The 55,581-nt window shown below is 38.9% G+C and carries 49 protein-coding genes and 1 tRNA gene; 25 read left to right on the plus strand and 25 right to left on the minus strand.

Going from position 1 to position 55,581, the window contains the following annotated elements:
- Nucleotides 1-2: 2 nt before the first annotated feature.
- Nucleotides 3-404 carry a MaoC family dehydratase gene (locus ACIQZ2_RS06965; RefSeq protein ID WP_395768132.1) on the plus strand — a complete coding sequence of 134 codons (402 nt, stop codon included), beginning with the start codon at nt 3-5 and terminating at the stop codon, nt 402-404.
- Nucleotides 405-467: 63 nt separating this feature from the next.
- Here ACIQZ2_RS06965 and ACIQZ2_RS06970 read toward each other — a convergent pair whose 3' ends face one another.
- Nucleotides 468-647 carry a histone H1 gene (locus ACIQZ2_RS06970; protein ID WP_395768133.1) on the minus strand — a complete coding sequence of 60 codons (180 nt, stop codon included), beginning with the start codon at nt 645-647 and terminating at the stop codon, nt 468-470.
- Between the two features lie 172 nt (nt 648-819).
- Complete coding sequence (locus tag ACIQZ2_RS06975; protein ID WP_395768134.1) at nt 820-2,058, minus strand: aminotransferase class I/II-fold pyridoxal phosphate-dependent enzyme; 1,239 nt, start codon at nt 2,056-2,058, stop codon at nt 820-822.
- Between the two features lie 161 nt (nt 2,059-2,219).
- On the opposite strand from ACIQZ2_RS06975, the gene ggt reads away from it, so the two are divergent.
- Nucleotides 2,220-3,908, plus strand: a complete 1,689-nt coding sequence (ggt, locus tag ACIQZ2_RS06980) for a gamma-glutamyltransferase (RefSeq protein WP_395768135.1) — start codon at nt 2,220-2,222, stop codon at nt 3,906-3,908.
- On the opposite strand, the gene ACIQZ2_RS06985 is transcribed toward ggt, so the two are convergent.
- Nucleotides 3,902-4,603: a VIT1/CCC1 transporter family protein gene (locus tag ACIQZ2_RS06985; RefSeq protein WP_395768136.1), complete on the minus strand. Its 702-nt coding sequence runs from the start codon at nt 4,601-4,603 to the stop codon at nt 3,902-3,904. The two genes, ggt and ACIQZ2_RS06985, sit on opposite strands and share 7 nt — an antisense overlap.
- A gap of 11 nt (nt 4,604-4,614) precedes the next feature.
- Nucleotides 4,615-6,198 carry a peptide MFS transporter gene (locus tag ACIQZ2_RS06990; RefSeq protein ID WP_395768137.1) on the minus strand — a complete coding sequence of 528 codons (1,584 nt, stop codon included), beginning with the start codon at nt 6,196-6,198 and terminating at the stop codon, nt 4,615-4,617.
- 169 nt (nt 6,199-6,367) lie between these two features.
- Here ACIQZ2_RS06990 and ACIQZ2_RS06995 point away from each other — a divergent pair, with 169 nt between their 5' ends.
- From ACIQZ2_RS06995 to lepB, 5 genes are all read left to right on the plus strand, one after another.
- The gene (locus tag ACIQZ2_RS06995; RefSeq protein ID WP_395768138.1) at nt 6,368-7,147 is read left to right on the plus strand and encodes a ParA family protein; all 780 of its coding nucleotides are present in this window, start codon (nt 6,368-6,370) and stop codon (nt 7,145-7,147) included.
- Nucleotides 7,148-7,158: 11 nt separating this feature from the next.
- Nucleotides 7,159-8,082, plus strand: a complete 924-nt coding sequence (locus tag ACIQZ2_RS07000) for a ParB/RepB/Spo0J family partition protein (RefSeq protein ID WP_395768139.1) — start codon at nt 7,159-7,161, stop codon at nt 8,080-8,082.
- A gap of 39 nt (nt 8,083-8,121) precedes the next feature.
- Nucleotides 8,122-8,700, plus strand: a complete 579-nt coding sequence (locus ACIQZ2_RS07005; protein ID WP_395768140.1) for a DUF5683 domain-containing protein — start codon at nt 8,122-8,124, stop codon at nt 8,698-8,700.
- Nucleotides 8,697-9,419 (plus strand): 4-hydroxy-tetrahydrodipicolinate reductase, encoded by a 723-nt coding sequence (dapB, locus tag ACIQZ2_RS07010; RefSeq protein WP_395768141.1) that lies wholly within the window; start codon nt 8,697-8,699, stop codon nt 9,417-9,419. Before ACIQZ2_RS07005 ends, dapB begins: the two co-directional genes overlap by 4 nt.
- Before the next feature lie 71 nt (nt 9,420-9,490).
- Nucleotides 9,491-10,639, plus strand: a complete 1,149-nt coding sequence (gene lepB / locus ACIQZ2_RS07015) for a signal peptidase I (RefSeq protein WP_395768142.1) — start codon at nt 9,491-9,493, stop codon at nt 10,637-10,639.
- Between the two features lie 33 nt (nt 10,640-10,672).
- Here lepB and ACIQZ2_RS07020 read toward each other — a convergent pair whose 3' ends face one another.
- Both ACIQZ2_RS07020 and ACIQZ2_RS07025 read right to left on the minus strand, forming a co-directional pair.
- Entirely contained in the window at nt 10,673-11,854 is a 1,182-nt protein-coding gene (locus ACIQZ2_RS07020; protein WP_395768143.1) for a class I SAM-dependent rRNA methyltransferase, read from the minus strand.
- 19 nt (nt 11,855-11,873) lie between these two features.
- Nucleotides 11,874-12,731, minus strand: coding sequence for a zinc dependent phospholipase C family protein (locus tag ACIQZ2_RS07025; protein ID WP_395768144.1), 858 nt, complete (start codon nt 12,729-12,731; stop codon nt 11,874-11,876).
- A gap of 89 nt (nt 12,732-12,820) precedes the next feature.
- On the opposite strand from ACIQZ2_RS07025, the gene rpsT reads away from it, so the two are divergent.
- Together rpsT and radC are read left to right on the plus strand one after the other, a co-directional pair.
- Nucleotides 12,821-13,078 (plus strand): 30S ribosomal protein S20, encoded by a 258-nt coding sequence (gene rpsT / locus ACIQZ2_RS07030; RefSeq protein WP_315575331.1) that lies wholly within the window; start codon nt 12,821-12,823, stop codon nt 13,076-13,078.
- A 73-nt stretch (nt 13,079-13,151) separates the two neighbouring features.
- A complete protein-coding gene (radC, locus tag ACIQZ2_RS07035) occupies nt 13,152-13,841 on the plus strand; it encodes a DNA repair protein RadC (RefSeq protein ID WP_395768145.1) in 690 nt (229 codons plus the stop codon).
- Between the two features lie 149 nt (nt 13,842-13,990).
- Here the strand turns inward: radC and hisB are convergent, their stop codons facing one another.
- Complete coding sequence (gene hisB, locus ACIQZ2_RS07040) at nt 13,991-15,103, minus strand: bifunctional histidinol-phosphatase/imidazoleglycerol-phosphate dehydratase HisB (protein WP_395768146.1); 1,113 nt, start codon at nt 15,101-15,103, stop codon at nt 13,991-13,993.
- Nucleotides 15,104-15,195: 92 nt separating this feature from the next.
- On the opposite strand from hisB, the gene ACIQZ2_RS07045 reads away from it, so the two are divergent.
- Nucleotides 15,196-16,419: a hypothetical protein gene (locus tag ACIQZ2_RS07045; protein WP_395768147.1), complete on the plus strand. Its 1,224-nt coding sequence runs from the start codon at nt 15,196-15,198 to the stop codon at nt 16,417-16,419.
- 170 nt (nt 16,420-16,589) lie between these two features.
- Entirely contained in the window at nt 16,590-18,395 is a 1,806-nt protein-coding gene (locus tag ACIQZ2_RS07050) for a DEAD/DEAH box helicase (protein WP_395768148.1), read from the plus strand.
- A gap of 44 nt (nt 18,396-18,439) precedes the next feature.
- Here the strand turns inward: ACIQZ2_RS07050 and ACIQZ2_RS07055 are convergent, their stop codons facing one another.
- The gene (locus ACIQZ2_RS07055; protein WP_395768149.1) at nt 18,440-18,859 is read right to left on the minus strand and encodes a hypothetical protein; all 420 of its coding nucleotides are present in this window, start codon (nt 18,857-18,859) and stop codon (nt 18,440-18,442) included.
- Nucleotides 18,859-19,245, minus strand: a complete 387-nt coding sequence (gene apaG / locus ACIQZ2_RS07060; protein WP_395768150.1) for a Co2+/Mg2+ efflux protein ApaG — start codon at nt 19,243-19,245, stop codon at nt 18,859-18,861. Before apaG ends, ACIQZ2_RS07055 begins: the two co-directional genes overlap by 1 nt.
- Before the next feature lie 12 nt (nt 19,246-19,257).
- Here apaG and ACIQZ2_RS07065 point away from each other — a divergent pair, with 12 nt between their 5' ends.
- Entirely contained in the window at nt 19,258-19,944 is a 687-nt protein-coding gene (locus ACIQZ2_RS07065; RefSeq protein ID WP_395768151.1) for a uracil-DNA glycosylase, read from the plus strand.
- Here the strand turns inward: ACIQZ2_RS07065 and ACIQZ2_RS07070 are convergent.
- Both ACIQZ2_RS07070 and ACIQZ2_RS07075 read right to left on the minus strand, forming a co-directional pair.
- The gene (locus ACIQZ2_RS07070; protein WP_395768152.1) at nt 19,941-20,237 is read right to left on the minus strand and encodes a DUF4286 family protein; all 297 of its coding nucleotides are present in this window, start codon (nt 20,235-20,237) and stop codon (nt 19,941-19,943) included. The two genes, ACIQZ2_RS07065 and ACIQZ2_RS07070, sit on opposite strands and share 4 nt — an antisense overlap.
- Nucleotides 20,234-23,191 carry an FAD-binding and (Fe-S)-binding domain-containing protein gene (locus ACIQZ2_RS07075; RefSeq protein WP_395768153.1) on the minus strand — a complete coding sequence of 986 codons (2,958 nt, stop codon included), beginning with the start codon at nt 23,189-23,191 and terminating at the stop codon, nt 20,234-20,236. The genes ACIQZ2_RS07070 and ACIQZ2_RS07075 overlap by 4 nt, the downstream gene beginning before the upstream one ends.
- Nucleotides 23,192-23,330: 139 nt before the next feature.
- Here ACIQZ2_RS07075 and ACIQZ2_RS07080 point away from each other — a divergent pair, with 139 nt between their 5' ends.
- Nucleotides 23,331-24,575, plus strand: coding sequence for an ABC transporter permease (locus ACIQZ2_RS07080; protein ID WP_395768154.1), 1,245 nt, complete (start codon nt 23,331-23,333; stop codon nt 24,573-24,575).
- 57 nt (nt 24,576-24,632) lie between these two features.
- Here ACIQZ2_RS07080 and mdh read toward each other — a convergent pair whose 3' ends face one another.
- Nucleotides 24,633-25,568 (minus strand): malate dehydrogenase, encoded by a 936-nt coding sequence (gene mdh / locus ACIQZ2_RS07085; RefSeq protein WP_395768155.1) that lies wholly within the window; start codon nt 25,566-25,568, stop codon nt 24,633-24,635.
- 154 nt (nt 25,569-25,722) lie between these two features.
- Between mdh and ACIQZ2_RS07090 the strand changes: the two genes are divergently transcribed.
- From ACIQZ2_RS07090 to ACIQZ2_RS07140, 11 genes are all read left to right on the plus strand, one after another.
- Nucleotides 25,723-26,148 (plus strand): YkvA family protein, encoded by a 426-nt coding sequence (locus tag ACIQZ2_RS07090; RefSeq protein ID WP_395768156.1) that lies wholly within the window; start codon nt 25,723-25,725, stop codon nt 26,146-26,148.
- A 61-nt stretch (nt 26,149-26,209) separates the two neighbouring features.
- Entirely contained in the window at nt 26,210-26,416 is a 207-nt protein-coding gene (locus tag ACIQZ2_RS07095; protein WP_315575355.1) for a twin-arginine translocase TatA/TatE family subunit, read from the plus strand.
- Nucleotides 26,417-26,494: 78 nt separating this feature from the next.
- The gene (gatA, locus tag ACIQZ2_RS07100) at nt 26,495-27,901 is read left to right on the plus strand and encodes an Asp-tRNA(Asn)/Glu-tRNA(Gln) amidotransferase subunit GatA (protein ID WP_395768157.1); all 1,407 of its coding nucleotides are present in this window, start codon (nt 26,495-26,497) and stop codon (nt 27,899-27,901) included.
- The gene (locus ACIQZ2_RS07105; protein WP_395768158.1) at nt 27,898-29,358 is read left to right on the plus strand and encodes a transglycosylase SLT domain-containing protein; all 1,461 of its coding nucleotides are present in this window, start codon (nt 27,898-27,900) and stop codon (nt 29,356-29,358) included. The genes gatA and ACIQZ2_RS07105 overlap by 4 nt, the downstream gene beginning before the upstream one ends.
- A 1-nt stretch (nt 29,359) precedes the next feature.
- Complete coding sequence (gene ruvA, locus ACIQZ2_RS07110) at nt 29,360-29,947, plus strand: Holliday junction branch migration protein RuvA (protein ID WP_395768159.1); 588 nt, start codon at nt 29,360-29,362, stop codon at nt 29,945-29,947.
- Nucleotides 29,948-29,971: 24 nt separating this feature from the next.
- Complete coding sequence (gene sprA / locus ACIQZ2_RS07115) at nt 29,972-37,099, plus strand: cell surface protein SprA (RefSeq protein ID WP_395768160.1); 7,128 nt, start codon at nt 29,972-29,974, stop codon at nt 37,097-37,099.
- A gap of 66 nt (nt 37,100-37,165) precedes the next feature.
- Nucleotides 37,166-37,546 carry a glycine cleavage system protein GcvH gene (gene gcvH / locus ACIQZ2_RS07120; protein ID WP_395768161.1) on the plus strand — a complete coding sequence of 127 codons (381 nt, stop codon included), beginning with the start codon at nt 37,166-37,168 and terminating at the stop codon, nt 37,544-37,546.
- Between the two features lie 46 nt (nt 37,547-37,592).
- Nucleotides 37,593-38,882 (plus strand): dihydroorotase family protein, encoded by a 1,290-nt coding sequence (locus tag ACIQZ2_RS07125; RefSeq protein WP_395768162.1) that lies wholly within the window; start codon nt 37,593-37,595, stop codon nt 38,880-38,882.
- Nucleotide 38,883: 1 nt separating this feature from the next.
- The gene (locus ACIQZ2_RS07130; protein ID WP_395768163.1) at nt 38,884-39,402 is read left to right on the plus strand and encodes a hypothetical protein; all 519 of its coding nucleotides are present in this window, start codon (nt 38,884-38,886) and stop codon (nt 39,400-39,402) included.
- 2 nt (nt 39,403-39,404) lie between these two features.
- Nucleotides 39,405-39,941, plus strand: a complete 537-nt coding sequence (locus ACIQZ2_RS07135) for a DUF4199 domain-containing protein (protein WP_395768164.1) — start codon at nt 39,405-39,407, stop codon at nt 39,939-39,941.
- A gap of 85 nt (nt 39,942-40,026) precedes the next feature.
- Nucleotides 40,027-40,638 (plus strand): ABC transporter permease subunit, encoded by a 612-nt coding sequence (locus ACIQZ2_RS07140; protein WP_395768165.1) that lies wholly within the window; start codon nt 40,027-40,029, stop codon nt 40,636-40,638.
- On the opposite strand, the gene ACIQZ2_RS07145 is transcribed toward ACIQZ2_RS07140, so the two are convergent.
- Genes ACIQZ2_RS07145 through ACIQZ2_RS07165 form a run of 5 tightly spaced genes read right to left on the minus strand, consistent with a single transcriptional unit; the run spans nt 40,635 to nt 45,720 of the window.
- The gene (locus ACIQZ2_RS07145) at nt 40,635-41,237 is read right to left on the minus strand and encodes an ATP-binding cassette domain-containing protein (protein WP_395768166.1); all 603 of its coding nucleotides are present in this window, start codon (nt 41,235-41,237) and stop codon (nt 40,635-40,637) included. The genes ACIQZ2_RS07140 and ACIQZ2_RS07145 overlap by 4 nt on opposite strands.
- Before the next feature lie 7 nt (nt 41,238-41,244).
- Complete coding sequence (gene lpxA, locus ACIQZ2_RS07150; RefSeq protein WP_395768167.1) at nt 41,245-42,015, minus strand: acyl-ACP--UDP-N-acetylglucosamine O-acyltransferase; 771 nt, start codon at nt 42,013-42,015, stop codon at nt 41,245-41,247.
- Nucleotides 42,016-42,024: 9 nt separating this feature from the next.
- Complete coding sequence (locus ACIQZ2_RS07155; RefSeq protein WP_395768168.1) at nt 42,025-43,419, minus strand: bifunctional UDP-3-O-[3-hydroxymyristoyl] N-acetylglucosamine deacetylase/3-hydroxyacyl-ACP dehydratase; 1,395 nt, start codon at nt 43,417-43,419, stop codon at nt 42,025-42,027.
- 13 nt (nt 43,420-43,432) lie between these two features.
- A complete protein-coding gene (gene lpxD, locus ACIQZ2_RS07160) occupies nt 43,433-44,446 on the minus strand; it encodes a UDP-3-O-(3-hydroxymyristoyl)glucosamine N-acyltransferase (protein WP_395768169.1) in 1,014 nt (337 codons plus the stop codon).
- 26 nt (nt 44,447-44,472) lie between these two features.
- On the minus strand, nt 44,473-45,720 hold the full coding sequence (locus ACIQZ2_RS07165; RefSeq protein WP_395768170.1) for an HD domain-containing protein: 1,248 nt from the start codon (nt 45,718-45,720) through the stop codon (nt 44,473-44,475).
- Between the two features lie 110 nt (nt 45,721-45,830).
- On the opposite strand from ACIQZ2_RS07165, the gene ACIQZ2_RS07170 reads away from it, so the two are divergent.
- Nucleotides 45,831-45,904 (plus strand) — tRNA-Ile (locus tag ACIQZ2_RS07170).
- A gap of 93 nt (nt 45,905-45,997) precedes the next feature.
- Here ACIQZ2_RS07170 and ACIQZ2_RS07175 read toward each other — a convergent pair.
- The 8 genes from ACIQZ2_RS07175 to ACIQZ2_RS07210 all read right to left on the minus strand — a co-directional run bounded on the left by ACIQZ2_RS07175 (nt 45,998) and on the right by ACIQZ2_RS07210 (nt 55,508).
- Nucleotides 45,998-46,312, minus strand: a complete 315-nt coding sequence (locus ACIQZ2_RS07175) for a helix-turn-helix domain-containing protein (RefSeq protein WP_395768171.1) — start codon at nt 46,310-46,312, stop codon at nt 45,998-46,000.
- 255 nt (nt 46,313-46,567) lie between these two features.
- A complete protein-coding gene (locus ACIQZ2_RS07180; protein ID WP_395768172.1) occupies nt 46,568-47,302 on the minus strand; it encodes a hypothetical protein in 735 nt (244 codons plus the stop codon).
- A gap of 26 nt (nt 47,303-47,328) precedes the next feature.
- Nucleotides 47,329-48,576, minus strand: a complete 1,248-nt coding sequence (locus ACIQZ2_RS07185; RefSeq protein ID WP_395768173.1) for an NRAMP family divalent metal transporter — start codon at nt 48,574-48,576, stop codon at nt 47,329-47,331.
- Between the two features lie 104 nt (nt 48,577-48,680).
- Complete coding sequence (locus tag ACIQZ2_RS07190) at nt 48,681-50,111, minus strand: hypothetical protein (RefSeq protein WP_395768174.1); 1,431 nt, start codon at nt 50,109-50,111, stop codon at nt 48,681-48,683.
- Nucleotides 50,111-51,241 (minus strand): hypothetical protein, encoded by a 1,131-nt coding sequence (locus ACIQZ2_RS07195; protein WP_395768175.1) that lies wholly within the window; start codon nt 51,239-51,241, stop codon nt 50,111-50,113. Before ACIQZ2_RS07195 ends, ACIQZ2_RS07190 begins: the two co-directional genes overlap by 1 nt.
- 9 nt (nt 51,242-51,250) lie before the next feature.
- Complete coding sequence (locus ACIQZ2_RS07200; RefSeq protein ID WP_395768176.1) at nt 51,251-53,464, minus strand: fibrinogen-like YCDxxxxGGGW domain-containing protein; 2,214 nt, start codon at nt 53,462-53,464, stop codon at nt 51,251-51,253.
- Nucleotides 53,464-54,057 carry a hypothetical protein gene (locus ACIQZ2_RS07205; RefSeq protein WP_395768177.1) on the minus strand — a complete coding sequence of 198 codons (594 nt, stop codon included), beginning with the start codon at nt 54,055-54,057 and terminating at the stop codon, nt 53,464-53,466. Before ACIQZ2_RS07205 ends, ACIQZ2_RS07200 begins: the two co-directional genes overlap by 1 nt.
- A complete protein-coding gene (locus ACIQZ2_RS07210) occupies nt 54,054-55,508 on the minus strand; it encodes a tail fiber domain-containing protein (protein ID WP_395768178.1) in 1,455 nt (484 codons plus the stop codon). The genes ACIQZ2_RS07205 and ACIQZ2_RS07210 overlap by 4 nt, the downstream gene beginning before the upstream one ends.
- Nucleotides 55,509-55,581: the final 73 nt, after the last annotated feature.

Raw genomic sequence — 55,581 nt, forward strand, 5'->3', positions numbered from 1 at the left:
TGATCAAAGTCGGAGATTTCTATGAAATTGAATTTTCATTTACCCAGGAGCAGGTAAATGATTTCTGTAAAATATCAGGTGATTTTAACCCGCTTCATTGGGATGCGAACTTTGCAGCGAATACACCTTTTAAAAAGCCGATTATTCATGGTGCTTTAATTGCGAGTGTATTTTCTCGTGTGATGGGTATGGAATTCCCAGGCTCGGGGAGTGTTTATTTAAAGCAGGTGTCTGAATTCAAAAGGCCATTGTATGTGGGTCAAAGCTATCAAGCTAAATTTGAGGTGGAATCGATTAATGATGTTAAGCATACCGCAGAAATAAAAACCCAAGTATTTGAAATGGAAAGGGGAAAATTGATGGTGGATGGCGTAGCTTCGGTAATGCATTCTGATTTATTTTGAAAAATTTGCCAATAAAAAAAGCCCGAATAATTCGGGCTTTTTTTATTGCTTAGAAATCGGCAATTATTTTGCTGCGTTCTTTTTGTTTTGAACTTCAGTACGGATTTCTTGAGACAAAGTTTTCAATTGCTGAAGACCACCTCTAACGCGAGTACCAGCTGCTTGGTTTCCCTTCTCGTAGAATTTTTCGAAATCTCCTTCTAATGATAAAACTAGATCTTTTACTTGTGCAAATCTGCTCATAATAATTTGAATTTTAGGTTGTAAAATAATTAGATTGTCTTTATTCGCTGTTTGAAGCGCTTATAAGACGAAATTTAGTAAAAATTGAATAGCTCGCAAATTATTCTGCAAAAAAAAGCCAAAAAAAAGTTTAAAAAGTGAAAAAAAAGCACAAAAATTCATTTTTTACCTTTTAATCACGATAATAGCCTGCTTTTAAGCGTTTTTGAACTTCAGCAAAACTAGTCGTTGTATATTCAATATCTGCTAAGCTATGTGATGATGTAGGAATAATACGCAACATGATTTGTCCTTTCGGTACAACGGGATAAACGACGATACTACAGAAGATTCCCATGTTCTCTCTCAAGTCGCGAACAAGCTTTGTTACTGCATTAATATCATAATCTCCATGTAAGAAAACGGGGGTAACTGGTGATGTCGTTTCACCAATATCAAATCCCTTTTCTTGAAGTCCTTTTTGTAATGCCCTTACATTTTCCCAAAGTTTATCACGCAATTCCGGATGCTTTTTAATCAATTCCAAACGTTTCATCCCACCAATAACAAAAGGCATAGGAAGTGCCTTTGCATAGGTCTGTGATCGCATGTTATATTTTAAATACATGATAATATCCTTCGGAGCAGCGACAAATGCTCCAACTGCCGCCATTGATTTGGCAAAAGTTGAGAAGTATAAATCAATTCCCTCGGTACAATTTAAATGTTCGCCCACTCCACGACCGTTAGCGCCCATGGTACCAAATCCGTGTGCATCATCAACCAACAGGCGGAAATTGAAGTCTTTTTTCATTTCGACAATTTTGTCTAATGAACCAACTTTTCCAGACATGCCAAAAACACCTTCAGTAATAACGAGAATTCCTCCACCTGATTCTTGTGTTTTCTTTGTAGCACGTTCTAAGTTCTTACGTAATGAGTCCATATCATTATGATTGAACTTATAGTAATCACCCATTTTTGCTTTATGTAAACGAATTCCATCAATTAAACATGCATGTGACTCGGCATCATATACGATAACATCACGGTGGTCAACCATACATTCAATGAGTGACATGACACCTTGATATCCATAATTCAAAAGGAAGGCATCTTCTTTACCAACAAATTCAGCTAATTGTCTTTCGAATTCCTCATGCTCATCTGAGTTTCCCGACATCATTCGGGCTCCCATTGGATAAGCCAATCCATATTTAGCGGCTGCGTCTGCATCTGCTTGGCGAACTTCAGGGTGATTTGCGAGGCCTAAGTAGTTGTTTAATGACCAATTTAGCATTTCCTTGCCCATGAAGGTCATACGTGGACCTAATTCACCGGTTAATTTTGGGAAAGAGAAATAATGGTGGGAATAATGTGCATGGGCTCCAATTGGCCCCATATTTTTGACAACTTTCTCGAAAATATCCACTTTAAATTGCTTTTGGGTTCGTAAATACTAATTACATAAGACAAAGGTAATTTTAAATTTTTATTATCACAATGTTATTGAATCGTGGTTTTAATGAAATAATTACTTTAATTCGCTTCGGCTTTGCAAAAAAATCATTTCAATAATAATACAATTTTACCATGAATCGAATAATCTGCTTTATAGGTCTCAGTCTAGCTTTCTTTTCTAATGGCCAGTCTACCATCAAACCGCTGGTTGAAGCTTCTAATGGGATGGTGGTTACCACGCATCCACTGGCAAGTCAAGTTGGTCTCAATATTTTAAAGAAAGGAGGAAATGCGATTGATGCTGCTGTTGCTGTGAATTTCGCTTTAGCTGTTTGTCATCCTGCTGCTGGGAATATTGGCGGAGGTGGTTTTTTAGTGTATCGTTCTGCCAAAGGAAAAATCCACACGCTTGATTATCGTGAAATGGCCCCTTTAGCTAGTTCACGTGACATGTACTTGGATTCTTTGGGACAGGTCATTCCTGGGAAAAGTTTTGTTGGTATACATTCTGCTGGGGTACCAGGTTCTGTTTCTGGCATGGTTGCTATGCATAAGCGTTTAGGGAAATTACCTTGGGAAGAACTTGTTCAGCCATCGGTTGATTTGGCACGGAATGGCGTTGTATTAACTGGAAAAGAGGCAAGGGGCTTGAATCGAAATCGTTCAGATTTTATGAAGTATAATTTGGGTAGAGCCTATATGGTGAAAGCCGATAGCACGCTATGGGCAGAGGGAGAGCTATTTATTCAAAGTGATTTGGCCACTACACTTGAGCGCATATTAAAATATAAAGCCAAAGGCTTTTACGAAGGAGAAACGGCTAATCTGATTGTGAAGGAAATGGAAAGACAAGGAGGAATAATTTCACATCAGGATTTAAAATCCTATAAAGCCATTTGGCGAAAACCTCTTGTTAGTCACTATAATCAGTATTCCATCATTGGCATGCCACCACCATCTAGTGGCGGAGTGGCTATTGGTCAATTGTTCTCCATGATAAAACCCTATCCTTTAGCACGCTGGGGAGTCAGGTCTGATTCCACAATTCAAGTGATGATTGAAGCTGAACGTCGTGTTTATGCAGACCGAGCTAAATGGTTAGGAGATCCTGATTTTGTCAAGGTACCTTTAAAAGGTTTATTGGATTCTACTTATTTGATTTCACGAATTAAGGGCTTGGATTTTAGCAAAGCGACGAAAAGTTCTGATGTAGCAGCAGGTGAATTTGCAGGGTATGAAAGTACCGAAACAACCCATTATTCGATCGTAGATAAAGATGGAAATGCTGTAGCTATTACCACTACCTTAAATAATTCCTATGGAAGTAAGGTCTTTGTAGGTGGTGCTGGCTTTTTATTGAACGATGAAATGGATGATTTTAGTGCCAAAACTGGCGTTCCTAATTTGTATGGTTTGGTAGGTACAAAAGCCAATGAAATCCAACCGCGTAAACGTATGTTATCCAGTATGACACCTACTATCGTGACTGAGGGAAATAAATTAAAACTAGTTGTTGGTACCCCAGGTGGTTCTACCATCATAACAAGTGTTTTTCAAGTCATGTTGAATGCATTGGTTTTTGGAATGAATATGCAGGAAGCGGTGGAATTTCCTCGATTTCATCACCAATGGCTTCCAGATTTGACACGTTATGAGGCAAAAAGATTTGACGAGGCACAAGTGGCCCGACTTAAATCTAAATTCTATGAATTGACACCTTCGGGCGCAATTGGATTAGTAGAGGGAATCTTAATCCTCCCCGATGGGAAATATCAAGGAGGAGCAGATTCTAGAGGGGATGATACGGCCTTGGGTTATTGAAAAAGTTTCGCAACTAAAAAGGCTGCTGTCGCTGCAGCGGCCCCAATGGAGGTCACTTTTAATGAGCCTATGATAGGATTTTGACCTGTTACTTTACTCTTGAAATAACCAAAAATTAATAGGGCTAAAATGGTTACTGCCGCTGAATATTGTAAGCCATCTACTGGATTGTTAACGTAAAAATAGGGTAGAAGTGGAATGAAACCGCCTACGATATAGGAAATCCCAATGGTTAATGCTGAATTTCGAGCTCGATTTGGATTAGGTTTTTCCAGTCCAAGCTCAAATCGCATCATGAAATCTACCCACTTATCTTTGTCTTTTGAAATGGCCTCTACCACTATCTCTTGCGCTTCAGGGCTTAGGCCATAAGCTTCAAACACTTCCCTTATTTCTTCTTTTTCCCTTTCAGGTACTCGCTCAACCTCCTCGTATTCTCGTTTTAATTCAGCTTCGTAATGCTCTTGTTCGGTTTGACCTGCTAAAAATCCCCCTAATCCCATCGCAATAGATCCAGCCACAATTTCAGCTATACCAGCTGCTGTCACAATTGATGCAGAACCGGCAACCCCTGATAGGCCTGCTGCTAATGCAAATGGCACAGTCAATCCATCTGACATGCCAATCACCATATCGGTAATGAAATCAGAGCTTTTTAAATGCTTTTCGTGTAAATGGTGATCAGGTCCGTGCATATTTATTATTTTTATTTAATGCCATGCATCATGCGCTTCAGAGGTCCTGTAGCCAAAATATACATTAAGATAGCCGCTATGCCAGATAAAATGACAAATACCATGAAAAACTCATACAGGTTATGTATTTCAAATCCCAAGAAACTCGGGAGTGCTACACCTTTAATTATTTTGGTAGGTGGTAGCAATGCGCCTAAGGTTCCGGCTAAGGCATAACCTGCTGCATTAGCTATAAACCAAACGCCCATTAACAAAGAAGAAAATCTTTTTGGGGCCAATTTAGAAACCAAAGATAAACCGATAGGTGAAAGACATAATTCACCCATCGTATGAAATAAGTACATGACAAAAAACCAACCTACTCCTAATTTATTACTACCCAAATCCTTCACTTGATTAGCAATAATTAAGTAACCGATTGCCATTAATAACAAACCTATGGATTGTTTGGTAGGGGAATTAGGCTCTAATCCCTTTTTTTGAAGTCTTACCCATAAGAAGCTAAATGGCAATGCCAGTAAAATAATAAATATCGAATTAGCATTTTGAACCGAACTAGGAGGCAATTCTATTCCTAGGAAATGTAAATCAGTTTGTTGGTCAGCAATAAAAGTTAACGATGAACCTGCTTGTTCAAAAGCCGACCAAAAAAACATGACAAAAAATGCAATGATGTACATAACCCAAATCCGATCTCTTTCTACCTTGGTTAAGGTTTTATCCGTCATGATTAAAAACGCTAAACTAATGCCAGCGGAATAAATGATGGGATAAATCCAATCTTTAATTGGGTTAGCTTCTTCCGTTACGATGTAGGCATGTATTCCCAAAACCAGTACCAAAAACAATGCGCAGGTAGATAAGATGGATTTTGTGGAAAATTCTGCTTTCTCTGATTCCTCATTTTGTTGGGCTTGATCATTGAAACTAGGTTTTAGTCCCACAGCCTCACCCGATGGGGATACGATGTATTTGTTCTTTAAAAAATGAAATAATATGGTTCCAAATAACATAGCAGAACCAGCAGCGAGGAAGCCCCATTTGAATGCTTCTACATTTCGTACGCCATGTATTTTAACATCACCTAACAAAGGACAAATCAACATACCCAAGAACGCTCCCGTATTTATGCCCATATAGAATATAGTAAAAGCAGAATCTAGGCGATTATCACCTTTTGGATACAAGGAGCCCACCATGGAAGAAATATTGGGTTTGAAAAATCCATTTCCAAGGATAAGGAATAGTAAACCTGTCCACATCAAAATGTTTGCGAGAGGTAAATTATTCAAAAAGGTGCTTGCTGATCCGAAAAGGAATAATTGGCCAATTGACATGACAAATCCACCTAATATGATACAATTACGGTTTCCAAGGTACCGGTCAGAAACATAACCACCGAGCATGGGGGTTAAATAACTTAATCCCAAAAATCCCCCGTATAGAATCGATGCTTCGTTTTGTTTAAAGGCTAATGCATTGACTAGGAATAGCGATAAAATGGCACGCATGCCATAAAAATTAAATCGTTCCCACATTTCGGTGGAATAAAGTACATAAAGACCTTTAGGATGTGAAGTAGTATTTTGGGTCATAAATAGGTTGTTGATAATCGGCGAGCAAGATAAAATATCTTTGTTTAATTCATGCAAAAGTTGAATGATAAAATTTCATTCATCGTTTTTCATTTTGAAAAAAGATGTGAAACCTTTTTCGTAATATTGTTGGTTCAATTCGTTAACGAAAAATTAATTCAATTCATTCATGGGTAAGATTATCGCAATTGCAAATCAAAAGGGTGGTGTTGGAAAAACTACTACAGCTATTAATCTAGCTGCGAGTTTGGCTGCACTCGAGTTTAAGACGCTTTTGATCGATGCGGACCCACAGGCAAATTCAACATCAGGTCTTGGTTTTAATCCCAAAGAAGTGAGTCGGAGTATTTATGAATGTATGGTAGGAATAGCAACGGTTTCAGAAAGTATTTTAGCTACCGAAGTACCCTATTTAGATATTATCCCTTCACACATTGATTTGGTAGGTGCCGAGATTGAAATGATAAATTTGACGAATCGAGAGGGAAAAATGAAGGAAGCTTTAGGAGGCATAAAGGATCAATATGATTTTATCATTATGGATTGCTCACCTTCCTTGGGTTTGATTACAATTAACAGTCTTACCGCAGCAGATTCAGTTATTATTCCAGTACAATGTGAATATTATGCCTTAGAAGGTTTGGGGAAATTATTGAATACAATTAAGATTATTCAATCCCGATTAAACCCTGGCTTAGTTATTGAAGGAATTTTGTTGACTATGTATGATTTGCGCTTACGTTTGTCAAATCAAGTGGTTAATGAGGTGAATTCCCACTTTAAAAACATGGTTTTTGAAACCATTATTCCTCGGAATATTCGTTTGTCTGAATCCCCGAGTTATGGTATTCCGGCGATTCTGCATGACGCAGATAGTAAAGGAGCTATTAGTTATTTGAATTTAGCCAAGGAGATTATCCAAAAAAATGGCCTTTTACAAACCATTTGATAAATTAATACATGAGCGGTAAGCAAGAAACAAATAAGAAGCGCATTGGTTTAGGTAGGGGTTTGGGCGCTTTGTTAGAAGATTCAGAGAATCTTCAAAGTTCTGCACGTCAAGGTTCTGATAGCCTTGGGGGATTGGATGGCGTGAATTTAATGGAGGAAATTCCGTTGGAATTCATTGAGACGAATCCCTACCAGCCACGTGAGCATTTTGAGCAATCGGCTTTGCAGGATTTAGCCGAGTCAATTCGAATTCAAGGCATTATTCAGCCCATTACGGTTCGTAAGGTTGCACCACGCAAGTTTCAGTTGATTTCAGGTGAAAGACGTTTACAGGCATCAAAGATTGCAGGTTTGGTCCGAATTCCAGCATATGTACGTACAGCGGATGATCAACAGATGATCGAAATGGCTTTGATTGAGAATATCCAACGTGAAAATTTAAATGCTATTGAAATTGCGCTTTCCTATAAGCGATTAATGGATGAATGTAATTTACGTCAAGAGGATTTAGGTTCTCGCGTAGGTAAAAACCGATCTACGGTAACAAATTACATGCGCTTATTGAAATTACCACCACATATTCAGGTTGCGATCCGCGATAGTAAAATTTCGATGGGACATGCCCGTTGTTTAATTTCAGTCGAAAATAGCGAGGTTCAACAGCAATTATATTTAAAGACAATTTCAGAGGAGTGGTCTGTGCGCCGACTTGAAGATGCTGTCCGACAATCGGCGGCTCCAGCCATTGATACACCCACTGGAGGTACTTCCAAAGTAGATGCGAGCGAGTTGAGGCAATGGCAAAGTACATTAACCGATTTTTTCCATGCACCTGTTTCTTTGAAAATGAATGAACAAGGTAAGGGAGAAATGAAGATATCCTTTAAGTCGAAGGAAGATTTAATGAAACTGTTGGAGGCTATCCGATCATAATCTATGCGTCACCGAATATTTTTTGTGTTTTGCTCTTTAATGATTGCTTTTCAAAGCTTCTCTTACCAGGTAGATTCTTTGAATGCTGTAAATGTAGATACATTAAAGGCAGAAAAAGCTTATAAAATTATCCCAAGACAAGCTACGTTAAAGTCTTTGATGATTCCCGGATGGGGTCAGATTTATAATCGGCAATATTGGAAATTACCTTTGGTTGCGGGTGCATTTATTACCTTGGGGGTTATTGCCAATTATAATCAGGTGCGTTATACCAAGTACCGCAATTATTATTATGTTGTCTCCCCTCGTCCGGCTGATCCCAAATATATCCCACCTGCTACGGTACCAGTACTTTATGAAGATGGGGTTACCAGGAACTTGGACGTTAACCAATTAAAGCGAATTAATGACGGATTTCGACGGAATCGTGATTTTACTTATATCGGAATGGCTTTGGCTTGGGCTTTAAATATTATTGACGCAAACGTTAGTGCGCATTTAAAGACCTTTGATGTATCTGATGAGTTGAGTATTCGTGTAAAGCCAATCATGGAAATCGACCCTTTATCACAAGGTATGATGTCTGGATTAACCTTATCGTTTAATTTTAAAAAATGAGTGCTATGAGAATCGTTTTGATAGGTTATGGAAAAATGGGGAAAGAGATTGAGCGTTTAGCTATCAGTCGGGGTCACCAAATTGTGGCACGCATTGATGTAGATAATCAATCTGACCTTACTAAACTTAGTCTTGCAGATGTAGATGTGGCGATAGAGTTTTCGAATCCCGCCTCTGCTTTTTCAAATATTATGACCTGTATTGAAAAGCAAATCCCTGTTGTTTGCGGAACTACTGGTTGGTTAGCACAGAAATCACACGTTGAGGCAGCTACGGCAAAGTTTCAATCAACCTTCTTCTACGCATCAAATTATTCTATTGGGGTAAATTTATTCTTTAAATTGAATAAAACCTTGGCTAATTTGATGGCAGGGCATGCTCAGTACGATATTTATACCAATGAAATTCACCATGTTGAAAAGAAGGATTCTCCATCTGGAACTGCCATTACAATAGCGGAAGGCATAATGGATGCCTATCCCTCGAAAACTAAATGGGTTAATAATGAAATACCTGCTGCAAATGAAGTGGCTATATGGTCTCAGCGGGAATCCACTATTCCAGGTACGCACACTGTAAAATACATTTCCCCTGTAGATCAAATTGAAATTAAGCATGAGGCATTCAGTCGAGAAGGATTTGCGCTTGGTGCGGTGATTGCTGCGGAGTGGGTGAAAGATAAAAAGGGTGTGTTGGGTATGGATGACCTTTTAAATTGAATTTAACTTCCAAATCAGCAAAAACAAAGTACTTTATCAACGAATTTTAGTAAATACTGACAAATAAATTTATGAAAAAACAAGAGAGCACTAAGCCAAAAAATAAATCTGCCTTCCGGGAATGGTTGGATTCGGTTGTCTTTGCAGTTGTTGCTGCGACCTTAATCCGCTTTTTCCTTTTTGAAGCTTATACCATACCGACTCCTTCTATGGAGAGTTCTTTGATGGTAGGTGATTTCCTATTTGTTAGTAAAATGCATTACGGCGTTCGGACACCTAAAACTCCTTTGCAACTTCCTTTAACACATCAAAAAATTTGGTTTACTAATTTGCCATCTTATTTATCATGGCTTCAACTGCCTATTTACCGTTTGCCTGGTCTTTCTTCAATTAAGCAAGGCGATGCTGTCGTGTTTAATGTTCCTAATTTTGTGGAGGATGGTGATGCCCCTGTCGATTTGCGCACCTTTTACGTAAAGCGTTGTGTGGCAACACCAGGGGATGTTTTAGAAGTTCGGGACCAACAAGTTTTTGTGAATGACAAAGCGATGGAAAATCCTGAAAAGATGCAACATCCCGTTTTGATGAAGACTAAGGAAAATTTAGACGAATCATTTTTTGCAGATTATGGCATTCGTAATTCCCCAGACGCTGGTTATGATTCAGCAGATTGGTTACCATTAGCTGATTCAACCAATCAATTAATGGGGTATAAATTGAATACTTCAAAAAAGCATATTGATGAAATTAAGTCACTGCCATGGGCTAAATCTTTTGATTTGGATGTATTCAAGGATCCTAAAGGGCTAACTTACATTGATATGTTTCCCCATGATACGGTTGATTTTAAATGGAACCGGGATTTTTATGGTCCATTAAAGGTGCCCGCTAAAGGTATGACGATTAATTTAGATCGTAAAAATGTAAAGTTGTACCAGGAAGCAATACTTAAGTATGAGAGTAATACCGATATTGTTTTATCAGGTGAGAAATTAGTGAAAAATGGCAAGGCTTTAACCAGCTATACCTTTAAACAAAACTATTATTTTATGATGGGAGATAATCGGCATAATTCAGCTGATTCACGTTTTTGGGGATTTGTACCAGAAGATCATATCGTAGGTAAGGCAGTTTTCGTTTGGATGTCGATTGATCCCAATAAACCTTTGTTCTCATTGGACAAAATTCGTTGGAGTCGAGTTTTTCGTTTTGTTGAATAAAAAAAGGCGCTGAAAAACATCAGCGCCTTTTTTTTAGAGAACTTTTAGTACAAAGCCTTTTAGGTAATTACTTTCTGGATGGAATAAGTTAATGGGGTGATCAGGAGATTGTGTCATTTGATGAATGACTTGAATCTCTCTTCCAACGGCTATTCCAGCAGCAACTAGCATGTTATAGAATAAGTCTCTAGTAATTACTTGAGAACATGAATAGGTAAATAATAGGCCGTTTTTCTTAATCTTCTTAAGGGCTAACTCATTAATTTTTTGATATCCTTGTAATGCTTTATGTTTGGCATTCATGGATTTTGCGAAAGCCGGTGGATCCAAAACGATGATATCAAAGCTGTCTTCATTCGCTTTTAAAAATGGTAAAGTTTCTCCTACAATAGCTAGATGATCCAGGTTTTGCATTTTATTTAAGTCAATGTTTGCATTGACTAAGTCAATCGCTTTTGCTGAAGCATCAAGCGAAATAACGGAGTTCGCCCCAGCTTTTAACGCATACAATGAGAATCCCCCTGAATAACAAAAAGTGTTTAATACAGACTTTCCTTGGGCATATTGTGCTAAGAGGGCTCTATTTTCTCTTTGGTCAATGAAGAAACCTGTTTTCTGGCCTGTTATCCAATTGATAGAAAACGATATGCCATTTTCTTTAACTGTATAAGGGACTTTAACTTCTCCCAAAACAAAACCATTGGTACATGTTTGCGCATACTCGGTAGGTAAGGTTTCTTTACTTTTGTCGTAAATAGCTTTTATCTTCTTTCCCAACACAATTTTTATAGCTTCTACAATTTCATCTCGGTCACGATGCATTCCAATCGTGTGAGCTTGAAAAACTAAAACATCTTTGTAAAGATCCATGATTAGTCCTGGGCAACCGTCGCCCTCGCCATGAATTAATCGAAAGGTATTGGTATCTTTCAGGGGAAGTAAGCTTCGAAGATCCCAAGCATTTTGAATACGATTTTGCCAAAAAGCAGCTGTTGATTCGATTGCTTGAAAAGAGATTATTTTCACAGCGATACTTCCATGATGAAAATGTCCGGTACCTATAAATTCTTCCCGACTGCTGTAAACATTCACCCAGTCGCCATCTTGCAGGTTTGGACTCTGTTTACTGATGGCACCCGAAAAGACCCAAGGGTGAAAACGTTTGATTGGGGCTTCTTTTCCGTACTTTAATTGGACAAATTTTGAATTATTCATGCTGTAAAATTGCATAAAATTATTTGAATTCGGGCTCTCCAGATTCAATCCATGCGGAATACCAAAGATCTGCTATGTGTTTTATGGAATCTTGGAATCGTTTTTCTACTTGACTATTTAGTCTTTTATGGTAGTTTTCTATGTATAGAGTTGAGTAGGTTTTTTCTAATAGAAAACCTTTTTGCGAGTGTATGTATTTTTTTGAATCAAGCATTTCTTTGTTTAATTCTTTTTCTTGTTCTAGAAGATGTGGGAGCAATTGATGAGATTCTAAAATCCAATCCCATGTGGCTTTTATAGGTGATTCTAAGTATGATGCTGGGCCAATCCAATCTTCTAATTTCTCTTGTAAGTGTTCAGGTATTTTGGATTCCCAGAAACTGTGAATGCCAACTTGGTTGGTTTGTTGGCCATCATAATTCGAAGTTGTATGCAGCGGGACATGTGCATCAGCAACGTAATGCCCTAATTCTGCTGATATCTTGATAATACGCAAGGTGTCCCTGTCCAAAAAAGCGTATTTTAATGATTGATAAAATGTAGCGATATTCCACGGTATTATGCCATGTTTTTCTAAAGAATCTGCTGAATATTCCCTAGTCACCTCTTCCCAGGTTAGGTATTTGACCCGACTAATTTCATATCGATCTAGATCAATATAATGCCGGGCTGCCTCTTTGTCAAGGTTATGGCGGCGCTGATCAGGCAAAACAGCATAGGTCTCAATCTCATGAATATGTCGCTTATATAAATTAATCAGGGGAGGAGGTAAGCAAAAAATAGCCAATTTGTTGATTTTCCTGTGAGCGAAAAATCCCCATGGAATGTTTGGCTTTGTATCATATGAAATGAGCAGGAAGATTATTAAATATTTCATCTTCTTTTTTTAGTAGTGGTATTGTGTATTCTAAACCTTTTGATTACTTTTGCAATTCAATTTTACAGAAAAGAGAATTTTTTTAAAAAATGGCAAATCATAAATCAGCATTAAAGCGTATTCGGGCAAATGAATCAAAGCGTTTGCGCAATCGTTACCAACACAAATCTACTCGTACGTTGATCAAGAAATTGAGATTGACAACTGACAAGGCAATTGTTTCTGACTTGTTCAAACAAGTATCTTCTGCGTTGGATAAATTAGCAAAGAAAAATATCATTCATAAAAATAAGGCTGCTAATCAAAAATCTAAATTAGCTAAGTTGGCGAATAAAATAGCCGCTTAATACCTTATTATCAGATACTTGGTAAACCTCGCCTATGGCGGGGTTTTCTTGTTTATAGGCAGTACATTCGTGCATGGCCTCACGGAAAATTCAAGATTTATTAACTTCAGACCAACCGCGGGAGATTTTGCTTTCGAAGGGAAGGCATGTATTACGTATCGATGAAATTCTGGCAATTTTACTGGCAACCGGCACGCGTGAGAAATCGGCACTGGAAATAGCTCGGGAGTTGATTTACCTGGTAGAAGGAGATCTTGGCGTATTGGGGCGTTGGGGTTTGCCTGAGTATCGAAAAATCAAAGGAATTGGGCTTGCAAAAGCTGCTGTTTTGATAGCAGCGATGGAGCTAGGAAGGCGAAGGATAGATTTTGTTGCTACCACGTCTGTCGATTCTATACGAACGTCAGCAGATGCTTATCTTTTGCTCAAATCACATTTATCGGATTTAGGCCATGAAGAGTTTTGGGTAATTTACCTTAATCGTGCGGCACGCGTACTTAAAAAGGAATGTATTAGTCGGGGTGGAATAACGGGAACTGTCGTGGACATTAAAATCATTATGAAAGCTGCATTACACTTACAAGCTTCGAGTTTAATAATAGCCCATAATCATCCTTCAGGTCAATTGCAGCCAAGTTTAGCGGACAAACAATTAACCTTACGTTTGGTGGCTGCTGCAATAAGCTTAGATATGACCGTGGCTGATCATTTAATTCTTAATGCAAGTACCTACGTAAGTTTTGCAGATGAGGGATGGATGTAAACAAAGAAAGAGGCATTATTTTCCTCTTTCTTTGTAAATCTTTTGAAGTTTTGCTCCTACAACGATTGAAATCGCGAACAAAATGATAAAAAATGCTGCTCCTGAATATCCCATAGTATTAAATTATTTGTGCAAAAATAACAATTTGTTTAGAGTAATCCTTTGGTACTCGGCAAAGAATTTAAATTTTTTACATCACGCTCAACAGCCATACGGATCGTTTTGGCGAAAGCTTTAAAGATTGCTTCAATTTTATGGTGCTCGTTTTCTCCTGTTGCTTGAATATTTAAATTACATTTAGCAGCATCAGAAAAAGACTTAAAGAAATGGGAGAACATTTCAGTTGGCATTTCCCCTATCATTTCACGTTTGAAACTAGCATCCCAAACTAGCCAATTACGTCCCGAGAAATCCAAAGCTACTTGCGCTAAGCACTCATCCATGGGCAATAAAAATCCATAACGATTTATGCCACGTTTATCACCGAGTGCAAGGGTGAATGCTTCACCAAGTGCTATTCCGGTATCTTCGATGGTGTGGTGTTCATCTATGTGTAAATCACCGTCCACCACTACAGCTAAATCTACATTGGCATGTTTGGCAATTTGATCTAACATGTGATCAAAAAAGCCTAATCCAGTATGATTATTTGATTTGCCACTTCCGTCTAAATTCAATTCAATTTGAATTTTCGTTTCATGGGTGTTACGCGAATGACTAACTTTTCGAGCGGGTAGCCTAAGGAATTGATAAATCTCATCCCAGCCTGTACAAGTTAATGCAAGGCTATCCTGTAATTCAGTAGCAATTGTTTGTTTGCCTATAAATATGCCTTGGGAACCTAAATTCTTAGCTAATTGAATATCGGTTTCTCGATCACCCAACACATAGGAATTGACTAAATCGTAATCTGGACTGAAATAGCTCTCTAGCATGCCTATTCCAGGTTTTCGTGTGGGTTTGTTATCAGAAGCAAAGCTGCGGTCTATGTGAATAGTTGTAAATTCTATACCCTCTGAAGCTAAAATTTCAAGCATTTTGTTATGAGCCGGCCAAAAGCTTTCCTCCGGAAATGCGCTAGTACCTAAGCCGTCTTGGTTGGTTACCATGACTAATTCGTAATCCAATTCTTGGGTTATTTTCTTCAAATTGGAAATTACATTAGGAAGAAATGCTAATTTCTCAAAGCTATCAACTTGTTGGTCTGTAATGGGTTCTTGGATAATCGTCCCATCCCGGTCAATAAACAATACTTTTTTCATAAAACAAAGGTAATGAATGCCGCGTTAATATTTTAAAAATAAGCAGATACTTATTGTATGAAATCCGTTCAGTCCTTGTAATTTTGCATTCTATGAATCAATCGTTTTACGTTATAAATGCCGAAGAAAAGTCGCAAATTTTAAACCGACTTGCCACTTTTATCCATGAGCCTGTAGAAAAGGTAGAAGAATTGTATCCGGTTTGGGAGGCAATCATTTTAGGGAGCTTATTGAAACTAGTGCGTAATCGAATTCGGTATAATGCGTTGTACAATTTTATTTTGCAAAAGCCGGCACCTACCTCGGATATTGAAGCCTTTTTGTCCGTGGAAGGTGGTGTATATAACATTGAAAATATAGCTAGGTTTGGGGAGGGGATGATGGGAATCTTAATTCCAGATAAAAAAAGTGCCATTGCTATGTTGCTTTCTCGTGAAATGGGAGCGAAGAGTTCATCTATTTTAAAAGGATTAACCTTGTTTTTTGGTATTTATGGGTATCAGATAAAGCAAGAAGCCTATTCTTCATTAAGAGATTGGAAAGCTTATGGAGAATATTTTACGGGTTTAAAGCAACAGTTTTTTGTTCTTTGTCCAAGTCATATTCAATACAATGTCTCAGAGATTTTGCTTTTGTCTGATATTCTTCGTGTTGATACAGGCGCTTTATTAACGTATTCAGATGATCAAGAGCCTTTGAAAGAAGGCGGAGTATTGCAAAATTTGACTCTGAATACTTTCATTTATATGCTCATCATTTTAATCTTGGGCGCCGGAGTAATTTGGTATACAAATTTTAGAAGCACTGAAACGGAAGAGGTGGTCTCAGATACAGAGGAAATCATTCCAATAGACAGCTTGAATAAACTTAATGATAGTTTAACCCGCGCGGTACTTGATTCAACAAAAATGCGTGCTGATTCGTTGACGAGCTTGGTTTGGCCCAAAGGGAAACCATTTGATATTCCTAAATCGTCGGTTATTGTTGGAATGCATCGATATTTGTCAGATTCAACCCAAACAGAACCTATTGAATTACTAGCTAGTGAACTTGTTTTTGATGAGCAAAGTGATTTGTTAGACGAACCTTTGGATTATGTATTTAAGCGCGCAGCTGAAGGCTTAAATCGATATAAAGGAGTTACACTAAACATCATTGTTCAATCCGGTAAAGGAGACAGAGCATCATTAAAACGTGGATTTGTCATCAAGAATCGTTTGGTGGGAGAGGGTTTGTCTCCTTCACGCGTCGAAGTAAAAACGGGTACGCAAAACGGTGTAATTTTCAATCTTTCCAAGAGCGATATATTAAAATAATCCAATTCATTTGCTTTCTATTGTAAGTATGCATACTTTTGTGGCATATTAGTACAAATGCATCCGCATAAATCGATTACAAGCAATTGTAAATCCCCTTCCAGATTGTTTAGAGGGCTATTAGGTTTGATTACGGATGTGTTAGGGCATCATAATTAAACATAAAAATCATGAGTGAAAAAATTCGCTTTGATAGTCTTCCTTTGTCGGAAGGTATCCAAGAAGCAGTTAAAGAAATGGGTTTTGAGTACGCTTCCCCCATTCAATCGGAAGCTATTCCCTACGTTTTAGAGGGTCGCGACGTCATCGGCCAAGCGCAAACAGGTACGGGTAAAACCGCTGCCTTCGGTATCCCCATGATCGAACATATCGTACCATTCGAGAAGTTCGTTCAAGCCATCATTTTATGTCCTACCCGTGAATTAGCGGTTCAAGTTTCTGAAGAAATGAAGAAGCTGGCTAAGTTTACCAAAGGTGTGTGGGTGACTACCGTTTATGGTGGTGATTCAATTGATCGTCAGATTAAATCGTTAAAAGCTGGAGCCAACATCGTTGTGGGTACTCCAGGCCGTGTGATTGATTTAATTGAGCGCCGTGCCTTGAAGCTCCAACAAGCATCAATGATTGTGTTGGATGAGGCAGATGAAATGTTGGATATGGGTTTCCGTGAGGATATCGAAAGTATCTTACAAGAAATGCCAAACGAACGTCAGACAGTCTTGTTCTCTGCGACCATGTCGAAGCCTATATTAGGATTGACTAGTCGTTATTTGACAGATCCTAAATTAGTGAAGGTTGTTAAAAACGAAATTACGAACGTTAACATCGAGCAATTGTATTTTGATGTGAAAGGTCGTGCGAAGATGGAGGTTACTACGCGTTTGATTGATTTTTACGCATTGAAGTTAATGTTGATCTTCTGTAATCAGAAGAAGCGTGTGGACGAAGTGGTTGAAGAACTCGTTTCTCGTGGCTATGCTGCGGAAGGTTTACACGGTGATTTGCGTCAAAGCCAACGTACTCAAGTAATGAACCGTTTCCGTAATGGAAATGTATGTATTTTGGTAGCAACTGACGTAGCTGCGCGTGGATTGGACGTTGACAATGTGGATGCCGTAATAAATTACGATATTCCTTTAGATGAAGAATATTACGTACATCGCATCGGTCGTACAGGTCGTGCTGGTAAATTCGGTAAGGCATTTACGCTTGTAGTAGGTTCTGAGCGCAATCGTTTGCGTGAAATCATGAATTACACCAAAGTTAAAATAGACAAAGGTGTTATCCCATCGTTTACGGATGTAGTTGGCATTAAAAAAGGCATGTTTATTGAGCGTGTGGCTGCTACAATCAATGAGGGAGATTTAGAAGTATTCGCTGATTCTTTGGAAAACTTGCAGCATGCCGGTTTTTCTACTGAGCAAATCGTTGCTGCCTTGGTAAAAATGAACATGGGAATTCAGAAAAATGAGTTCGGTGACGAGAATTTAGAGGGTGAATTTGAGCGCCAGTCTCGTAAGTATGGTCGTGAAGAGCGTGGTGGCGGTAGTTACCGAGATCGTGATTCACGCGGTGGTGAACGTCGTGGTGGCGGTCGTTTTGATCGTGAATCACGTGGTGGTTACGGCGATCGTGGTGGCGATCGTGGCGGTCGTTTTGAAAGAGGTTCTGAACGCGGTAGTGGCCCACGTGGACCACGCGTTGATCGGGAAGGAAAGCCATATAAAACAGATGAAAATATGGTTCGTATGTTTGTGAATATTGGCTTTAATGAGAAAATTTCTCCTTCCAATATTGTTGGTGCTTTTGCTGGAGAAACAGGTATTCCTGGAAATGTATTAGGTCAAATTCAAATTGAGAATAAGCATACCTACGTTGATGTTCCAAAGGAATATGCAAACCAGGTTATCGATAAGATGGTAGGTGCGCAAATTAAAGGCAAACGCGTTTTAGTCGAAATCGCTAAGCCCGTATAATTAATTTTTTTGAGAGGGGGTAACCGTTGGGTTGCCCCCTTTTTTTATGACTTTTTTAGCAAAAAGTGCTGTTTAGGTGCAATCGGTCTTAATGAAATGATGCCCAATTCAAAAAGCTCTACGGTATGAATGGCTAGTTGGTTTGAGGCGAAAGACTTCCAATTTAGAAGCGTTCCCTTATTTTTTCTAATATTCAAGCAAATGAGTATGGCTTCTTGATCTTGCATAAGATCTTCAATTTGATTTAACTCAAGTACTTGAACTTTGGAAAAATCTATCACATGCATTTTTCCTGCAGGTAGTTTTAAGTGTTTACCTATTCCATGTATCAGGGCTTCGGAAAAATTACTCGGATTTTGTTTATAAATGGGATCTATAACATGTGTATATAAAGCAAATACAAATGGGGAGTGTAATCCGTGTGCTGTTTGTGCTTTCCAGTTAAAGGCTAATCTGGTAATCATTAGTTCTGGGCAAAAGTAGTAGTCAGTGAAAATGCGGGTATTTCGACTTCAAATGTTTCTTGATTCATCAAATTTAGAAATGTATAATATCCACTCATTTTGCCAAATTCCGACATTAATGGACATCCTGAGGTATAAGTAAAGGATGTAGATGGTTCTAAAATAGGTTGTTGGCCTATAACCCCTAATCCTTTAACTGTTTCTTGATGCAATCCTCCATCGACAATTAGCCAATATCTACTTACTAATTGTACGGGTTGGTTTGACCGATTTAAGATAGTAATTTGGTAACTGAAAAAGTATTGGTAAGGTTTTTGTATCTCCATATCAGGTATATGGTTTACAAGTACCTCAATTGAAATTTCAGGTTTTGAATCAGTTGACATGTTAACTTTCTAATGATTAATACTACATTAAAATTACAGGATTTACTGCAGAATGATTGGAAAATTGTCTTGAAATATCTGATTGATTCCGATAATTTTAAAAGCTTAGCTAGAAAGGTAGAAACGGCTTATCAAGTGGAGACCGTTTACCCACCTGTTGAGCTGATTTTTGAGGCATTTAACTTATGTCCTTACCAAAAAACCCGTGTAGTTATTATTGGTCAAGACCCCTATCATGGTTTCGGACAAGCGCATGGATTAAGTTTTTCTGTCCCCAATGGATGCACTTTCCCACCTTCGTTAAAAAATATTTTTAAGGAATTGTTCAATGATTTAGGCGTGATGCGAGCTTCTGGCGACTTAACGGATTGGGCAAATCAAGGGGTTTTGCTATTAAATTCAGCGCTTACGGTGCGTGCCGGCGAGCCTGGTTCTCATGCTTCTCTAGGTTGGAATGAATTTACGAAAGCTGTATTTCATGTTTTAAATGAAAAAAATGAGCCCTTGGTCTTTTTATTATGGGGAAATTTTGCCCAGCAATTTGCTTCGTTGATTGATAATTCAAAACACCTTGTCATAAAAACAGCTCATCCCTCACCTTTATCTGCCAATCGTGGCGGATGGTTTGATACTAAGTCTTTTTCAAGAACGAATACTTATTTGTTGGAAAATGGAATGAACAGCATTCAGTGGGTCTAAAGTCTTTTTAGTTGGCTAGGGAAATACACAAATTGATTAGGGAATTCTTGCAAAAAGAACGAAGAAATAAGGCTTTCGATGGCTTCTTTTTTGGTTTCTTCTGAGGCAGGAATTAGGCATTGGATTGAAAATCCTTTCGAATCGGGTTCTTGATGAGAACTAATTTCAAAAACATGCGCTTGTTCAACAAATTCCCAGGTATTTAATTCAGGTACTATGTGCATGGTTAATGCTTTAATAGCCTGTGCCTCTATGTTGTTTTCTACGAAAATCGAAATGTTGTATTGAATCATAGATTTATGGTCTTTTTTGCAAGTGCTTTGTACATGATTTCAGCTGTGTGGTAAGCTTCCTTATCGATTCCATCTTTAATTTGATGTCGACAAGAAGTTCCATTCATGGCGATGATTGTTTTACTTTTGGTAGCTAATAAACGGGGATACAAAGCCAAATTAGCTATTTCTTGAGATAAATTATAGTGTTTTTTGTCATATCCAAAGGATCCAGCCATACCACAACAACCCGTTGGCAATAATTCAACTTCATAGTTCTGAGGAAAGGATAGAACCTGTCGTGTACTACTGATACCAGCTATTGATTTCTGATGGCAATGGCCATGAAGAACAATTTTTTCGGCTTTATCCGTAAATATGTCCCTATTAATGTTTTTTGCTTTGATTTCCCGAAGTAAAAATTCATCAAGTAATAGGCAGTTTTCTTTAAGTTTTAATGCTTGCTCGCGTTGATCCTCGTCAACGAGTTGGGGTATCTCATCACGGAAACTCAAAATCGCACTTGGTTCAATCCCAATAAAGGGGTGTTGGGCTGTGATTAGCTCGTGTAATTGAGCGACGTTTGTTTGCGCAAGTTTTTTAGCAAAAGCCAACATTCCTTTCGAAATGTAAGATCTACCACTAATTATTTGATTTGGAATGGTAACGCCATATCCCAGTTCATTTAAAAGAAGAATCGTTTTTTTACCTAGGTTTACCTCATTGAAATTGGTGAATTCGTCGGCGAATAAATAAACAAATCCTTTAGGAAATTGATCTTGTGGGTTTCGTTTACTGTAGCGTTTAAACCATTTTTCCAAACTAGTAAAATGCACTTCTGGTATACTCCGGTTCCATGAAAATCCCATGGCTGATTTAACAATCAAGGATGTTCCTGGAAAGTTGATAATTAAATTATAAAGTGGGGCAACGTGGCTCGCTAGTTTTTGAAGCTTAGGGAAATGGCCGATTAATTGAGTTCTCCAGGGTGTCCCTTTTTGTTCATGATTTTTCTGGTAGGTTTCCGCTTTTAGTTTGGCCATATCAACTCCAGAGGGACATTCTGTTTGGCAACCTTTACAAGATAGGCAAAGGTCTAAAACTTCCAAAAGTTCTGGGTTAGCATAGGCCTCTGTACCTTGTTCGGTTATGAGTTGGCGGAGGGTATTGGCGCGACCCCGCGTACTATCTTTTTCTTTTTGACTAGCCATAAAGCTCGGGCACATGGTGCCACCACTCAGAGCTGTTTTTTTACAATCACCAGAACCCGAACATTTTTCAGCTAATCCTAAAGGACTGTGGGTATCAGGATACGTAAAATAATAGGAGGCGGGACTTGTCTTTTCTTTTCTTCGAAACGCTTCATCCATAGGCGGGGTATGAACTATTTTGCCTGGATTTAGGATGTTATTAGGATCAAAAAGTTGTTTAACCTCAACAAAAAGATTATACACTTCCTGGCCCATTATTTGAGGAATAAATTCACCACGCAATCGTCCATCACCATGTTCGCCACTAAGCGACCCTTGGTATTTTTTTAGTATTTCTACGGTATCTGAAAGGAGAGAGCGAAAAAGTGTTTTTCCTTCAGGGCTATGAATATCTATAAAGGGTTCAATATGTAATTCTCCAGCACCGGCATGGGCATAATAGGCTGCTTGAATTTGATGCTTGGCTAATAAATCTTGAATTTCAGTGACATAGGCTGGTAGGTCTATTGGCGCAACCGCACAGTCTTCAATCAGATTTACAGGCTGTTTATTGCCGGATAAATTACGAATCAACCCCAAACCTGCTTTTCTAATTCCCCAGCCTTTGTTTATTTCTTTGTCATACAATACGGGGAACGCATAAGCTAATTTCGCTTTTTTAACTTTTTCGATACAGGAAGCAATTTTAACATCCAGTTTTTCTTGGGTTTCTTCTCGGAATTCAACCATTAAAATGGCTGCAGGATTTCCCTCAATAAATTTACGGTCTTCTTTGAAGTTTGGATGATTGTCTGTGAATGAAAGTATAAAATCATCCACTAATTCTGATGCTGTGGGTTCGCAGCTAAGAGAAATCAAATTGGCTTTCAGTGAATCCTGTAAACTGTTACAATGTAGACAAAGCAGCCCAATAAAAGGCTTAATTTCCTCTAATACACGTAATTTTGCGGCATGAACAACAGCTAGTGTACCTTCAGATCCAGCAAGTAGTGCTGACAAATTAAATGGAGTGCCATTTGAATTAAACGGTTGCATTTCAATGAGTGCATCGAGTGCATATCCAGTATTTCGTCGTTTAATTTCAGCTTTGGGGAATCGGTTTCGAATTAGCGCTTGAACCTCTGGATTATTTAAAATTCGATGTAATTCGCGATATATTTTGCCTTCTAAATTATTAAGTGTTGTTTTTTTGTAGAATTCCTCTGTGCTGAGGGGTTCCGTGTGGATTTCAGTTCCATCGGATAATATCGCGCGCGTTTCCAATAAATGATCTCGCGTAGTTCCCCAAACAATGGAATGAAGCCCACATGAATTATTCCCAATCATTCCACCAATCATGGCGCGACTAGCTGTAGATGTTTCAGGGCCAAAAAATACATTTGCGTCCGCTAAATGATTATTCAAATCATCTCGAATGATTCCAGGTTCTACCCAAACGGAATGCTCTTTTTTATTGAGTTGAATAATTTTAGCCATTCGGTTTGAAACCTCCATGACAATTCCATCGCCTACGACTTGCCCAGCAAGTGATGTACCGGCTCCACGCGGAATAATACCTGTTTTGTGCGTTGCTGCAAATTGAATTAGCCTTTTGATGTCCTTTGGGCTAGCTGGGAAAGCAACTGCTTGCGGTTGAACTTCATATACGGAAGCATCCGTCGCATACATGCGTTTGGTTAGTCTACTTGTTTGAGCATCATTGAAATAAAGCTCACCCTCAAAATGTAAACTAAGTTGTTCGATTTCTCGATTACTCCAATGCATGTATCTTCGAATTGAATTTTAAAATTACAAAATCCAATCTTACCAACATATAACCATTCAAAGTTTCTGATAGGCAATTCATCCGAATGCACGAATTCCTTTCAATTTAAATTGTAAATTTGAGTTCAAACTGAAATTTATGTTCTTTTTAAGACAAGTTTACGAGAGTTTTCTATTTGCCTACCAGGCATTACGTTCCAATGTATTGCGCACAACATTGTCCTTACTCGGTGTAAGTATAGGCATTTTTGCCATTGTGGCAGTATTTACAGCGGTTGATTCTTTAAATAACAAGATTCGAAAAGAGATAGATTCCTTTGCAGGTTCAGGTGTTTTATATGTGGGTAAATGGCCATGGCTCATGCAAAATAATTATCCGTGGTGGAAGTATTTGAATCGTCCAGAAATGAAGTATACGGAGTATAAATACTTAAAAGATAACTTGGAGCACGCGGAAGCCGTTGCCATTATGGATGGTGGTAGGACCGCCAATGTGAGTAGAGGAAGTAATAGTATTGATGCGAATATGACTGGCGCTTCTTATGAATACAACCAAATTACAAGTACGCCTATACAAGATGGAAGGTATTTTTTGCCAATTGAATCGGATAATGGTTTGTTTGTTTGTATTATCGGAGCTAAGGTTGCCGAAACGCTAGTTGATGGTCGATCCGCTGTTGGTGAGGTAATTAAAGTTAACGGAATTAAGTTTTTGGTTATTGGTGTAATTGAAAAGAAAGGGGAGGATATGTTGAATTTTGGAGGTACACCAGATGAGAAAGTAATTATTCCGTATACTACATTTGAAGCGGTATTTCAAAAAGATAAGCCAGCGCCGGATATTGCAGTTAAAGCATTTAAAGATGATGTAGGACAAGCAGCTTTGGAAGGTGAAATAACGGGTATGATGCGGAGTTTACGCTCAATTAAGCCCAAGCAAGAAGATAATTTTTCCGTAAATCGACTGGATGGATTACAAGCTTTTTTTGACGGTATTTTTGCGGCACTTAATATTGCCGGTGCTTTGATTGCCGGTTTTTCTCTGCTTGTTGGTGGTTTTGGAATCGCCAACATCATGTTTGTTTCCGTAAAGGAGCGTACCAATATCATCGGTATTCAGAAATCTTTAGGGGCAAAGAATTATTTTATATTGTTTCAATTTTTGTTTGAAGCTGTTTTCTTGAGTTTAATTGGAGGCTTTGTAGGGATAGGCCTCGTTATTTTGATTACTTTGGTTCCTCAAGAAGCTTTGCCGCTTAGTTTGACTACAGCTAATGTCTTGAAGGGATTATTTATATCAAGTTTTATTGGTGTTTTATCTGGAATTATCCCGGCATGGGTAGCTGCCAAAATGGATCCTGTAATAGCCATACGATCGAAGTAATTAACAAATAAAAAAGCCACCAAATTCGGTGGCTTTTTTATTCAATGAAAACCCTAATTAGATAGACAATGTCGCTAATACGGAGTTCATGTTGCGAACAGCTTCAGCTGACTTGTTAAATGCAGCTTGCTCTTCTTCAGTTAATTTATAGTCAACAATTTTTTCCCATCCGTTTTTACCTAAAACGACAGGAACGCCAAGGCAGATATCTGATTGGCCATATTCACCATCCAAGGATACACAGCAGGACATAATTTTCTTCTCATCACGTACGATTGCTTCCACTAAAGCAGCACCAGCAGCACCTGGCGCATACCAAGCTGAGGTTCCTAATAACCCTGTTAAGGTAGCACCACCGACCATGGTATCAGCGACGACTTTATCCAATGTTTCAGCGTCTAAGAATTGACTAACGGGAACCCCGTTATAGGTAGCAAGACGTTTAAGCGGTATCATGGTAGTATCACCGTGTCCACCTATTACGGTTCCGTGAATATCATTTATCGAAACATCCATGGCTTTGGATAAATAGCATTTGAAACGTGCAGAATCCAATGTGCCACCCATACCGATTATACGGTGTTTGTCTAAACCAGCAACTGATTTTGCAAGGTACGTCATGGTATCCATTGGGTTGGAGATGATTACAATGATTGGGTTTTTTGAATATTTGAGAATGTTTTCAACCACGCTTTTTACAATTCCCGCATTAACACCGATTAATTCTTCACGTGTCATACCTGGTTTACGAGGTAAGCCTGAAGTAATTACTACTACATCTGAATTGGCTGTTTTTGAATAATCATTTGTTGAGCCAACCAACTTGGTATCAAAACCAAACAAAGAGGCTGTTTGAAACATATCAAGTGTTTTGCCTTCAGCAATACCCTCTTTGATATCTAATAAGACTAATTCATCTGCTAATTCTTTTCTAGCGATGTTGTCAGCACAAGTTGCACCTACGGCACCTGCTCCTACTACGGTGATTTTCATTTTTTATATTTTTTGGAATGATTAGACTAAAAACGACGCTAAAATAAGACATAATCAGCAATAATTGAACCAAATTTTAAAATCAATGTGAATAAGGATAAACCCCACTTGATATTAGTATCATTTTTGTATATTTAAGGATTAATTGGTGTCAATGGAAACTCAAACAAGCTTTATCGACCGGGTAATTTCGTCCCAATATTTCAAAAAGGCTATGGAAAAGGCTGAATCCGTTTTCATGAATGATAAATTAGGCATGTTGGGCCTTTTGCAAAAATCATTAATCAAGGTGCAAGAATTAGCGGCAACCAGTAATATATCGGTCGTTAAGTTATTGAATCATTACATCGTTCTTTTTAGTGAATTAATTAAGGCTTACATTTCGGGTTCATACAAGAAATTACCTGCCGTTACGTTAGTTAAACTAGTGGCTGTCTTAATCTATTTTATTTCCCCATTTGATTTTATACCCGATGTTCTACCATTTGTAGGTTTTGCAGATGATTTAGCCGTAGTAATGTGGGTTGGTAAGTCAATAAAAAATGAGTTAGACGAATTTGAAAAACATACGAATGTTTGACGCCTGCACAAGGATTATTAATGACTATTGAATATATTTACAAATTAAAAAATAGACTATTATGAATATCTCAAGTATATTATTGTTTCTAAATGGTTTAGGTGGTGGCGAGTTATTGTTGATCGGCCTAGCGATTTTATTGTTTTTTGGGGGTAAAAAATTACCTGAGTTAATGCGAGGTCTTGGAAAAGGTATTCGTGAGTTCCAAGATGCAAAGAACGAAGTGAAAGATCAGATTAATAAAGAATTAGACGAAACCAAGAAGTAATCTTTCCGTTTTTGTTTTAAATGCATAGTTGGCTTAAGCCAACTATGCTTTTGTGTTTAAAAAGAATCCCTTTTTTTAATGAATCATACTCCACTTGCCTACTCGGAAATACGTCGAGAATTACTGGCTGGCAAATATACATGTGTTGAAGTTGTTCAAGGGCATTTAGCGCAGATATCGCTTTGTAATGACCAATTGAATGCTTTTTTAACCGTGTATGCTGAGGAAGCTTTATTGAGAGCTGCTGAGATTGATGTCAAAATCAAAGAGGGGAATGCAGGCCCATTAGCTGGCCTTGTTGTAGGCATTAAAGACCTACTTTGTTATGCTGATCATCCAAGTCAAGCGGGAAGTCAGATTTTAAATGGATTTAAGTCAACTTTTTCAGCAACGGCCGTTCAGCGATTATTGGATGCCGATGCGATTATTATAGGCCGGCAAAACTGTGATGAATTTGGTATGGGTTCCACAAATGAAAATTCATCATTTGGTCCAGTACTTAATTATGCCAATCCTAGCCATGTGGCAGGAGGGAGTTCAGGCGGGTCTGCAGTGGCTGTTCAGGCCGGCATGTGTCAGGTTTCACTGGGTACTGATACTGGGGGCTCTATTCGTATGCCTGCCGCTTTTTGTGGTATAATGGGGCTGAAACCTACTTATGGTCGCGTATCCCGTTGGGGTTTAATTGCTTATGCCTCATCATTTGATACCATTGGACCGATGGGACATCACGTTGATGATTTAGCGCTAGTCTTACAGACGATTGAAGGAAAAGATGGATATGATAGTACGCTGATGGAGGATGTGGCGTCAACTTATGTTTCGAATAAACGTGTTGCTTATATTAAAGAAATTGTTGAGCACCCCAGTTTACAAGTAGAAATACGGGATGCTTTTTTTGAGCAGGTTACCCAAATGAAAAATGCAGGTTATGAGGTGATTTCTGTAGATTTTCCGTTCATTGATCAGTTGTTGCCAACGTATTATGTTCTTACAACTGCTGAGGCAAGTTCGAATTTAGCTCGTTTTGATGGTGTGAAGTTTGGTTATCGTACAAACGATGCGAGCGATTTAATGGATATGTACAAAAAGACGCGTGATGAGGCATTCGGGGAAGAAGTTAAGCGTAGAATTATGCTGGGTACTTTTGTGTTGAGTGCAGATTATTATGATGCATATTATACTAAAGCACAGCAAGTTCGTCGTTTAATACAAGAGCGAACGTTGGATGTTCTGTCTACCTGTGATTTTATTGTTTCACCTACGACTTCTTCCACAGCATATAAGTTAGGGGAAAAAACATTGGACCCGCTTCAAATGTATTTGGGAGACTTGTTTACCGTTCAAGCAAATATTACCGGTTTACCGGCCCTGTCCATACCCATGGGTGTTGATTCTTCAGGATTGCCTATGGGTTTTCAAATAACGGGAAGGGCGTTTGATGAACAAGGCTTGTTTGAATTTGCAAAAAGTATTGAAAGATGATGAATAGATTATTGAATTTGATGGTGTTTTGCCTGATTGGTCTTCCCGTTTGGGGGCAGATTACATCGGCTACGCCAAATGTCCAAGAAGTCAATTCGGTGAGTAAATACCTGCCGAAATTAGATTTGGATAAATTAGATTCTTTGCCTCAACTTGTTCAAGGGATGCCATCGTCTTATAAGATAGATCCAGCCCTTATTGCTTCTCGTTTTGCCAAAATCCAAAATCAAATTCCTTTGGTTTATAATGAGCATACTCACCAGTTTGTTGAATATTTTGCGTTTAAGAAGGCTGAGTTTACCCGAAGGATGTTGGAAAGGCGTGATGTTTATTTTCCATTGTATGAAAAGTATTTAAAGCAATACAATCTTCCGGAGGAGTTGAAATACCTTTCTCTTATTGAATCAGGTTTAGAAACGAAGGCCGTTAGTAATAAAGGTGCCGGAGGTCTATGGCAATTCATGCCCTATACTGCGCGAGGTGGATTTGGTTTACGGGTTGATGGAAATGTAGATGAGCGATACGATCCAGAAAAGGCAACCATAGCTGCATGTAAGTATTTGAAGCAATTGTACGAAATTTTTGGTGATTGGCATTTGGCTTTGGCAGCGTATAATACTGGTCCAGGAAATGTGAAGCGGGCCATTCGTAAATGTGGTAAGAGTGATTTTTGGGGTATTTATGAATGCTTACCTAAGGAGACAAGAGCCTATGTTCCCAAATTTATTGCCATGGATTACATGATGAATTATAGTTGGGAGCATTCAATTGTAGCTGACAAATGGCTTAAAAAAATACCTGTTGATACGATTCAGATTAAAGGCTTTTTGAATTTGACTCGATTTAAAAAATATGCCAAGATAAAATCGGATACTTTTCAGTATGTAAATCCCCATTTGATGTCCTCTACGATTCCGAATGATAGTCGTAGCGTAGTTATTTATATTCCAACTAGCAATTTTGAATTCTTCAAGGCTAATCGGCAGTCAATTTTAGATTCAGCTGGATTTAACAATCAAGTTCAAGCGGATAGCATGGCCACTTCGGTTGTTGAAAAACTAGTCAAGAAAAGATATAAAGTTAAAAAAGGGCAAACATTGTATGATGTTGCGCGCATTTTACAAGTATCGGTTTCCGATTTAAAAAAGCTTAATCGTCTGCGTTCCAATAAAATTAAGAAGGGCAAAACCCTGGCTTATTTTGTCCGTGTTAAACAGCAAGTTGTGGCATCTGCGACTGTTTCAGGTAAAGATGAAGCTGATGTGGAAGAGGCGGAGCCAATTGTAAAGAAGAAGAGTAAAAAAACGAAGGCTCGATACCATAAAGTTAGATCTGGCGATACGCTTTCAGAAATAGCGGACCAATATCCGGGATTGACGGTTTCTAAATTGAAAAAACTTAATCATTTACGCGCATCATCCACGTTAAGGCTAGGGATGCGTTTACGAATTAACTAACATGATCGCATATTTAAAAGGCAAATTAGCTCACAAAGACCGTACGCATGTCATCATTGATGTACAGGGAGTTGGTTATGAAGTGAAAATTTCATTGCAAACCTTTGATGCGCTGAAAGATGGCCATGAAAATGTGCAGCTTTTCACGCACCTTCAAATTAAAGAGGATTCTCATACGCTAGTGGGCTTTCATTCAATGGATGAGAAATTTTTGTTTCTTGATTTGGTCTCTGTATCTGGAGTCGGTTTGAGTACGGCCTTAGTTATGCTGTCTTCTTTTTCTTCCAGTGAAATTCGATCGGCTATCATGAATGAAAATATTGGTTTGATTCAGTCGATTAAAGGAATAGGTTCGAAGACTGCCCAACGGGTAATTTTGGAATTAAAAGATAAGTGTAAGAAAGATACCTTGTTTGTAGAGGCCGGTGCAGCTGCGCATGATCAGTCTTTTGGTATAAAACAGGAGGCTTTAGCTGCTTTGGTTACGCTGGGCCTTCCACGCGTTGCTGCAGAGAAAAATTTGGATCAATTATTGAAATCGAATCCAGATGCAAGCATAGAACAATTAATTAAACTAGCTCTGCGTTAAGCCCAATTATTTTTGCCCAATAAGATGTTTGAACAGATTATTCAACGAACGATTCGATTAGCTTTTGCGAGCTTGTTGGTGTTTGTTGGCTCAAATAGTCTAATTGCCCAAGAGGTTTTGTTGGATTCTTCGAAAATCTTTCAAAAAAGCGGTAAAAAACCGCGATATCAATTAAAGAAATCAAGTCCGATTTCTAAGAAAAATAAGTCACCATTTGGGATTTATCAGATTCCCCAACTTCAAACTTCCACATCGATTAGGGGAACGAACATTCAGCAGCATATCCGTTTAGGTGAATTTTCGTTGAGTCCGATTCACAGCAGAAGTTTTTCAGATTATAGTCTTCAACAAAATAGTTTAGTAAATCGCAGTTTTTGGGATTCTTATTCTAGGGGTTTGGATGGATCGAGTAGTATTCAGAATAGGGGGTTGTTTCCGAAAATAGAAATGCCACCATCCGTAGATCGAATTTTTGGTGGTACTGAAGTGTATTTTAAACCCAATGGTAGTTTATTATTGGATATTGGATATCAAGGACAATATATTGATAATCCAGCTATACCTGTTCAATTGCGTTACATAGGTAATCTATTCTTTAATGAGCAGGCACAAATCAATTTTCAAGGAAAAATTGGGGATAAGTTGAACTTGAATGCCAACTTTGATACGAAGGCCAGTTTTAATTTTCAAAATCAACTTAAGTTGAATTGGAAGACTCAAGAAGAAGATATTTTACAAAATATTGAGGCTGGAAATACATCTTGGACCTTGAATTCACAGTTGATTCCTGGCGTTCAAAATTTGTTTGGTTTAAAAACACTTTTACGTTTTGGTAATTTGGATGTTACGGTTGTTGCGGCCCAACAGCGTTCAAAGCAAGATTGTATTACGATGAAAGGTGGATCTCAGGGGCGATCCTTTGAATTAAGAGCTGATCAGTACGATGAAAATCGTCACTTCTTTCTGTCAACCTATTTCAGAAATAATTACGAGCGTTCATTACAAAACTTACCAGTAATTACGAGCGGAATTACCATCACCCGAGTCGAAGTTTATGTAACGAACCGAACGCAAAGTACAGAGACTTTACGGAATTTAGTTGCCCTTTCTGATTTAGGCGAATCAAGTCCATACAGTCGTGATAAATCAGTGATGCAACCAATCATACCTAGTCAAGCGGTTGACAATAAGAATAATGGTTTGTATTCAAAGCTTGTGGCTGATCCTCAAATTCGCAAATCAGATCAAGCATCATACCAGCTTGAATCGTTATATGCATTACAACGGGGTACGGACTTTGATATGCTAAAGGGCGCTAAGCGATTGAATGATCGAGAATTTAATTTTAATTCCCAGTTGGGGTATATTTCTTTAGCAGCTCCATTGCGAAATGATGAGGTATTGGCCGTTTCGTATGAGTATACCTTTAATGGCCGTAAATATAAAGTTGGGGAATTAACGGAGGATTATCAATCCCGTCAGGATAATGAGGTGCTAATTTTGAAGATGTTGAAATCCTCTACGCTTCGAAATCATTTGGAGCATCCGATGTGGGATTTAATGATGAAGAATATTTATTCATTGAATTCGAATGGATTAAGTAAGCAAAACTTTCAATTACGTTTGGTTTACAAAGATGATGCCACGGGAATTGATAATTCGAATTTAATTGAAGGGGAAAAAGTGAAAGATATCCCTTTGGTTAAAGTTTTGGGATTGGATAAATTGAATTTCGCTGGCGATCCGCAGCCAGATGGCAATTTTGATTACATCGAAGATGTTACGATTGATTCCAAAAATGGACGGATTATATTCCCTGTATTGGAGCCATTTGGCTCCAGTTTGAGAAAACAATTTACCTCCTCTGAGGCTAATTTGGTCGAGAAATACGTTTTTGACAAGCTTTACCGGATGACTCAGACGGATGCAATTCAACAAGCTTCTAAAAATAAATTTTTCATTAAGGGTAATTTCCAAGCGGGTGTTGGTGGTGATATTTCTTTGCCTTTTGGTGTTGAACCAAAATCAGTTACGGTTTCTGCCGGTGGACAATCATTAGTTGCCGGTTCCGATTATATTGTTGAAGGTCAATCAGGCAGAGTTAAAATTTTGAATGAAGGTGTGTTTCAGTCGGGAAGAGAATTAAAGATTTGCTATGAAAAACCCGATTTATTCACGAATCAAATACGTACCCTCTTAGGTACACGTTTAGATTATAATTTGGGGCAAGATATTCACTTAGGAGCAACTGTTCAAAGCATGAGTGAAACGCCTCCAGCCTTTTTACGCCGGGTTTCTATCGGGAATGAGCCAGTTAACAACACGTTGATAGGTTTCGATGCGAGCGTACTTAAGAAATCGAATGCCTTAACTCGATTTATTGATGCAATGCCTATTATATCAACCAAGGAGACTTCTGTAATCGATTTTCAAGGTGAATTTGCTAAGTTGATTCCCAATGTCAACGACCGGGTTCAAGGAAATGCATTTATAGACGATTTTGAATCTGCGCGTGTCGTATATAACTTTAGTTCACAGCCTACATTATGGCGTCCTGCTGCAACACCAAGGGAATTTATTGTTTCGAATCCAAGGGACTTGAATGCCAATTTTAAACGAGCTAAAATTTCTGCCTACAACGTGGATGCTAGTATTTATGGTCAGGGCGGTTTCGCGTTGGATGCTCCAGGATTAGATCCTGCAATAATTAATACCTACGCTTATGAGCGCGTAGTAACTCCCCGAGGGTTATTTCCCAATAAAGATTTTGCAAACAATATTACCAATTTGCCACTAGGTGTACTGGATGTGGCATATTTTCCTTCGGAACGTGGTATTTATAATTTCAATCCTAATTTAACAGCTCAAGGTTTACTTGCTAATCCAAAGAGTAATTTTGGCGCCATTACGCGTGCCATTACCTCTGATACCGATTTTGATAATGCCAATGTTGAGCAAATTGAATTCTGGTTGATGGATCCATTTTTGGGTGGGGAATCAGGAAAGATTCGGGATGGAATTTTCAATAAAAATAATACTACGGGAGGTAAGTTAATTTTTCATTTAGGCGATATTTCGGAAGATTTCATTCCTGATGGTTTTTCAAATTTTGAAAATGGGATACCATCTGGCGAGAAGATTACCTCAGGAACTTCACAGAATGTTGAAAGAACAAATTGGGGACTTGCTCCGAAGCGTCAATTTGTCATAAATGCTTTTGACAATCAGGGTACAAGAGGGCAGCAAGATATAGGGCTAGACGGTTTACCTAACCAAGTAAGTGAAAATAATTCTATTTCTGAATCAACTTATTTCGCTGAGTATTTGAATCAAACCAAGTCACGTGTTACCGATGCTAAAGCCCTTTCAGCTATTCAAGCCGATCCAGCTGCAGATGATTTTATCCATTATTTAAGTAATTCGTTTAGTTCGACGGGTAGTTTGATTGAGCGCTATAAGAATTTCATGGGTATTGAAAATAATTCACCTACTACGGATAATCCGAGTAACTCTAATATTACGGAGGCTAATTCCATGATGCCCGATCGTGAAGATTTGAATTTTGATAATACCGTTAATGAAGTAGAGGCTTATTTCCAATATGAAGTTGATTTAAAGCCAGGTTCTTTAGCCGTGGGTCAAGGATATGTTGTGGACAAAGTAAGTGAAGGGGGTGTAGATTGGTATCTATTCCGAATTCCAATTAAAGATAAGCGAAATTATACTACTCCTGCAGGTGAAATAAGTAGCTTTAAGTCCATTCGTTTCTTTCGCATGTTGCTAAGTCAATTCCAAGATCCTGTTGTCTTACGATTTGCCCAACTTCAATTATCAGGATTTTCATATCGGAAGTTTATTGGGGATTTAGATCAACGAAACGGGCAAGAATTGCCAGAGTCTTATGATGCTAAATTTCGGGTTTCTTCTGTCAATATTGAGGAGAATGGCCCCACTACTAAAGGTGCGAATACCATTCCATACGTGGTTCCACCGGGATTTGTGCGGGATCAAGATATCACCACGATAAATAATGCGCGTCTAAATGAGCAGTCCATGAGTTTGTGTGTGGACAATTTAAGGCCTGGTGATGCGCGGGGAGTATTTAAGAATTCAGCTTTTGATTTTATTAATTACAAACGTCTTCGCATGTTTGTTTCCATGCAAAGTCCTGATCAAGTAGATGGTCAGGTTTCAGCTTTCATGCGTATTGGTACTGATTTGACTGATAACTATTATGAGGTGGAGCAAACGGGTTTGCGTCAAACGCAAAAAGGACAAAGTTTAGATACTGAAATCTGGCCGTTGGAAAATGAATTTGATGTAGAGTTTGATCTCTTGAAACAAGTGAAGATTGAACGTGATAGGCAAGGTAAATCATTAAATGAACGCTTTAGTCTACTAATGACTTCCTCTACAGGAAAGACGTATCGAATTACCGTAATGGGTCGACCAGACCAGAGCGCCTCTATGATTTTAGTGATTGGAGTTCGAAATACGGCAAAGGATGGCCAGAATAAGTCTTTCTGTGTTTGGGTTAATGAACTACGTGCCTCCGGTTTTGATCAAACATCAGGGGCAGCAGCATTAGGAAAGATGGGTATTAAGTTGGCCGATTTAGGTCAAATTACCATGAATGGTAGTTTTAGAAATTATGGTTTTGGAGGTGTTCAATCTAAGATTTCAGATCGATCTCGTGATAATACGATGGAATATGGCATCACAGCTAATTTGAATCTTGATAAATTTTTACCAGTAAAATGGGGATTTAAAATCCCATTCTTTGTCTCTTATGATCGCAGGAATGTCGCGCCACAATTCGACCCCTTGGATCCCGACATCTTTTTGTCTGATGCCATTAGCAAGTACAATACACAAGCAAAACGAGATGCCTATGTAAAATTAGTCGAAGACAATACCGAGCGCCAAGGATTTAATTTTACCAATGTTCGTAAAATACGGTCTTCACTGGCGAAGCATGCCTATGTTTGGGATCTTTCCAATTTTACGTTTAGTTATGCCTATTCCGAGATGATTCGAACGAATACATTGACGGAAACTTACCGACAATTGAGTCAGCGCGGCAATATATTGTACAGTTATACTTCCTCTGCATCGTTTTGGGAACCATTTTCTAAAATCAATTCAAATTCACAATGGTTAGCATTGCTACGAGATGTCAATATCAATATCATTCCTGCTTCGATTACTGTTCGGGCAGAAATGGATCGGAGTTTTATAAAGACGCAATTGCGAAATCAGTTATTAACAACTGAAGGCGTGGCTCCACAATTTGAAAAATATTGGTTCTTTAATCGGCAATATGCTTTGAATTGGAATTTGACGAAAAGTATGATAATTAACTATTCGGCCAATGTAAATACCATTATTGATGAACCTTTTGGCGATTTGGATACCCAAGCAAAGCGAGATTCTGTCATTTTTAATATTCGTGCTTTAGGTAGAGCGAAGGAATTTGACCAACAAGCGGGTTTGGTTTGGCGATTGCCATTGCAAAAGTTGCCATTAACGGATTGGATGAATGCCGACTATACGCATCGAATTGGGTATAATTATTTTGCAAATTCATTCAATATTAAAGATTCATTGGATATACCTTTTGGAAATATTATCAAGAATACGAGGGAGCGATCAATAAACGGTAAGGTAGATTTTGTTTCCTTATATAATCGAATCCGTGCTTTAAGATGGGCAAATTCGAGTAATCCTTCCTCAAAAGATGTTGCTCGGAATCCTGGTGATGAGGATGATATTATTATTCCTCCCAAGAACGCTTTAAAATCAGTTGCTCGTTTACTCCTTACCTTACGCGGTATTCAAGTGAATTATTCAATTAACGAATCTACAACCTTGCCCGGATTTAATCCGGCACCTGGGCGTTTAGGAATGAACGGGAATTGGGGAGCTCCAGGCTTGGATTTCGTATCCGGCGGGCAAAGTGATCAGATACGATTTACCGCAGCTGAAAATGGCTGGCTTTCAAGGAGTATCGTTCAGAATGTACCATTTACTCAATTACGCCAACAGAAGTTTACCTATACGACCCAGCTTGAGCCTAATAAAGATTTACGCATTCAGGTAGAAGGCAATTACAATAAGGGGGATAATTATCAAGAGTTTTTCAGGCCAACGGAGTTAGGTGGACCTTTTAGGAGTCAGAGTCCATTGCGTTCAGGTAATTATTCGATGTCATTTCTATCATTCATGACAGCATTTAAGGATCCAACAGTAGTATTTGAACAGTTTAGGTCGAATCGAAATGTACTTATGACGCGCTTGAATCGTACCAAAATAGGAGAGGGATTATATAATATGAATTCTCAAGATGTGTTAATTCCGGCTTTTTTTGCAGCGTATTCAGGCGTTTCGGCAAATGAGGTTAAATTTTCGCCATTTTACAATTTGCCATTGCCCAACTGGAAGGTGGATTATAATGGCCTAAATTTACTTCCTGTCATCACCAAGAAGTTTAGTTCATTCACGATTACCCATATGTATTCAAGTACTTACAGTGTAGGAAATTTTGTTTCAGCGTTGGAATATGGGCAGTTGGTAAATGACTTTCAAAATTTAACATTAAACAGCTTGCTTTATCCTTTGTCGTCTCGTTTTGATCCTGACACAAAGACGTTGATTCCGGTATATGTAATGAGTACGATTTCGTTTACGGAGCGTTTCTCTCCTTTGGTAGGTGTCAATGCCATCACGAAAAGCCGGGTTTCTCTGCGTTTTGAATATAATCAAGATCGGAGTGTAGGATTAAATTTGGCAAATTCACAAGTTGCTGAAGTGGCGAATAAAGATTTAACTTTTGCCGTTGGATTTACGAAAGCAAATATGTTGATTCCATTTAAGATTAATGGTCGGTCGGTTCGTTTGCCAAATGACTTAAGGTTCAATATGAATTTAACGATTCGTGATACGCGTACCTTGCAAAGGAAGTTGGATGCTGAGACGGTTGTCACACAAGGATTTATCAATTTCCAATTCAGACCCCAGATCAGTTATTCGGTGAGTGATAAATTATCAGTTACCGCATATTTTGATAGAATGATGAATAATCCATTGGTTACTAATTCGTTCTTCCGGTCTACGATCGCTGGAGGTTTCCAAATTCGATATAGTTTAGAATAATTTCACCATTTTTTTTGCAATCAATGCTGAATTTCGTGACCTTTGCATGCAAAAAAATACGAACATATGAATTTTCCAGTTGAATTAAAGTACACAAAGGAGCACGAATGGATTAAATTGGTGGGTGATGTTGCGATTGTAGGAATTACAGACTTTGCTCAAGGAGAATTAGGTGACATCATTTATGTGGAAGTGGAAACAGTAGGAAAGAGTATCGCTCAAGATGCGGTATTTGGAACGGTTGAGGCAGTTAAGACAGTTTCGGATTTGTACTTGCCCGTTGCAGGTGAAATTGTGGAGTTTAATACGAATTTAAATAATAACCCAGAACTAGTTAATTCTGACCCCTATGGTGAAGGTTGGGTTATTAAAATGAAGCTAAGTGATTTAAGCGACATTGATCAATTGATGGATGTAGCTACCTACCAAACTTTTGTTGGACATTGATTTTTAAAACCCTGATTTCAGGGTTTTTTTTTAGATTATACAGAACATGCGGATTTTAATTAAATCAGTTTTTGTACAAGATTCTCGTTCGAGCGCTTTTGGTAAGCAAGTTGATTTGTTGGCGGATAATGGCCAATGGGTACAAATAGCTCCCTCAATTCAGGCCTCAGCCGATTTGGTGATTGATGGATCAAATTTAAACTGGGCACCTAGTCTAGTCGATTTACGTGTCCATCATACTTTACCAGGTGGTGAGCACAGAGAAGATTGGGACAGTTTAACGCAAGCGGCGCTGAAAGGTGGCGTTTTGGATATGTTGTTATTGCCTACGGGTTCTCCTGTACCCCAGCAAGCTGAGGCAATCCATTTTATTAGCCAAAAATCAGGGACGGTATCTTTTCATCCCATGGCTCCATTGAGCCTAGATAATAAGGGTGAGAATTTTACGGATTTGTTAGACTTGCATCGTGCGGGAGCGAATTGGTTTGGCCATGGTGATGGGTCACTGCAGGCTGTTGATTTAATGTCAAAAAGTCTTCAATATCTTCAAACTTTGCCGGTAACAATCGTTAGTCGGCCTGATACAGAAGCTCTTTCATTGTACGGACAAATACACGAGGGTTTACAAAGTACGCTGTTGGGTTTAAAAGGAATTCCGGTACTGACTGAAAGTATGAGTATCAAGCGGGATTTGGATTTGTTACGTTATGTTCGTGCGAATGGTTTTGGTCTGGCTCATGCTGATTTTCGACTTCATTTTTCATGTATTTCGTCTGGAGAATCGATGGATTTACTTCAAGCAGCTAAAAAAGAAGGACTTCCGGTTACGTGCGATGTAGCTGTTCACCAATTGATTTTTACGGAAGAAGCTATTTCCGAATTCGATACAAATAAAAAGGTGTTTCCTCCATTTAGAACAACAACTGATTTGGATGCTTTGTGGAAAGGATTGAAGTCGGGGGTGATAGATGTAGTGGTATCTGATCATCATCCTGTGGAATTTGAATCGAAGGCTTTGGAATTTGATCATGCAGAATTTGGTAGCATTGGCTTGGAAACGCTTTTAATTGCATTTACCACGGTCGCACAAAAGCGTGGCTTGCCGAATGCACTTGATTATTTGACGCATAAACCTGCTGCATTGCTGGGAGTTAATTTACCGGTACTTGAGTTAGGAGCTTCAGTACAGGGAATTGTTTATGATGGAGGGGTTTCTCATATGTACCAACTAGGCGATATTGTGAGTAGATCAAAGAATTCTTGTTTCTTGGGAGAGACATTTAATTCCCAAGTAGCCTTTGTGCTAAAAGGAGAACACGTATTATATCAGCGATAAGATGAAGGAGCTCATAGGTCAAATTCCACGTTTGGTTGTGGTAAGTATACTTTGCGTGATTTTAATGACCGTCTATTGTTATGTATTGACGGTAAATGAAATCATTCCTTTGGCAGGAAAGAAAGCGCCTTCATTTGTAATTGTGTTGTTTGCTCAGGTTTATTTGGCTAAAAAATGGGTAGGGGCTAACCGAGGTTCATCGGTTCATTTTTTAAAGCTATTCCTATACCAGTATATTTTTGTCTTCATTACGGCTATTGTAGGAGCATTAGCTCTTTATTATTTTTACCAATCTGTCACAGGAATGGAAGTCTTACAAGATTATATTCGAATAAGTGTTCATGAGTTAGGGCAATACAAAGATGTCATTATCAAGCAAGAAGGAAAGGAATATTACTTTCAATTAATGCAAGGTATTCAAGGAATTAATGCTTTTAGTATTGCGCGTGATGAATTTAGTCAAAAGCTTTTTCTTGCATTTTTACCGAATCTGTTAATTTCACTTTACTATAAACAATAGATATGGAAACTTCATCAACTTCAAAGAACCTAATTTTGGTTAAATGGGCGATTATTGGCGCTATTTTAAGTTTTTTACTTTCTGTGATTACACAGTATTCTGGTTTGGCGGAAGATTTTTCAGAGACTTTAGGTTGGGTTTCGTTTATTGCAACTTTTGCTTTAAATGTTTCAATCTTGTTTTTTACCATAAAGGAAGTTCGCGCGCAACAAGGTGGGTTTATGAGCTATGGTGAGGGTTTGGGTAATTCAACCCTATTAGGCGCTATTTGGGGGATTGTTTCGGGTGGATTTAATTACATCTATATTAATTTTATCGATGATTCAATGATCCAAAAACAAATGGATATAGCGCGTGAGCGTTTGGAAGACCAGGGATTATCAGCAAGTCAAATTAGTGATGCTGAAAAAATTACATCTATGATGTTGAGTCCAGGAGTTCAATTTATCACAATCGTTATTGCTACTACGTTTATTGTATTTGTTTTAGGCTTGATCGTTTCTGGAATCATGAAGCGAGAGAAACCCATGTTTGAATAAGATGGTCGCCATTATTCGCAAAGATCTTAGTAGTTTTTTTAGTTCCTTTTTGGGATTGGGTATCATGACGTCCTTTTATATGCTCATGGGAATTTATTTGTGGTGGTTGGACGGTAATCTTCTCGATTATGGATTTGCCGAATTACGGGTATTTTTTGATTTAAGCCCTTGGTTTTTCTTGTTTTTTATTCCAGCCATTTCGATGCGTGCATTTGCAGAAGAGTTTGAAATGCGAACTTTTGATCTTCTGCGTTCATTGCCTATTTCGATGAATTCGATTGTCCTTGGGAAGTTACTTAGTAATTTACTTCTTGTGATGATCATTCTTATACCCACTGGTATTTTCACCTATACGATAAGCCGTTTAGGTAGTCCGGTAGGCAATTATGATGCATCATTGATTATTGGTGCCTACGTAGGTTTAATTCTTCTATGTGCTGTGTTTATATGTTTATCGACCTTGGCATCAGCTTTAGTCTCAAAACAATCACTCGCTTTTGTATTGGGTTTGGTATTGAATTTTGTTTGCTGGCAAGGTATGCAAGAAGTTCAAGCGTTTGAAACTTGGTCGGTTTTTTCCCATTACCAACAACTTAGCAAGGGGGTTATTGATGGAAGTAGTATCCTGTATTTTATGGGATTATGTACTTTGTTATTCGGTTTGATTCGTTTGCGATTGGATCTGAAGTTTACTTAGCTTTTATAATCGGCTATGGCGATTTGCCGCGTGCACAAATTTATTTCTGCTGGTTCATTGGAAGCAATGAGAATTAGTTTGTGTCGTTGCTTGTCAATGGAATCAAAAAACCACTGTTTAGCTTTTTCATCCAAGTTTGACGTGGGTTCATCTAAACAGAGTATTGGGCGTTCAGAGGCTAATGCTATGCCTAATTTTACCTTTTGGCGCATACCAGAAGAATAATTTTTGATGTATTTAGATTCAGCAGGTTTTAAATCAATGAAATTTGTGAACGCATCAAAATTCCATTCAGGCTTCAGAAAATCAATTTTAATTAAGAAGGCAAGCAGTTCTGGAAGGGTAAATTCTTCAATTAATTCTGAATAGGGGGCTGCGAAACTGATTTGCTTATGAATATCTTCTGATATTCCTTCGAATTCGACTTTGCCTTTATTAGGAAGGCTATATTGCGCCAATGTTTTGAGTAGAGTTGATTTACCAGCCCCATTTTGTCCTACAATGGCATAGGAATTACCCGACTCAAATGTGTAGTTCAATGATTTGAAGACCCATTCCTGACGAAATTTCTTGTAAATATCTGTGGCAATGATCTTCATGTTTGAATTAGCCTTTCATAATTCCTCTTTCTGAATTACGAATAAATTCAACAATTTCATCGCGGTGACCAGATTTTGGAATATTGGATTCAATTTGACTTAAGGCTTCTTGGTTATTGAGGCCTTTTAAGTACACATAACGGTATATTTCTTGAATTTCATTGACTTGGTCATCGTTAAATTCACGACGGCGTAAGCCTACTGAATTGATTCCTGCGTAACTCAATGGCTCCCGACCTGCTTTCGTAAAAGGAGGGACGTCTTTACGAACCAATGAACCACCGGAAATCATCACGTGACGACCAATGGACGCAAATTGATGTATAGCAGATGATCCACCTATAATTGCAAAATCTCCTACGGTAACATGTCCAGCCATTTGAACAGCATTTGCAATTATGCAATTGTCACCTATCACACAATCATGAGCTACGTGTACGTAAGCCATTATTAAACAATTTTTGCCTACAACGGTCTTTTGTTTATCTGCCGTACCGCGATTAATGGTCGCGCATTCTCGAATGGTTGTGTTGTCACCAATTTCGGTAGTTGTTATTTCACCTCCAAATTTCAGGTCTTGTGGAATAGCAGAAATCACGGCTCCTGGAAAAATACGCACATTCTTTCCAATACGAGCGCCTGGATAGATGGTTACGTTTGAACCAACCCAAGTTCCTTCACCAATTTCTACATCTTCATGTATTACACTGAATGGATCGATCCGAACATTATCGGCAATTTTGGCTGTTGGACTTATTACGGAAAGTGGTTGACTCATGTTCAAATACTAAGATTTTCTAACTAAACTAGCCGTCATTTCAGCCTCACAAACTACTTGGCCTGCCACATAGGCCTTACCAATCATTTTGGCAATTCCTCGACGGATAGGAGCAGTTAGTTCGCATTTAAATACTACTGTATCGCCTGGAATAACACTTTTGCGGAACCGACAATTTTCAATTCCAACTAAGTATGGCCAGTAATTTTCTGGATCTGGTACGGAACTTAAAACTAAAATACCACCTGTTTGTGCCATGGCTTCTACTTGCATAACGCCTGGCATAACAGGATTGTTTGGAAAATGACCCATAAAATAATTTTCATTCATGGTTACATTTTTCACCCCAACGACACTATTATCATCTAAATAAATGATTTTATCAATCATTTGAAATGGATAACGATGTGGCAATAGTTCGTATATACGCTCATGAGAGAAGATAGGGGATTGCTTCGGATCGTATACCGGTACATTATTTTTCTCCGCCTCTAACATGAGTTTTTTAATCTTTTTTGCCAATTCCACATTGGATGCATGTCCAGGACGTGAGGCTAGAATTTGGGCTTTAATTGGTCGGCCTACTAAAGCCAAATCGCCCATAACATCCAGCAATTTGTGGCGAGCCATTTCATTATTGAAATGAAGATTGGTATTATTTAAAATTCCCACTTCTTTTGAAATAGAAACTTTAGGTTTTCCCAATACTTTTGATAAATGAGCTAATTCTGTTTCGGAGTAGTCCTTATCAGCAATTACGATGGCATTATTTAAATCTCCTCCCTTAATTAGACCTGCTTTGTATAAGGCCTCGATTTCATGTACAAAACAAAAAGTTCTACACATGGAAAAATCCTTTTCAAATTGAGACACATGACTCAAGTTGGCATGTTGGCTTGAAAGAAATTTAGAATTATAATCCACCATTACAGCGATACGGTAGTCGTTAAGTGGCAACGCTGCTAATTCAATTCCTTTATCTAAATCTTTAAAACGAACTTCCTCTGTTAACTCAAAGAATTTACGGTGCGCTTCCTGTTCAACAGGTTCTGCATCTTTAAGTGCCTCGACAAATTTGATAGAAGATCCATCCATAATGGGAGGTTCAGGACCATCTAATTGAATAAGGATATTGTCAATTTCTAAACCCACTAATGCCGCTAATACGTGCTCGACAGTATTTATTCGTGCCCCATTGTGTTCGATTGTAGTGCCCCGTGAAGTATCTACTACGTAATCGACATCGGCATCAGCGACCGGTTGTCCAGGTAAATCAATACGCTGAAATTTAATCCCGTGATTAGCTGCAGCAGGCAAAAAGGTCATATTGGCTACGACACCTGTATGCAGACCTACTCCGGAAAGTGTCACTGATTTAGAAATAGTATGTTGCTTATTATTCATAAGAAGGGTAAGCCTATTTAATGTTTTTTATTTGCTCAAATAATTCAGGTAAGCGACGAATCAATGCGCTTCTTTTCAAGAATTCAGCATTATTCATGGCTGGATAACCTCCTAAGGTTTGTCCAGCTTCTTTTATTGATTTTGTAATTCCCGTCCGGCCCGTTATGATGGTTTTCGGAGCTATCGTAAGATGCCCTGCGATTCCTACTTGTCCGGCAATTAGGCAATATTCACCAATTTTAGTTGAACCAGATATTCCGGTTTGCGAAGCAATTGCCGTATGTGCGCCTACATCTACGTTGTGCGCAATTTGAACTAAATTGTCCAATTTGACTCCTTTTCGAATGTAGGTTGATCCCATGGTTGCGCGATCAACCGTTGAATTCGCGCCTATACTTACATCATCTTCGATAACCACATTGCCTAATTGTGGAATTGCCTTATAAGTCCCATCTGATTGCGGTGCATGACCGAAACCATCGGAACCGATAACCGCATTCGAATGGATGACAACATTGTTACCAATAATCGTGTCTTTGTAGATAACTACACCTGGGTAAATGATGCAATTATCTCCAATATGTACGTTTTTGCCAATACTCACGTGGCTATGTATACTTGTTGAGTTGCCAATACTCACATGGGAATCAATGAAAGTAAATCGGCCAACAAAGATTGATTGACCTACTTTTACGCCAGCTTCTATGATGGCATGTATTGAAATCCCGGTCTCTCTTTCCGCAGTCATTTCTTGGTATTTTTGTAACAAGATGGTGAAAGCGACATAAGGCTCCTTGACGCGTATCAGTGTTGATTTAACAGGTGATTTTAATACTAAATCAGACGCAACAATGACCGCTGTAGCGTCGGTATCATACAAATAAGCTTCGTATTTGGGATTAGATAGGAATGAAATACTTCCTGATTTGCCTTCCTCTATTTTATCAAAGCCTGTAATCGTTTGAGTTCCGTCGCCTTCTACTGCTCCTTGAATAATGGTCGCTATTTGGTCAACGGTAAACTTCATATAGGGTATGAGGAATTTAGAATAAGTTAAGCGTTCAAATCGCCTTGCAAATATACGCTCTTTGGGCAACAAAAATAGTATTTTTTTACAATCTTGCTCAAAGCTTGGATGGTCGGCAAATCTGAGGCTTCCGTTAACTCAACGACATGTCCAAGCTTATCAACAATTTTAATGGTATTATCACCTTGGACATAAGCTGAATTGCTAGTAGATCCTTCTATCACAAAGTAGGATAACTCCTCATCGCTAATATCAAGTTTAGCTTTTATCTCTTCTGAAATTTCGGTTCGCTTTGATTTAGGTAGGGGTTGGCTTCCTAATTTACAGGTGAATAATTTCCGGCTCAAGAAGTGGGTGCACAACAAAGAAAGAATTTTGTCATCTGCGTCTTTCCAGGTTTTGATCGCTGCCCAAACATCATGATCATCTAAATCGGTAAAAGCAATTAACAAATTTGGGTCCGCAATGAATTCTTCCCAAGTGTATTCTTTCTTTAAGAATAACATCAAGGCTTTTGAACAGCTCAGTTTTTTTCCTTGGATGATTAAATCTTTTGCCCGACGGAGAATTTGAATCAGCATGGTTTCCCCCGCTATTGCTGTTTTGTGTAAATATACTTGCCAATACATTAATCGGCGGGCCATAAGAAAGTTCTCGATCGAATAAATCCCTTTTTCTTCCATGACTAGATTCTCATCTTGCAAATCCAACATGCTTAATAAGCGTTCTGATCCGATGAAACCTTCTCGAACTCCCGTATAAAACGAATCGCGGGATAAGTAATCGAGGCGGTCAACATCTAATTGGCTCGAAATCAGTTGGTGAAAAAACTTTCGTGGATAAGTATCATCAAACATGGAAATGGCCAAATTTAAACGACCATTAAAGTGTTTATTTAGCTTTTCCATGATGAGGTTGGAGATTTCCTCGTGGTGAACATGATTTAACAAAGTATATTCCAATACGTGAGAAAAGGGTCCATGACCGATATCATGGAGAAGAATAGCTATTTCAGCGGCCTCCATTTCATCATCTGATACCTGATAGCCTTTTGCTCTAAGATTATTTAACGCTTCAACCATTAAATGCATGGCGCCTAAGGCATGATGAAAGCGGGTATGATGTGCTCCAGGATACACAAATTCAGCCAATCCCAATTGCTTAATTCGCTTCAAACGCTGAACGAACGGATGGTCAATCAGTTTGAGTATGAAGGGGTTATTGATTTTGATGAACCCATAAATGGGGTCATTGATGATTTTTGTTGGAAACATGCGCAAATACCTAACGTTTTTTCAAGTCTTAAATTTAGAAATTATTCACTCCAAATTAGTTCGAAAGCAATAATTAATTAATTTTGCATCACATTAGATCATACTAATGCGGACTTGTAGCTCAGTTGGTTAGAGCATCTGACTCATAATCAGGGGGTCCATGGTTCGAGCCCATGCTGGTCCACGAAGACACTCATCTGAAAAGGTGGGTGTTTTTTTTTGACGTTAGAAGCAGGACGTTAGACGTCAGACCGATAATTATATTAATATGCCAACTTCAACTTCCTTCGTCTAATTTTATTGATAACTCTACTTTTCCACCTAAGCCTAGTTCAACAATTTTTTGTAGGGTAGATAGGCGTACTTCCTTGATGTTATTTTCAATTTTTGAAATATAGGATTTAGTTGTTCCTGCTTTTTGCGCAAATTCATCTTGTGTTAATCCGGCTTTTTTACGAGCCTCTTGCAACATGAATCCTAATTTAAAATTCTCATATCCTTCTTCAAATTCATTACGCTTTACCGTTCCTTTTGGGCCGTAGTGTTGAGTCGTGAAATCTTCTAAGGAAGTTAAGTTATTTATCGCTTTCATAAGCTTGTTTTATTTGAAGTGCTTTTTTAATTTCTATTTGTGGTGTTTTTTGAGATTTGTTCAAGTTCCTCAATTATCTTGATTGTCCACAATATTTTTTCTTGAACCTTCTTACTTAGTGTCAAATAAAATGGCTCGAAGTAATGTCCGTACAATACGACTACCTGTAAGGTCTTAGATACTAATAGGAATTAATTGTGCGCGTAGCTTTTGATTGTTTGGGGTTTAATTCTATTCTTATTTACGAAACCTAGCTTAAAGTAGTGCATTGCCTACCATATAAAAATCTTTTGTTTCTGTTAATATAGCTCTTAGTCCTGATGAAGGGTAGGTGCCATACAATCGATAGGTGCCTTTGGGAATTCTTGTCCCCTTATAAGTATATGTGTAACCAGAAATAACTTGATCTAAATTTCTTGTGAAGCCAGATACAGACCCGTTGGTAACTAGCGTATTTCCCAATTTTTCATACGTATATACCGCTCTAAGTCTTTTTGTATTATTGCCCATGGCTTTGACCGGTATGAAAATGCTGACCCACGCTGTTCCAATCGTGGTGTTTTTGGGAATTTTAACTGTGGTGAAAATGTATTGACTTTTCGCATTTCCATAAGCATCTAGTCCACCACTTTGTTGGGGTATTTCCGCTTCAATGATAGCTGGTAAACGACCATCATACCAATGAGGCATATCAACATAATTCAAAAAATTGTATTGTATTGCGCCTCCATCTACGCCATTGAAACCCAAGAAAGGTCGGGGGAACAAGGGGGATTTGATAGTGCTGTCACGTAGGTATTGTGATACCATGGAATATTTTGACGTGGGCTCAATGAATATATAGGCTTTCGGAATCGCTGGTGCAGTATCAAGTTTGATGATATTTTTTGTACTGGTATTCGACATCGCCGGTGTATTGATTTCATCCTTTTTACATGCTGCAGTAAGGATGGCACAACCGAAAATGAAAGCTATTATTTTAAAATTCATGTTTAGATATCTTTTTGCAAAATTAATCAATAATACAATACCCCAAGCGCCACAGATGCTGCCGACATCAATACGAACGCAATTCCCCCCATTATATTCAGATAACGTGTATTGGTATATTCCCCCATTATTTTTGTATTGTTGGAAATATGCAGGATAATCCCTATTAATACAGGAGCCGTAATGCCATATAATACAGCGGTATAAATTAAGGCGTCGATGGGGGAGATGCCCACATAGTTTAGCGATAAACCGAGCATAAGTGAGATGGCGATGATAACATAAAAGCCTTTGGCCTCATGGAATTTTTTGTCTAAACCTTGTTCCCAACCGAAGGTCTCTGCGTACATAAAAGATAGCGATCCACTGAGAACTGGTACCGCGATTAGTCCCGTGCCAATAATCCCAATGGCAAAAAGAAAATAAGCCAAATCACCAGCTAATGGTTTTAGGGCCATGGCGGCTTCTTCCACGGTGTTGATTTGATGTACCCCAGAGGAATACAAAACAGTTCCTGTGGTTAAAATGATAAAATACATCACAAAACCCGAAAAGGTCATCCCGAAATCCACATCTTGTTTCATTTCGTTTATGATCTTTTTATTGACCATCAATGCCCGTTTGTGCTTCATTTCTTCTACTTCAACAGACGCCTGCCAAAAGAACAAATAGGGCGAAATCGTAGTACCTAATATCCCTACCAAAATCAGTAAGAATTCCTTGCTCCAATGGATAGTTGGGATGAACGTAGCTTTTAATATCGCGGTGAAATCCTGTTTGTAAAGAAATGGAACAATGAAATACACCAGCATGACGATGCAGAGGTATTTAAGAATAGAAGCAATTTTTTGATAGGGGAGGTAAATGATGAGGCCCATTAAAATAACTGTAAATAAAACACTGAAGTACGTAGCGTCTATGGAAGGGAATAATAAATTGCCAACGGCCCCCATGCCGGCTATGTCCGCACCTATATTCATCACAATGGCTGGGGAGCTGAAAACCAACATCACATATAAAACAGGTTTTGGGTAATGTTTTTTTAATGTCCCCGTTAGCCCTTGGGAGGTAACTAATCCAATCCGGGCACACATTTGTTGGATCGCGGCCATCAACGGGAATGCCAATATTGCCGTCCACAAAGTAGCCAACCCAAAAGCAGCACCCGCTTGCGAATAGGTCGCAATACCCGATGGATCATCATCACTTGCTCCTGTAATCAATCCCGGGCCAATGACTTTCCAATAGTGTTTTAGTTTGGCTCGGATTTTCATGGATTCAAGGTAGAGAATTTTTATCAGTAGAGACGCGATACTTCGCGTCTTATTTTAAACATGAAAGACGCGAGGTATCACGTCTCTACATATTTGTCCAACGTCTAAAATAACCTTTCAATCGATAGAAAATTACTAACGTATCCTGCACCTATCATCATGGTGACACGGTAAAATCTACTGTTTGTTTTATCTCGTATACTCATTTGTACCAAATCACCGTGCGTGGGGAAGTTCCAACCAAATGCAGAACCTGAGCCAGTTGTGGAATAGTTAACATTATTTGCTGTACCTCCACCACTACCTCCATTAACGGTGAACCAACCACTTACATCCGCTTCAAAATTTGTTGAAACTGCACCAATACTTAAACCTCTATTTCCTCCTGTTGTTACGGCTACTTTAAGATTATCTAATGAAATATATGTTCCTGCTGGCACAAAATCAGCTTTTTTCCATAATAATTCACCACTTGCTTGTGCTGGTGCTTTGCTCAAGTCAATGTTTACCCCTCTGGCATTACTGCCACTTTCCAAAAATCTTAATTGGTTTCTGTATACATCAACAATAACACTCCCTGATAAGGATTGATTTGTTTGTGCCGTGGCCAGCTGAATCTCACCACCTTCATCGCCACTACTCGTGCCCACAACTAATGCAGGTGTTTGTAACGTGACATTTGATGAGCCACTCACATTGACACCACCACTTATTTTTACATTCCCAGTAACATCTAATTTAGCAGTAGGCGAACTTGTTCCTATTCCTACATTGCCATAATTATCGACTTTTATCCCTTCATTACCACCATCATTGGATAAGAAATTGTTATTCAACTGAATATTGGTTGAGGCAATGTGCTGGTTTATAGGAAGATTTCCAGCTACTAGTTTGTAGAATATTTTATCCCAATCTCGCGTGTCTCGGCTACCAGTCGTGGTAACTACTTGTGCATTGTAGGTGACCCCTGCACTTAAATTTACTTCGACTCTTCCTTCATATTCTGCCCATACATTACTGCTGGTAGATTCATGATAATCTGATCCTAAAACAGTAGTCCCCTGTCTGATATTGTATGTTAATAAAACTTTTGATCCGTTTGCATTCCAAGCTGTGCAATTAAAATTGAACTCGTACCTACCTGAGACGGGAACCGTAAAACTGAAACCTCCTGAACTAGGCGCTTTATTTGACGCGGTTGAATATGCTTCTTGATATAGTTTGAAGAGACTCGTTGATTGAACATTATCACCGGATAAACTGGCTGTTGCTATAGTAGCCCAACTAGCCCCATTCCAATAATAATAACCCGCCTGCAATCCCACAGAACCTAGATTGTATACCAATAAGCCTTCGGCAGGAGAAGTAATAGGCGCAGCAGATGATGCACTTGTTAACGTAACGCGTGGGGGTAAGAATCCTTTATCCGAAGCTGAAACTTCCAGTTTAGCTGAGGCGTGAGGTGATGTGGTGCCGATGCCGGTTTGAGCAATTGTTTGAACGGAAATAAAAAGGAAAAATAAAATGTATTTCATTAAATTATTTTTTCGATTGAAATCATGTTATTCGTGTAATTTGGGACAGCCCCAGTCATTAAAGTAATCCGATAAAACCGACTATTCGTCGTATCCCGTAAATAATATACCGCAACAGCACCATCCCCACCAAAACTCCATGTTGTTCCAAGGTAGGCGAATGTCGAGTTAATTACTTGGTTTACTTCTGAAAAAAAGGTGAATGAACCACCTGCATAGGTAGTATAGGCAGATACCCTTCCAGTAAAACTTGCGCCCGTGGTTCGGATATTCAAACTTCGATTACCTGAAGTGGTCATCTGTACTTGAATATCGCCAAAAGTTACGGGGACACCGGCATTTACAAATACTGCAATTTTATCAGGCTGAATAGGTTGGTTACCAGAAATCACTTGAATATTAAACCATGGAAAAGAGCCTGTTGTGGAGAAATCTCCGCTACCTCCCAACTGATTTGTATTAAAAGTCTGTATAATTCGGTAGGAGACCACTGTTTGTGTCGATGTTGTAATCACAGCATCCGATAATCCTCCAGTTGCGCCCCAAGCAGCCGTACTTCCTCCGGAATAGGATGCAGAGGAACTTCCGACATAGGCTCCCGTCGTTTCATTATACCAGCCAAATTGTGGGCGGGCATCCGCGTTTGAAGTTTGAAAATTAGGGACTTGCGCTTGCAAACGATAGGTCCGACCGGCCGCTAAGGTAATCTGACCTGTGCTCGTGTTTAGGGAAATATCTTGTCCAGCTACTTGATCTACTTGGGTAAATGCCACCAACCCGTTGGTACTTAAACCAGCCGTTTGGGCTGCTGTTCTAGATCCTCGCATAAACGAGGCGCTAACACCTGAACCAGTAGCATTTGCAATCGTAGCCCAGTTTGCGCCATTCCAATAATAATAACCAGCCACCAAATTGGGATTACTCCCCGTATTGTAAACTAACAAGCCTGTCGCCGGATTGGGAATTGTTGAATTATCAGTTCCTGAAGTTAAGGTAACGCGAGGAGGAAGGAAACCTTTGTTGGTGGATGAAACGTCAAGTTTAGCCGATGCATCGGGCGTCGTGGTTCCTATGCCGGTTTGGGCATATACTTGCACTGAAAAAAAGAAGAAAAAAAGTGCCTTTTTCATTTTGCAAATTTAACGAACCCAATACCAAATGATACCGGGGTTTTGATTCGTAGAAGTACCACCAGATGCATCTGAAAGCCAAGGTGATGGTGAATAGTACTGATTGTTTGATACCATGGTACCCCACCAGTTACCTGTACCACTTGCCAAAGTGATGTAACCTGTTCCGGAACCTGTTGTATTACTATACCATGGCATTCTTTGTGAAATACCATTGTTTGCTGTGTTGTAATTCCAGTTACCAAATTTAGTATTAATTGTAACGTCTGTTTGGCTATTGTCTGTTTTCACAAAACTATAATTGCCATTTGCCGTCCAAATACCCCCAAAACTTCGCCTTGATCCTGCGTCTATCATGTATTGAAATCCTGTCGAACTTCGCTTGATGAAATCTGCCCAAGAAATAATCGAATAGCTGGCAGTAGATGTGCTTATTACATCTGCTGTAGATGTGAAAGGTATATTGTTATTATAATTGATTGAGTTTACATAGGTCCAAACCGAGTTGGAAGAGTTCTTGAGAATCAAAGTCCAACCTCCTCCATCTGTGGTCATATCTGCATAAATCTTCACGGGGTTGCCACCGTTGATGTTGGCATTTCGTATCCAATAAAATCCATCTGGCGAACTCGGATAATCTTGTTTGATTTGATACGCACTTGTTGAGGCCGTAGCCGGACTTAATCCATCGCCCTCAGCATAATACTTTGACTGATATGCGCGGTAGTTATTGGTGATTTCTTGTGCACTTAATTCTCGATTATATATTTTAAAACTAGCTACATTTAAATTCATTAACCAAGTTAAACCAAATCGCCAGCTGGAAATTCTTCCGGCACCAGAGTTAAATGTTGCGTTAGTTGAATTAAACGAGGCAAGTATTTGGGTTAAAGCTTGACTTTCGCCATTCACATATATTTTGTTGTTTGTCTTTGATCCGGAATACATCACAAAAACCAAATGCCTCCAGGCTCCTTCAATTCCTAGTTCTCTTACTTTTGAACTTGTCATTCCATACTGATCACTATTTGCCGTATTAAATCCAATACTACCGTCAATGACTAAAGCGTCGTATATATTAAAGCCAAAATACATGCCATTTGCAATTGAATTCGTTCTCACCCACATGTCCACAGTAACTACATTGGTATTCCCAATATTGGCATTAAAATCAGCATAGCTAGATGTTCCATTAAATGCAATGGAACCACCGCTAGCTGCATTATATGTTGTGGATGTTAAAGTTACATGCGAGCCATTGCCCGACAAATCATTCCATGTTGTTCCAGAGCCAGGGTAACTTGCCGGATTTCCTGCATCCAAATGCAACACCAATCCTGAATTTGAAAAACAAGTAATCGAAACGGATCCATTACCCGTATTATTCATTGGCCCGTATGAGTTTAAATTGGTTGATGATTTGGTGGCACCACCAGCGCCTCCACCACAAGCCGCACCACCACCGGCACCGGCACCACCACCATAAAAACCAGCACCTCCTCCGCCACCGCCATTCCATGTACTCACCCCTCCAGTAGTTCCACCTACACCACCGCTAATATCGCTACCATTTCCACCTCTCGTTCCTGGTTGAACATCAAAGGGTTCTCCTCCTAAGCCAGCGGCTGAATTAGTGGCTGCATAGCCAAATTGAGATCGGCCATTTACAACATAAGGTGCAGGGTTTTCTTCTTTTCCATTACTCGAGCTCCCCGTTATGTTATTTCCGGCATTCCCTCCTGTAAAATTTGTACCTGTCGCATTTCCCGAACCACCACCGCCTCCACCGGCAACAATTAGTGCATTCGCTACAGCTGGAGAGGAGCTAGTGAATACCCCCGATAATCCTCCCCCGGCACCTCCATAGTACGTTCCTGAACCACCATTTCCACCAAACCCGTAGGCAGCTGTCGCCGATTGACCTGGAAATCCGCCCACTACGATGTATAATGTTTGGCCTGGGGTTACATTTAAGGTTGTGGTAATGTTTGCGCCAGCTCCGCCTGCTTGTCCACGAGCACCTGTCCCGCCTTTGGCCCCTATCGCATTCACCTGAATCGAAGTCACGCGGTTAGGAACGATAAAGATTTGCATCTCTCCCTTGTACGTAAAATTATAGGTATTGGGTACGACTGGCTTGCGCAGTGCAAGGTTATTCACCATCAATTGCGCTTGCAGAGAAAAGGAACATAAAACACAAAATAGAGCCAGAACCTTTTTCATTAGTTAATGGTATCTCCAAAAACATAGCCTAATGTAGAAGAACTCATCACCAAGCCTACGGCACTATTTGCGGCGCGACTCGTTAAACCATTAGCTGAGTTCAATGTGACACCGGAACCCCCTAACAGAATTACTGCTCCTGCCCCAGTTTGTATAAATTGGCAGGCAAAGCCTATAGGCAAACCAGATGGCACTGTTACTGTCACGGAAGTCGAAGAATTGATTAAAAACAATTTGTTATTATCGGCTGCAACTATTGAAAAGCTGGAGGTTTTACTAGCATCTACTATTAAGCCATTCGAGATTTGAATCCAAGCTGTCCCATTCCAAAAATAATAACCAGGCACCACGTTATTTGGGACCGTTCCAGCGGTGGCGGTATTATAAATTAACAAGCCCGCAGCAGCAGACGATGTCCCTGTGATAGGAGTGAAGACATTAGCTGCTGTAAGTGCAACACGAGGAGGCAAAAAGCCGCGATCGGTGGCAGTCACGTCTAGCTTCGCCGAAGCATTAGGCGTGGTGGTCCCAATGCCGGTTTGGGCCTGGCCATAAAACGTAATCAACAAGAAAAGTATAACTAGTCTTTTCATTTCTTCTTTTCAAGTTTTAATAAACGGCGCTGGATCATCAATAGTGTTTTCTCTAGAGCTTCTTTCTCTTTTTTTAATTGGTTGATTTTTTTATCCTGCTCTTGAATTGCCTTGACTAAAACGGGGGTGATTTTACCATAATCCACTCCTTGGGGGACCATTTTGCCATTCTCATCTATGGCATCTTTTAATCCACTAACCGCATAAGGTAAAATCTCTTGCAGTTCATGCGCCATTACGCCATGCATTCGAGAGTTATTCGCTTTCCAAGAAAAATCGTACGTTCTAATTTTGTTTACAAGGTCAATTCCACTGTAATTTCTCAAATCCGTTTTTAAACGATAATCTGAAGAAGTATTAAAACTAACTCCAGAACCATTGTTTGCAGCTATGATTGAACCTATGTTATTTCCTTGTTTTTGAAAATACATAAACTCATGATAGTTAAAAGTCCAGTTTTGATCTGTATTGGCATTAAGAATTACCAACCCATTATTATCACTCGTCGTACTTTCTAGGTAAACCGATGTATTATCAGATGATTGCACTTGCAAACTTCTACCGGGCGAAGATGTCCCTATTCCAAATTTGCCATCAGAAGTAAGTGTAAGGGCTGGCGTATTTACATTATTTAGACTCCAGTTTGTATGAAACTTTAATTTATCCCCATCTGCATTATCGATCCCCACCGAATATCCCCTGACTCCATTTATATCAAAAGATAAATAGGGGTTACCTCCTCCACTTCCATTCGTTCGTAAAGTTAAAATGGAATGAGCGGTGTTAGACGCTGTATTTGAATTGTAGATATAAATACTTGGCAAAACATTGTTTCCAGGATCCCCTGTGCCCATACTATTACTATTTTGAAGATGTAAAAGTGTTAATGGGTCTGGCAAACCTATTCCAATTTTCCCATTCTCTAGAATAGAAATCCCATTTGTTTCACTTGCCCCATTAAATATTCTAAATCTAGCATTCGCAGATGAAGAACCATATTGATCAATGGTCCAATCTACCGTGCTCCCAATCAATGATCTTTTAAATACTATTTGTCCACCTTCGTATTGAGTAGTAGTAGGATTTAAAAGAATTTCACCCCCAATCGTTCCCGCCGCGTTCCCCACCGTTAAAGTGGAAGATGGAGCAGAAGTTCCTATTCCTACCCTTCCTCCGATCGGGTTAAAGGCTAAATCATATAAGGTGGCGTAATTTGTTCTCGATCTTGCCTGTAACCAAGAATAGGTAGAAGTAGAACTTAGGCCAAAGTCTAAAATGTGAGATCCCGAACTAGGTCCTAACCTCAAATTCCCATTCGCAGTGGAGCCTGTGCTAGCTGGGTCTGCGGCGGTAGTCACCACCTCCAGTTTGTTCACAGGCGTAGTCGTGCCTATACCGGTTTGGGAAAACGCACCAAAAGAAATCAACAAGAAGAAGACTATTTTTTTCATTTTTATCTAATCCAAATTTGATGGTAGGTATTATATGCAAAATTCCCCGGAAAATCATCTACTTCCCATCTAC

Origin of the sequence: Aquirufa sp., assembly GCF_044342065.1 — a bacterium.
Lineage (GTDB): Bacteria > Bacteroidota > Bacteroidia > Cytophagales > Spirosomataceae > Aquirufa.

What these genes read in the sequence shown, in the direction of transcription:
- ACIQZ2_RS06970 (WP_395768133.1), bottom strand. Translation starts at nt 647, where the DNA reads ATGAGCAGATTTGCACAAGTAAAAGATCTAGTTTTATCATTAGAAGGA.
- ggt (WP_395768135.1), top strand. Translation starts at nt 2,220, where the DNA reads ATGAATCGAATAATCTGCTTTATAGGTCTCAGTCTAGCTTTCTTTTCT.
- ACIQZ2_RS06985 (WP_395768136.1), bottom strand. Translation starts at nt 4,603, where the DNA reads ATGCACGGACCTGATCACCATTTACACGAAAAGCATTTAAAAAGCTCT.
- ACIQZ2_RS06990 (WP_395768137.1), bottom strand. Translation starts at nt 6,198, where the DNA reads ATGACCCAAAATACTACTTCACATCCTAAAGGTCTTTATGTACTTTAT.
- ACIQZ2_RS06995 (WP_395768138.1), top strand. Translation starts at nt 6,368, where the DNA reads ATGGGTAAGATTATCGCAATTGCAAATCAAAAGGGTGGTGTTGGAAAA.
- ACIQZ2_RS07000 (WP_395768139.1), top strand. Translation starts at nt 7,159, where the DNA reads ATGAGCGGTAAGCAAGAAACAAATAAGAAGCGCATTGGTTTAGGTAGG.
- ACIQZ2_RS07005 (WP_395768140.1), top strand. Translation starts at nt 8,122, where the DNA reads ATGATTGCTTTTCAAAGCTTCTCTTACCAGGTAGATTCTTTGAATGCT.
- dapB (WP_395768141.1), top strand. Translation starts at nt 8,697, where the DNA reads ATGAGTGCTATGAGAATCGTTTTGATAGGTTATGGAAAAATGGGGAAA.
- lepB (WP_395768142.1), top strand. Translation starts at nt 9,491, where the DNA reads ATGAAAAAACAAGAGAGCACTAAGCCAAAAAATAAATCTGCCTTCCGG.
- ACIQZ2_RS07020 (WP_395768143.1), bottom strand. Translation starts at nt 11,854, where the DNA reads ATGAATAATTCAAAATTTGTCCAATTAAAGTACGGAAAAGAAGCCCCA.
- ACIQZ2_RS07025 (WP_395768144.1), bottom strand. Translation starts at nt 12,731, where the DNA reads ATGAAATATTTAATAATCTTCCTGCTCATTTCATATGATACAAAGCCA.
- rpsT (WP_315575331.1), top strand. Translation starts at nt 12,821, where the DNA reads ATGGCAAATCATAAATCAGCATTAAAGCGTATTCGGGCAAATGAATCA.
- radC (WP_395768145.1), top strand. Translation starts at nt 13,152, where the DNA reads ATGGCCTCACGGAAAATTCAAGATTTATTAACTTCAGACCAACCGCGG.
- hisB (WP_395768146.1), bottom strand. Translation starts at nt 15,103, where the DNA reads ATGAAAAAAGTATTGTTTATTGACCGGGATGGGACGATTATCCAAGAA.
- ACIQZ2_RS07045 (WP_395768147.1), top strand. Translation starts at nt 15,196, where the DNA reads ATGAATCAATCGTTTTACGTTATAAATGCCGAAGAAAAGTCGCAAATT.
- ACIQZ2_RS07050 (WP_395768148.1), top strand. Translation starts at nt 16,590, where the DNA reads ATGAGTGAAAAAATTCGCTTTGATAGTCTTCCTTTGTCGGAAGGTATC.
- ACIQZ2_RS07055 (WP_395768149.1), bottom strand. Translation starts at nt 18,859, where the DNA reads ATGATTACCAGATTAGCCTTTAACTGGAAAGCACAAACAGCACACGGA.
- apaG (WP_395768150.1), bottom strand. Translation starts at nt 19,245, where the DNA reads ATGTCAACTGATTCAAAACCTGAAATTTCAATTGAGGTACTTGTAAAC.
- ACIQZ2_RS07065 (WP_395768151.1), top strand. Translation starts at nt 19,258, where the DNA reads ATGATTAATACTACATTAAAATTACAGGATTTACTGCAGAATGATTGG.
- ACIQZ2_RS07070 (WP_395768152.1), bottom strand. Translation starts at nt 20,237, where the DNA reads ATGATTCAATACAACATTTCGATTTTCGTAGAAAACAACATAGAGGCA.
- ACIQZ2_RS07075 (WP_395768153.1), bottom strand. Translation starts at nt 23,191, where the DNA reads ATGCATTGGAGTAATCGAGAAATCGAACAACTTAGTTTACATTTTGAG.
- ACIQZ2_RS07080 (WP_395768154.1), top strand. Translation starts at nt 23,331, where the DNA reads ATGTTCTTTTTAAGACAAGTTTACGAGAGTTTTCTATTTGCCTACCAG.
- mdh (WP_395768155.1), bottom strand. Translation starts at nt 25,568, where the DNA reads ATGAAAATCACCGTAGTAGGAGCAGGTGCCGTAGGTGCAACTTGTGCT.
- ACIQZ2_RS07090 (WP_395768156.1), top strand. Translation starts at nt 25,723, where the DNA reads ATGGAAACTCAAACAAGCTTTATCGACCGGGTAATTTCGTCCCAATAT.
- ACIQZ2_RS07095 (WP_315575355.1), top strand. Translation starts at nt 26,210, where the DNA reads ATGAATATCTCAAGTATATTATTGTTTCTAAATGGTTTAGGTGGTGGC.
- gatA (WP_395768157.1), top strand. Translation starts at nt 26,495, where the DNA reads ATGAATCATACTCCACTTGCCTACTCGGAAATACGTCGAGAATTACTG.
- ACIQZ2_RS07105 (WP_395768158.1), top strand. Translation starts at nt 27,898, where the DNA reads ATGATGAATAGATTATTGAATTTGATGGTGTTTTGCCTGATTGGTCTT.
- ruvA (WP_395768159.1), top strand. Translation starts at nt 29,360, where the DNA reads ATGATCGCATATTTAAAAGGCAAATTAGCTCACAAAGACCGTACGCAT.
- sprA (WP_395768160.1), top strand. Translation starts at nt 29,972, where the DNA reads ATGTTTGAACAGATTATTCAACGAACGATTCGATTAGCTTTTGCGAGC.
- gcvH (WP_395768161.1), top strand. Translation starts at nt 37,166, where the DNA reads ATGAATTTTCCAGTTGAATTAAAGTACACAAAGGAGCACGAATGGATT.
- ACIQZ2_RS07125 (WP_395768162.1), top strand. Translation starts at nt 37,593, where the DNA reads ATGCGGATTTTAATTAAATCAGTTTTTGTACAAGATTCTCGTTCGAGC.
- ACIQZ2_RS07130 (WP_395768163.1), top strand. Translation starts at nt 38,884, where the DNA reads ATGAAGGAGCTCATAGGTCAAATTCCACGTTTGGTTGTGGTAAGTATA.
- ACIQZ2_RS07135 (WP_395768164.1), top strand. Translation starts at nt 39,405, where the DNA reads ATGGAAACTTCATCAACTTCAAAGAACCTAATTTTGGTTAAATGGGCG.
- ACIQZ2_RS07140 (WP_395768165.1), top strand. Translation starts at nt 40,027, where the DNA reads ATGGGAATTTATTTGTGGTGGTTGGACGGTAATCTTCTCGATTATGGA.
- ACIQZ2_RS07145 (WP_395768166.1), bottom strand. Translation starts at nt 41,237, where the DNA reads ATGAAGATCATTGCCACAGATATTTACAAGAAATTTCGTCAGGAATGG.
- lpxA (WP_395768167.1), bottom strand. Translation starts at nt 42,015, where the DNA reads ATGAGTCAACCACTTTCCGTAATAAGTCCAACAGCCAAAATTGCCGAT.
- ACIQZ2_RS07155 (WP_395768168.1), bottom strand. Translation starts at nt 43,419, where the DNA reads ATGAATAATAAGCAACATACTATTTCTAAATCAGTGACACTTTCCGGA.
- lpxD (WP_395768169.1), bottom strand. Translation starts at nt 44,446, where the DNA reads ATGAAGTTTACCGTTGACCAAATAGCGACCATTATTCAAGGAGCAGTA.
- ACIQZ2_RS07165 (WP_395768170.1), bottom strand. Translation starts at nt 45,720, where the DNA reads ATGTTTCCAACAAAAATCATCAATGACCCCATTTATGGGTTCATCAAA.
- ACIQZ2_RS07175 (WP_395768171.1), bottom strand. Translation starts at nt 46,312, where the DNA reads ATGAAAGCGATAAATAACTTAACTTCCTTAGAAGATTTCACGACTCAA.
- ACIQZ2_RS07180 (WP_395768172.1), bottom strand. Translation starts at nt 47,302, where the DNA reads ATGAATTTTAAAATAATAGCTTTCATTTTCGGTTGTGCCATCCTTACT.
- ACIQZ2_RS07185 (WP_395768173.1), bottom strand. Translation starts at nt 48,576, where the DNA reads ATGAAAATCCGAGCCAAACTAAAACACTATTGGAAAGTCATTGGCCCG.
- ACIQZ2_RS07190 (WP_395768174.1), bottom strand. Translation starts at nt 50,111, where the DNA reads ATGAAATACATTTTATTTTTCCTTTTTATTTCCGTTCAAACAATTGCT.
- ACIQZ2_RS07195 (WP_395768175.1), bottom strand. Translation starts at nt 51,241, where the DNA reads ATGAAAAAGGCACTTTTTTTCTTCTTTTTTTCAGTGCAAGTATATGCC.
- ACIQZ2_RS07200 (WP_395768176.1), bottom strand. Translation starts at nt 53,464, where the DNA reads ATGAAAAAGGTTCTGGCTCTATTTTGTGTTTTATGTTCCTTTTCTCTG.
- ACIQZ2_RS07205 (WP_395768177.1), bottom strand. Translation starts at nt 54,057, where the DNA reads ATGAAAAGACTAGTTATACTTTTCTTGTTGATTACGTTTTATGGCCAG.
- ACIQZ2_RS07210 (WP_395768178.1), bottom strand. Translation starts at nt 55,508, where the DNA reads ATGAAAAAAATAGTCTTCTTCTTGTTGATTTCTTTTGGTGCGTTTTCC.